Origin of the sequence: Dietzia sp. NCCP-2495, assembly GCF_026011735.1 — a bacterium.
Classification (GTDB): Bacteria; Actinomycetota; Actinomycetes; order Mycobacteriales; family Mycobacteriaceae; genus Dietzia.
On sequence record NZ_BRVN01000005.1, the window covers coordinates 1 to 55,987 of the forward strand.

Below are 55,987 nucleotides of genomic sequence, written 5' to 3' on the forward strand. Positions count from 1 at the left end.
CGAGCTCAGCCCAGCCCGGCCAAGCCCAGCGCGGCCCAACCCGGCCCCGCCCCGCCTAGAACAGCGTCCGCGGCCGCACACTGTTCGCCTGGTCCACGAGCCGGAACCGTTGCTGCCGGGTATCGGTGGACCGGGCGAGCGTCCGCAGCACCGTCTCCGCCCCGGTCCGCAGTCCGAACTCGGTGAACGGCACGTCCCGCATCAGCGGTGAGGGCGACGGCTCGTTGTCGGGGAGCTTGATCCAGTCCAGGGCGGTGATGAGCACTGTGAGTCGGATCTGGAAGGCCCGGTGCTCGCCGGCCGGCAGGTTCGCGACCCGGCGCGCGGCCTCCCTCAGGTGCGATTCCTCGGTCTCCTCGAGGGGCCGTCCCTGGCACAGCAGCAGGATCGTGGTGAGGGTGGCGAGTGTGGAGTACCGCGAGTTGGGTGGCACCTGGTCGAGTTCGGCGATCGCGGCGGTCACCTCACCGCGTCGTTGGAGCTGGCGTGCGAGCCCGAACGCGGAGCTGATCACGGACCGGTCGACCGACCACACGATGCGGTAGAAATGTTCGCTGGAGCGCGCCCACCTGTTCCGGTCGCTCTCGGGGCACACGTCGAGGATCAGTTCGGCGGTCGCGGCGAGAGCGAGTTTGGACCCGTTCTCACCCGGCATCGCCGACAGCACCTGCTGGAACTTGGGGTAGGCCCCGAGCGGGTCGCCCTTGAGGAGCGCCACAACTCCGTCGTACCAGGCCAGCCGCCATTCGGTTTTGCGCTTGTCGTCGTTCTCGTCCAGCAGCGCCTCGGCGGAGGCCAGGTCTCCGCTCTCGAGGTACGCACGGGCGAGGGACATGATCACGCCGGTGCTGGCGCGGACTTCGGAGTCCTTGTCCTCGTACAGGTCCATGAGGGTGTCGATGCGTTGTTCGGCGGACGTGTAGGAGGTGGCGGCGAGGATCCGGGAGGCCGGGTCGCCGGCTTCCATGAGGGGCACGGGGAGGGCGTTGACCAGTTCGGCACTGGTGAGGGTGGTGTCGCGGGCCTCGCCGTCGACGAGGAAGTCGGTGGGTTCGACGGTGTACAGGGTCCCGAAGGTGGACCGCTGCGGGGAGAACACCTGCGAAAAGGCGGGGTGCGGCGTGCCGGTGCGTAGTGCGAGTACTTCGCGGAGCACGCCCATGAGCTGCCCGGCCATGCCGGTGGCGGTGCGGAACCGCATGGTGGGGTCGGTGTTGGTGGACCGCTGGATGAACCGGTACAGGGAGTCGTAGCGGCTGAAGACGGGCTCCTCGACGGGGGAGGGGATGCCGTCGGCGTAGCGGCCGTCCACCACGGGGAGGCGGACGATCAGTGAGGCGAGGGTGCGTCCGACTGTGTAGAGGTCGGAGGCGACGGTCGGTCCGGTCTCGGGGATCTCGGGTGCCTGGAAACCGGGCGTGCCGTAGATGTGCCCGAAGTCGCCCACGCCGGAGACTGCGCCCATGTCGATCAGCTTCACGTGGTCTTCGGTGAGCATGATGTTCTCGGGCTTGAGGTCGTTGTAGACCAGCCCCACCGAGTGGAGGTACGAGAGGGCCTGGAGGACCTCGAGCACGTAGGCGATGGCCTTCTCGACCGGGAGCACGCGGCCGGGTGCGGCGCGTCGGACGTCGCGCAGGCTGGGGCCGCCGACGTATTCCATGACGATGTAGCCGCCGTGGGTCGGAGAGGTGGCCCAGTCGTCGTGGATGAAGTTGTAGATCCTCACGATCGAGGGGTGGGACAGCTCGGCGAGGATCTCGCGTTCGGCCACCGCGACTTCCTGCGCGGCGGCGTGGTCGGCGTGGAGCAGCCCCTTGAGCACCACCCAGCGGTCGGAGACGTTGTGGTCCACGGCCAGGTAGATCCAGCCCATCCCGCCGTGGGCGAGGGCGCCGCGCACCTCGTACTGGTCGGCGACGAGGTCGCCGGGGCGGAGTTCGGGGCGGGGGAGCCGTCCGTTCGAGGCGGCGCACTCGGCCTCGATCTCCTCATCGCTGAGCATGGCGGACGTGGGGTCGACCGGGATGATGTACGGGAGGTCGACCAGGCCCTCGGCGGCGAGGCTGGGCTTGTCCTCGGGCTTGTCGGGTTGGCGGATCCGGAACGGGGATCCGGTGGTCCGCTCGCCGGTATCCGAGGTGTGACCGGGCGTCGCGCCGTGTGAGGTGGAGGACGACCCCGACGACCCCGACGACCGCCCCGACCACGATCCCGACGACGACGACCCCGCCACCGGCACGGATTCGGTGGCGGAATCCGGGTCGTCGTCCCGGGCACGGGCAGGCCGGGGATCGGTGTCGTCGAGGAAGCTGGTCATGCTCACCGCGCCGGTGGCCTCGACCACGCCCGTGTGATCCATGGACCCGGTCGATTCCATCGCGCCAGTGTGTTCCATGGACCCGGTGGACTCCATGGCGCCGGTCGCCTCGAGCGGTCCCGTCGCGGCCACGCCCTCGGTCTGCGCCACGGCCTCGGTGTGCACGATCGCCTGGGTGCGGGCGTCGGGCTCGTCGTCGGGACGCTCGGTATCACTGTTCCGGATGCTCATCGCGGCGGCTCCGGGGTCGTCGACGGCTCGGGGAGGTACATCGGTTCGGGCATCCCGGGACTCGGACCGAGGCCGGAGAGCCAGGTCGAGTACATGCGGTTCCACGTGCCGTCGTTGCGGATCCGCTCGAGCGTCGAGTTGACCTGACGGACCAGACCGTCGGTGTTGTTCCGCCGCGTCGACTTGGCGATGCCCACGCCGTACGGTTCCGCATTGAGTCGCGGGCCCACGATCTGCAGGTACGGGTCCTGGGCGGTGATGCCGACGAGGATCGCGTCGTCGGTCGTGATGGCGTCAACCTGGTTCTGCTGGATGGCCACCAGGCAATCCGCCCACGTGTTGACCGACAGCACCGTGATGCGGTCCAGCGAGTCCCGCAGATGCGCCGCCGAGGTGGTGCCCGAGGCCACGCACACGCGTTTGCCCTCGAGATCCTCGATGGTCTCGATCCCGGAGCCGCGCACCGCCAAGACGCGCTGGTAGGCGCGGAAGTACGGGACGGAGAAGGTGATCCGCTCCCGACGCTCACACGTGATCGACATCGACCGGATCACCAGGTCGACACGGTCGTTCTCCAACGCCTGGATCCTGTTCGCCGACGTCAGTGACTGGAACTCGACCTGGTCGGGATTGCCGAAGATGTCCGCGGAGATCTCCCGCGCCAGGTCCACGTCGAAACCGGTGAGTTCGCCGGTGCCGGGATCGCGGAACGAGAAGAGGTTGGAACCCTGGTCCAGGCCCACGATCAGTCGGCCGCGGTCGAGGATCTCCGGGACCCGCTCGGCGGGCGGCTGGTCGTCGGGCGCCAGGCTGAGCAGGGGATTGCACGAGGTGTCCTCCGACGGTAGCTCCGACGGGATGCCGGTGCTCACCACCGCGCCGGCGGGAAGGGGCTGGACGGCGTCGACCTCGGGGATCCCCGCCTCGACCGGGTCGGCCGTCGAGGTTGCCGCGGCGTCGGTGGCGGGCTCACCTGCCGTTCCGGGCCCGGCGTTGTCGTCGTCGACACCACAGGCGCCCGTCGCCACCAGGGCCGCCACCAGGGCGCCCCCGACCACGCCCCGCAGGGACCGGTTCCCGGCTCTCCGTCGGCGCTGCACACCCGCCCCGCGCCCGGTCACAGGTACTCCCGGATCCGGGGCGCGATACCCACGACCACCGCGAACGCCGCGAGCGCGGACAGCGCCATGATGAGGTCCGGACCCGCCGAGGACGTGCGGCGGGCCTTGTCGATGCGGGTGCGCAGGGTCTCCCGGGCCTCCTCGATGGCGTTTTGCATCGACTCGTCGAAATCGTCGAACGCGGCACCCGAGTCGCCCGGGCTCTGGCCGGAGGAGATCGCGATCGCGCCCTGGTAGTCGCCCTGCTGGTACAGCGAGTCCGCGCGATTCTGGGCGGCCATCCACTGGTCGAGGGCGCCGATGGCGTCAGTGACGGCGCCGTTGTCGTCCAGGCTGGTGTCGCGGCCGGAGTCCTCGTCGTCCAGGTACACCGTCAGCGAGCTCCGGACTCCCTCCAGGATCCGGCCGCGCTCGGCGGCCGAGCTCTCCGGATCCGTACGCCGCACTAGGTTGAGCGTCTCCTGGGCGCGCACCTTCTGCGCGTTGATCCGCTGCCGCGTCAACTCGTTCATCGGCGCCGCGCCCTCGGACAATCCCCGCGCGTTGTCGTTCGCGGCGAGGAACCCGGCGACCATCGTGAGCAGGAACGACGCCACGACGAGCAGGGTCGCCATGGCGAGCGCCGGGTTCACGCGACGCGCGGTCAGGCGCCAGAGCCACTGCTGCAGCAGGATCAGCACCGCGATCGAGAGCATCAGCAGGAAGAACGAGCCCCACGGCGGCGACGACCACTCGCGGTCCGACTCGCCCACCGACGAGGACTGGCGGTCGTACAGATCGGCGGCCGCGGGGAGGATCGTGTCCTGCATGAGCGAGGACGCCGTGGCCAGATACGCCGAGCCCACGGGGTTGGCGACGCGGTTGTTGGTCCGCGCGGTCTCCACGAGGCCGGTGTAGGTGGCCAGTTGCGCGTTGATGTTCGCGAGCTGGTCGATGGACTCGGTGTCCGCGCGGTCCAGGCCCTGGGAGGCCGCGATGATCGCCGACGACGACGTGGCGATGGCCTCGAGATAACGGTCCCGCAGTTCCGGTGGTTCGATCCCGCCCGTGATGAACGCCGTGTTGGCCGCCGAGTCGGCGATGGTCAGCGAACTGTAGAGCGTCTGCGAGGCGTTGGCGACGGGCTCGACCTCGGCCAGGAGCGTCTCGTGGTGGGTCTGCCGCTGGGTGATGGTGGTCGACGCGACGATCCCGCCCAGCAACACCGACACGATCGCCACGATGGTGAACACCGACATCCGCCCCGGCGTCGTGAGCACGTCGTTCCAGAACCGCGCCGCGCGATGCCGCAGAGGGTGGCGCGAACCGACCGGGGCGGATGTGTCCTCCTTGGGGGCCGCGGGGACCTTGGGTCGTGGCAGGGTGGGAGTGGCCATCTGCTCACTCACCTCCCCGGTCCGGCGGTCCCGTCGGGCATCGAGTCGGACGGGCGTGGGACCCACGTTAGTGAAGTGGGGGCCGGTAGTCGGGCAGACTGGTCGTGAAGTCGGCAAGGTCGCGCCCGAAACGGTGGTGGACCCCAGCGGAGAAAGGTGGTCGACCGGTGGTGGTGATCGAGGGCGACGGTAACGGCTGGGTGGTGTCGGCGTCCGGTGAGCGACGGTGGGGACGCTACGGCGCCGCCGGCCTGCTGCTGCGCGCCGCCGACCCCGCCGACCCCGACACCCCGCTCGTCCTCCTCCAGCACCGGGCCGTGTGGACCGCCTCGGGTGACACCTGGGCGTTGCCGGGTGGCGCACGCGATTCGCACGAGGACGCGGCCACCGCTGCGCTGCGCGAGACGGAGGAGGAGGCAGAGATCCGGCCCGCCGACGTGACGGTGCGCTCCGAACGCGTCACCTCCCGGATGCCCGGCACCGTGTGGCACCGCCCCGGGCTGGACATGCGGCACGTCGCGGAGATGATGAGCCGGCTGCGGCCGGACCAGAAGCACACCGATGACGATTCTGGCTCCGGTGACGGTTCCGGCTCCGAGGCCGGCTCTGGTGACGGCTCCGCCTCCGGCGCCTCCGCTGCCCGGCCGAAGCTCGCGATCCCGCCGCTGGTCCAGGAGTCGACCGAACCGGTGGAATGGACCTACACGACCGTCGTGGCCGACGCGCCGCGGCCGCTGGAGACCGTGCCGAACAACGAGAGCCTGGAACTGCGGTGGGTGCCGGAGACCGAGGTCGCCGAGATGCCGTTGATGCCCGCCTTCGCCGCCGCCTGGGAGACGGGCCTGCGCTCGGAACCCGTCGAGCTGGTGGTCGACGTGGCCAACGTGCTGGGCTCCAGGCCGAACGGCTGGTGGAAGGACCGGGCCGGGGCGACGACGCGCCTGCTCGACGAGCTGGGAGCGGGGATGCCGCGCACGCTCGACCTGCCGGCGGGCGGTGATGCCGCCGCCGGACCTGACCGCGAGTTCGGTTGGGTGGCCCGTGCCCACGCCGTGATCGAGGGCGCCGCGCGGGACGCCGAGCACTCGGGTCCTTTCGCCATCCACCGCGCCGCCGGGTCGGGTGACGATGCGATCGTGGAGCTGGTTACGGCGCTGGTCACCGGGATGGTCACGGAGCCGGACACCGAACTGTCCACCGTGCAGAATGGCGGGCCCCGACGAGTGGTGGTGGTGACCGCCGATCGGGGACTGCGGGACAGGTTGCCGGGCGGTGTCGTCGTCGTCGGACCCAGGGCCATTCTCACCTGACCCGACCACGGCGACCTGACAACGGCGACCCGACCACGGCGATCCGCCCGGTGACCTGCCCACGGCGACCCGAGCTTGCGATCCCAGGAACGATTCAGGTGCGCGGGGCACACTGGTGACATGACTGACCGCCCCGAGATTCTCGTAGGCCCGCTGCTGCGTTACGTCGACGCCACCGAGGCCACGGTCTGGGTCGAGGTGTCGGCGCCGAGCCGCGTCACCATCCGGACCGGTGACGACGAGGTGACCGAAACCAGCTGGGGAGTGTTCGGGCACCACTTCGCCCTCCTCCACCTCACCGACCTCGACACCGGCGCCGAGACCCCGTACGAGGTGCTGCTCGACGGTGAGCTCGTCTGGCCGCTGGACCCCGAGCGGCCCAGCGTGATCCGCACCCCGCGCGCCGACGACACCGTGCGGCTGGCGTTCGGCTCGTGCCGCCGCGGCGAGAGTCTGACCCCGAGGGCGCTGCGCAAGATCGGCGCGGACTCGCTGGTGGCGCTCTCGCATCGGATGGCCTCGACCGACCACGACGACTGGCCCGACGCCATGCTCCTGCTCGGCGACCAGGTGTACGCGGACATCCCCAGCGAGGACATCGCCGAACGGCTGGCAGCGCGTCGGCGTGCCGGAGGCGGTCCCCAGTCGGTGCGCGACTCGGCCGGGGCGGGCGGCGACCGCGACGTCTCGGACGAGATCTGCGACTTCGAGGAATACTCCGGGCTCTACCACGAGTCATGGCGCGATCCGGACGTGCGGTGGCTGCTGTCGACCGTGCCGAGCTGCATGATCCTCGACGACCACGACCTACGCGACGACTGGAACTCCTCGCAATCGTGGCGGCGCGAGATGACCGCCCAGCCCTGGTGGCGGGACCGGGTCACCGGCGCGTTCTCGAGCTACTTTGTGTACCAGCACCTCGGCAACCTCGCCCCCGATGAGCTGGCTGAGAACGAGGTCTACCAGGCGATTCGTGCGGCCGACTCGGACAGTGAGCGGGAGCGGATCCTGTCCGACTTCGCTGTACGGGCCGACGCCGAGCGAGGGGCCTCCCAATGGAGCTACAAGCGTGACTTCGGCCGGGTGCGCGTGGTGATGCTCGACGTGCGTGCCTCCCGGCACCTCGAGCCCGAGGACCGACGCGTCATGGATTCTGCGGAATGGGAGTGGACGCGTCATGCCTGCCTCGACACGGACGTGGACCACCTGGTGATCGGGTCGTCGCTGCCTGCGTTCATGCTGCCCGCACTGCACCACCTCGAGGGCTGGAACGAGGCCGTCTCACGGGATCGGCCGAACAAGCCCCTCAGCGCCAGGCTGGGAGAGCGGATCCGCCTCGCCGTGGACCTCGAACACTGGGCGGCGTTCCGGAGAAGCTTCGACGACCTGGTGGGACTGCTCACCGAGGTCGCGGCGGGGAAGGCGGGGACAGTCGGGCAGGCGGGGCAGTCCGGACCTTCTGGGCAGCCAGGGCAGGCAGGGCAGGATGGGCAGGAGGGTGCAGCGCCGGCGTCGATCCTCATGCTCGGCGGTGACGTCCATTGTTCCTATCTGGAGGAGGTCGAGCTGACCGCGCCGGAGGCGGCCGGTTCGCCGACCCGCGTGCACCAGCTCGTCATGTCGCCTTTCCGAAATCCGCTACACAAGCCGATCCGCGTGGTGAACCGCCTCTCGGTGCGCGAGCCGTTGCCATCGGTGGCGCGCAGGTTGGCGCGAGCGGTCGGGGTTCGCGAACCGGCGGTGCGGTGGCGGATGACGAACGGCGTGTGGTTCGACAACGGCGTGATGACCCTCGTGCTGCGTGGCCGCAATGCTTCCGTGCAGGTCGACCACGCAGTGGTGGAATGGCCCGCCCGCGGCTTGGGCAAGCTGCTCACCCTGGTCCCCGGACTGGCACCCGACTCCTGGGGACGACAGCCAGACGGCGATTCCCTCGAGCGCAAGCCACGGCAGGTGCTCCGCCGCACGTTGACCAAGGATCTGACCGGCTGACCGGCTGACCGCGGATCTGCCCAGGTGGCCGCGTGGCCCCGCGGTCAGCCGGCTGCCACAACCGCTCGCCGTCTGCCCCGAGTGCTGCCGTGCGCCGCCCCTGCCCCGGCTTGTAGGCACAAGTGCGGGGCTTGTCGTCGTCACTGCGGGGATGTGCTCGGATTTTCGCAGTGTTGTCGACAAGCTTTTAGCGGGTTCCCCTCAGCGGCGGCCGGACGTGACGATCACGTCAGTCCAACGCCCCGCGCATCTGGCGGGCCGCGGTCGTGGGGTCGGCGGCTTCGGTGATCGCGCGCACCACCACGGCTCTGCTCGCGCCTGCGGCCAGTACCTCGTGCAGATTGCCGGTGTCGATCCCGCCGATCGCGAACCACGGCTTGACCTGGTCAGATGAATCCGAGCTCGCGTTCGAGCCGGAGCCCGCACCCGCGCGGCGGCTGCCCAGTCCGGCAGCGTGTCGGACCAGCTCGAGCCCCGGAGCGTGGCGGCCCGGCTTGGTGGGCGTCGGCCAGACCGGGCCGGTGCAGAAGTAGTCGATCAGCGGGTCCGCGGCGGCGGCGTCGACCTCGTCGGTCGCGTGGCAGGACATGCCCAGCAGCATCTCGTCACCTATGAACCGGCGCGCCCACCGAACGGGAAGGTCGTCCTGGCCGATGTGCAGGATGTCGGCGCCGGCGGCTGCAGCGATGTCGGCGCGGTCGTTGACGGACAGCAGCGCGCCGTGGGAATCGCACACCTCGCGCATCACGGCGAGCGCCCGCAGCTCGTGTCCGGCCTCCAACGGACCGTGCTCCCGCTCGCCGGGCGAGTTCTTGTCGCGCAGCTGCACCAGGTCGACCCCGCCGGTGAGGGCAGCGGTGACATCTCGCCGCAGTGCCGGAAAGTCGCCGGTCCAGCCCTCGTCGCGGGCCTGCTCGTCGAGATGCCGTCGGGCATCGATACACAGGTAGAGGCGGGCGCTGTCGAGGCGGGCGCGGAGGGCGTCGGCGCGGGAGGTCATGGAGCCCACAGTAGGTGGTGAGCTCTCGGTAGGCGGTGCCGGTCAGACATAGTCCGCCCGAGGGATCACCGTGGTGCCAGTCAGACTCGGTCCGCCCGCGGCATCACCATGGTGCCGGTCAGGGTCGGTCCGCCTGCCCCAGCATCGCAGTCAGCCCGAGCGCGACCAACCCGGTGACGGCCCCCACCAGGAGTCCGGTGCCCAGCGAGGAGATCGTCCCGGCCACACGGAAGATCACCTCCTGCACGTCCGGCGAGAGGTCGGCCAGGTTCCCGCCGAGTCGCGGGGCGGCATCGTCGAGCCCGACGGCCCACAGCACCTGGTGGGTGCCGGCGAGCAGCACTCCGTAGTGGCCGCCCACCGCGAGCAATGTGGTGAACGGCCGCTCGACGCGGGCCCGCAGGGTCACCACGATCCAGACGGCCAGCGGCACGAACCCCAGGAGAAGGTTGACGAAGGTCCCCTCGTGGACCAGGTCGAGGTCGTGGAGGATCACCCGCGGCACGGCGAGTAGCGCCAGGACCACCACGGTCACCAGCGACAGCCCCACAGCCGGGGGACGGGACGCGGCGGGTGCGGGGGCCGGCGGCCGCGAGGCGGGCGAGTCGGGGCCGGAGCCAGGCGGCGGCGAGGCCGGCGAGTCGGAAACGGAGGACGGAGGCTGGAAAGTGCTCATGACGCTGACGCTAGGGCCGACCGACACAAAAGGCACTGGTCCGAGCCTGGAATCCGGGTGCATCCCGGGGATCGCCCCCAGTGCGCGTCGGGGTAGGTTGGCGGCATGACCCCTACCCCTCCCGCTCGTCGCATCGCTGTGATCGGCGGCTCGGTGATCGGTCTGGCCTGCGCCTGGGTCATCGCCCGTGAGCTCCCGGATGCCGAGGTCGTGATCCACGAGCCCGATGACTCCGGCCCCGACGGCGTCCCCACCTCGGGCGCGGCCTGGGTCGCAGGAGGCATGCTCGCCCCCTTCAGCGAGGCGTGGCCGGGCGAGACGGAGGTGTTCGCCCTCGGCGTGGCGTCTCTACGCCTGTGGAACGGCTTCCTCGATGCGCTCGCCCCGTACGCACCGCCCGGCACGTCGATCCGCAGCGCCACCCACACGCACATGCTGGCCGTGGACGACGCGGATGCGCGCGACCTCGAGATGGCGATGTCGTGGGCGGTGGGCAACGACGCCGTCGTCGTCGGCGGGGTGACCAGCACCGACCTGCGACGCGTCACCCGGCGCGAACTCCGCGAGGCCGAACCGTCGCTCGCGCGCGTCGCGCGCGCCGCCTACCGCATGGACTCCGAGGGCGCCGTGGACAACCGCGTCCTCCTGGCCGCCCTGACCCGCGCGTGCCGCGCCGAGGGTGTCACGTGGGTGCGGGGCGCGGTGGACAGTCTTGACGACGACGACATCGACGCCGACCGCCTCGTCCTGGCCGCAGGCGCGGGGTCCGCGGCTCTCGCCGGGCTGCCAATCCGACCGGTCAAGGGGGAGGTCCTGCGGTTGCGGGCCAGGCCCGGCTGCGAGGACGCTCCGCGGGGAGTTGTCCGGGCGTTCGTGCGCGGTCGCCCGCTGTACCTCGTGCCCCGCGACGGTGGGCTCGTGGTGGGGGCGACGCAGTACGAGCACGGGGACGATCGGCAGGTCACCGTCGGGGGAGTGCGGGACCTGCTCGCGGATGCGGAGACGATCTTCCCTGGGATCGGCGAGTACGAGCTGGCCGAGATGATCGCCGGGCTGCGGCCGATGGCTCCGGATAATCTGCCGATCCTCGGCGCTGACCCCGACGACCCGCGGCTCGTGTACGCCACGGGTCACGGCCGTAACGGGATCGCGCTCACTCCCATCACGGCGGCGACTGTGCTCGCGGCCGTGCAGGGGTGTCCAGTTCCCGAGGCGGCGCGTGCGGCCGGGGTGCAGCGGCTGCGGCGCGGGTGAGCGCGGGGTGCAGCCGCGGGGTGAGCGCGCGGTGAGCTTCGGACGGGCGCGGGTGTGGTGCGCGGCTGTGGGGTGCGACTGCGGGGTGTCGGGCGGGTGACTATCGTAGAGGCCAGCTTTGCCAGTGTCCCCGAGGAGGTCACATGATCGTCACCGTGAACGGTGAGGACCGTACGCTCACCGACGGCGCCACCGTGCGCGCCCTCGTCACCGAGATGGACCTGCCCGACGACGGCGTGGCGATCGCCGTGAACGGCATGGTGGTGCCCTGCTCGAGCTGGGACCAGTCTCCGCTCGATGCCGGCGCGGAGGTGGACATCCTCACGGCGGTCCAGGGTGGCTGAGCCGGCCGCCCCTGCCTGTCCCGACCTGCCCGTCGCGGCGCAGATCGCCGGAGTGCTGGACTCGCCGCTGGTGATCGCGGGCGAGGAGATCCCGTCGCGGCTCATCACCGGAACCGGCGGCGCCGGCAACCAAGAGGTGCTGCGCGAGGCGCTCATCGCCTCCGGTACCGCGCTGACCACGGTCTCGATCCGAAAGGTCGACATGCGCCTGGGCTCGGAGGGGCCCGGCCTGCTCGGAATGCTGCGTGAACTCGGCATCCGCCCGCTGCCCAACACGGCCGGCTGCCGTGGCGCTGCGGAGGCGGTCAAGACCGCCCGGCTCGCGCGTGAGGCGCTGGGCACCAACTGGGTCAAGCTCGAGGTGATCGCCGACGAGCGCACCCTGCTACCGGACGCGATCGAGCTCGTCGAGGCGGCGGAAGACCTGGTCGACGACGGTTTCGTCGTGCTGCCCTACACCACCGACGATCCCGTCCTCGCCCGTCGGCTGGAGGATGTGGGCTGCGCGGCGGTCATGCCGCTGGGTGCGCCGATCGGGACCGGGCTGGGCATCTCCAACCCGCACAATCTGGAGATGATCGTCGAACGCGCCGGGGTGCCGGTGATCTGCGACGCCGGGATCGGCACCGCCTCCGACGCCGCGCTGGCCATGGAGCTCGGATGCGACGGCGTGCTGCTCGCGACCGCCGTGACCCGCGCGGAGAATCCACCGCTCATGGCCGCTGCGATGCGCGAGGCGGTCCGCGCCGGGTACGCCGCGCGCCTGGCCGGGCGCATCCCCAAGCGGTTCTGGGCGCAGGCGTCGAGTCCGCCGATCGACTGACGGCGTCGGACCCACGGTTCACGGGGGTGGCTGTCGCGAACGGGTCTGGGTAGGTCTGAAAGCTCGTTGCGAACGGACCTGGAGCAGTTCGGGTGACCGACCCGAACTGGCCTGGGCGGGCTCGCCGCCGTGCCAGGGTGGAGGAATGAGCGAATCCACGTCGGCCCGCGGCCTCCCCGCGGACGCCACCTGGTGTGAGGCGCCGGCGGACTACATCGTCCAGACCTACTTCGTCCTGCGCCTCGTGATCGCCGGCGGCGCCCTGCTCCTCCCCGCGGTTCTGCTCCTGTGGGCGGCGGCGGACCCGGCGGTGCCGATGCAGCATTCGATCAGTGCCTTCTACTACACGCGGGCGCGCGGGGTCTTTGTCGGCGCGGTGGTGGCGATCGGTGTCGCGCTGCTGGCCTATCGCGGCTACACGCGAGGGTCGAATCTGCTCCTCAACACAGCCGGGATCTTCTCGATCGTCGTGGCGTTGGTCCCCACGACCGACCCGTCGACGGGCGAGACGGATCCCGGCAACATCATCCACGCCGTGGTCGCGCTGGCGTTCTTCATCTTCGCAGCCCTGTCGATCGTGTTCTACGGCCACACGACTGTCAGCGACATCCCAGACCCGCGCTCGCAGCGGAGGTACCGTGCCGTCTACCGCGTGATCACGGCGACCGTCGTGGTGCTGCCGGTGATCGCATTCGTCCTCGCCTGGAACGTGGAGCATGACGCGACGTTGTTCATCGTCGAGACCGCAGCGCTGTATGCGTTCGCGACCTTCTGGCTGATCAAGACCTACGAACTCTCGAGGTCGCACAGTCAGCTGAAGATCATCTAGCCCTCGGAGCGCCCGTGGTCGCGCCGGACCCGCCGGACACCTACTCCGCCCATGAGCGCGATCCCGGTGACCCGGACCGTGGGAGCGCCCGGCGGGGCCTTGCGGACCGGCCGCCGGTCATGGCGTCCGGAATCGTTCTGTTCGGCGAAACCGCCCATGATGCCGAGACCGTCGACCACGACGTGGATGTCGTCCGGGACCACGATCTCCATCCCTCCCCAGAAGACGATTGCCCGGATGGTGGTCTCACGGGATTCCAGCGTGGCCTCCGTGAGGTCGAGCGCCACTCCGCCCATCACGGCGACGGCCGTGTGCTCGGCCGGAACCGTCCACTCGCCCTTGCGGTCGCACCCACTCATGACCGCCAGCGACGTCGACGGTCCTGGTCCGCCGGTGACGCGGTTGACGGGCGCCCCCGCCGTGACCGGAGTGACCTGCGGGCCGGAGTCATGTCGACGGGCGGGGGAGAGGTCTGCCGTGAGCCGTGTGAGATCGGTCTGGAACCGTGCCTGGTACGCCTCTGTCGTGCGGTCGTCGAACTCGGCCAGCGTGAGACGCCCCTCGGAGAACGCATGTTGGAGGATCTGCGCGGTCACGTGCCGCTCAGCATCAGACGCGCGCACCTGCGGAACGTTGCTGTGCTGGTCAGGCGCCGGCGAGCGGTTGCTGTGCGGGTTGCTGCTGTTCGAGTCGTTGCCGTGCGGGTCGTTGCCGTGCGAGTCGTTGCCGTGCGGGTCACTTCCGGCGTCGTCCATGTCGCCAGCGTAGTGCCCTAAAGCCTCAGTACCGCACGCGATGTGAAAGATTCTCGGGATGCAGCGCCCGGCGTACACCCACCTCACGCCGGGATTTCGGCAGCTCCCCGCCGGGACCTGAACGCCCAGTGAGGAGGAGCACGCGCGTCGAGTGCCCTGTGCCAGGCAGAATGTGCACCATGATCGAGGTACGCAATCTGACCAAACGCTACGGCGCGGCCACCGCCGTCGACGACCTCACCTTCACGGTGCGGCCCGGCGTCGTCACCGGCTTCCTCGGGCCCAACGGCGCGGGTAAGTCCACGACGATGCGGATGATCGTCGGACTCGACACCCCGACCTCCGGAGAGGCGCTGATCAACGGCGTGCCCTTCCGTCAGCTCGAGGACCCCTCCGGGACGGTGGGCTGCCTGCTCGATGCGTCGTGGACGCATGCCAACCGCTCCGCTGGCGCTCACCTGAAGTCGATCGCCGCGGCAGCGGGGATCTCCAAGACCCGGGTCGACGAGGTCCTCGGACTGGTGGGACTCGCCGATGTCGCTGGCCGCAAGGTCGGCGGCTACTCGCTCGGCATGCGCCAGCGACTCGGCCTGGCCACCGCGATGCTCGGCGACCCCGAGGTGCTGCTCTTCGACGAGCCCGTCAACGGTCTTGACCCCGAGGGCATCCTCTGGATCCGACGATTCATGCACGCGCGGGCGGCGGAGGGGCGCACCGTGCTGGTGTCCTCGCACCTGCTGTCGGAGATGGCGCAGACCGCCCAGGACCTCGTGGTGATCGGGCGCGGACAGTTGCGTGCCCAGACCTCGGTCGACGAGTTCCTCGCGACCGGGAAGTCGGCGGTCGTATTCCGCACTCCGCACCACGAGGAGTTCTCGGCCGCCGCCGTCGAGGAGGGGATCGCCGCGGAGTACGACGAGGCGGCGGGCGTGTTCCACATCGACGGCGTGAGCGCTCAGCAGGTCGGCGAGTTGTCCGCCAGCTTGGGGATCACCGTTCATGAACTGACCGAGAAGCGGGCGTCGCTGGAGGAGGCCTTCATGGCACTCACCGATCAGGACGTCGAGTACCACGGCGAGGAGTCCGCCCGATGAACCTTCTGAAGTCCGAGTGGATCAAGGCCACCAGCACCAAGAGCGCCTACTGGCTGTACGGTATCGGTCTCGCCCTGGCGGCGGGGATCGCCATTCTCGTGGGTCAGATGGAGAAGTCCTCCGGTGGCGACCCCGTCGCGGGCCCGGCCGGCCCCGGTAGCGACCCGTTGATGGCGATCCTCGGCGCGAATGTCTTCACCGTGTTGCTCGTGTGGATCGCGGCGATAGTTGCCGTGACCGGCGAGTACCGCTATCACACGATCCGCACCACCTTCCTGGTCACGCCCTCTAGATGGAAGGCCGTGGTCGCCAAAACGGTCCTGTTCACGGTCTCGTCGGTGGTCGTGGTCGCCGTCGCCATCGTCCTCGCGCTCCTCATCGCCGGCTCGCTCTCCGGCAACGAGAACTGGACCCCGTTCTCCGGTCAGGGGCTGACCTACCTGTGGCGGTTCCCGGTCTACGCCGGCCTGGGCACGCTCGCGGTGATGGGACTGGCGTACGTCATGCGCAATGCCGCCGGGACGATCTCGCTGTTCCTCGTGTGGATCCTCGCGCTGGAGGGCATGGTCGCCCTGATCCCGGAGGTGGGACCGAAGATCGCCGGTTGGATGCCGTTCGCGAACGGTGATTTCTGGACGCAGGGAGAGTCAGTACGCGGTCACATCACGTGGGACCAGTGGCCTGCATTCGCCTGGTTCGCCGGCGTGTGTGTCGTGCTGTGGGCCATCGGATTGGTTCTCACGCTGCGCCGCGACGCCTGACTCGAGCGCCAGCGCAGGAGCGCCGCGACGCCTGACTCGAGCACCACGCACGCGCCCGGAACGGATCGTTCCGGGCGCGTTCGCGTGTGCGCTGCCGGCCGAGCCCGGTCAGTTCGTGCTGATCGGCAGGTAGACCCTGCCTCCGGCGTCGGCGAACTCGGTCGACTTCTCCGCCATCCCGGCCTCGATCGCCTCCACTGTGTCGAGGCCGTGCTCGGCGGCGTAGTCGCGGATGTCCTGCGAGATGCGCATCGAGCAGAACTTCGGCCCGCACATCGAGCAGAAGTGAGCGGTCTTGGCCGGTTCGGCGGGCAGGGTCTCGTCGTGGAACTCGCGGGCGGTGTCGGGGTCGAGGGACAGGGCGAACTGGTCGCGCCACCGGAACTCGAAGCGCGCCGTGCTCAGCGCATCGTCCCGCTCCTGCGCCCGCGGGTGCCCCTTGGCCAGGTCGGCGGAGTGGGCGGCGATCTTGTAGGTGATCACGCCGGTCTTCACGTCATCGCGGTTCGGCAGCCCGAGGTGCTCCTTGGGTGTGACGTAGCAGAGCATCGCGGTACCGGCCTCGGCGATGCGGGCGGCACCGATCGCGCTGGTGATGTGGTCGTATCCCGGCGCGATATCGGTTGCGAGTGGTCCGAGCGTGTAGAACGGCGCCTCGTCGCACCACTGTTCCTCGAGTCGGACGTTCTCCACGATCTTGTCCATCGGCACGTGGCCGGGCCCCTCGATCATCACCTGCACGCCGTGCGCCTTGGCCACCCGCGTCAGCTCGCCGAGGGTCCGCAGCTCGGCGAACTGGGCCTCGTCGTTCGCGTCGGCGATCGAGCCGGGACGCAGTCCGTCGCCGAGGGAGAAGGTCACGTCGTAGCCGGCCAGGATCTCGCACAGTTCGGCGAAGTGGGTGTAGAGGAACGACTCCCGGTGATGCGCCAGGCACCACGCGGCCATGATCGAGCCGCCGCGCGAGACGATGCCGGTCACCCGCTTTGCGGCCAACGGCACGTACCGCAGCAGGACGCCAGCGTGGACGGTCATGTAGTCCACTCCCTGTTCGCACTGCTCGATCACCGTGTCCCGGTACAGTTCCCAGGTCAGTTTCGCCGGGTCGCCGCCGACCTTCTCCAGCGCCTGGTAGATCGGCACGGTGCCCACAGGGACGGGCGAGTTGCGGAGGATCCACTCGCGGGTGGCGTGGATGTCGGCGCCGGTCGACAGGTCCATGATCGTGTCGGCGCCCCACCGGATGGCCCACACCATCTTCTCGACCTCCTCGGCGATCGAGCTGGTCACCGCCGAATTGCCGATGTTGGCGTTGATCTTGGTCGCGAACCGCTTGCCGATGATCATCGGTTCGCTCTCGGGGTGCCGGTGGTTGGCGGGGATCACCGCGCGTCCCGCCGCGACCTCCGCGCGGACCACCTCCACGTCCACGCCCTCGCGCGCGGCGACGAACCGCATCTCGGGAGTGACCAGGCCCGCACGTGCCCAGGCCAGCTGGGTCCGGATCTGGTCAGTCCCGACCTGGTGGGTGCGGGCCGAGGGAGAAGAAGATGAGGATGACGACGACGACGTCTCCGCCCCGTTCCCCGAGACCGGGACCGGTTCCGGATGAGTCCAGTCGTTCCGGGTGCGAGGGAGGCCCAGTGCGAGGTCGTGGCATTCGGCAGCGGTGGCATACCCGGTATACGGGCCCGAGGTGTCATAGGCATCGAACGAGGTGCCGTCGGTCAGGTTGATGCGCCGCACGGGCACCTGCATCGTGGTGGCCCGCTCGGATGCGGCGTCGGCAGGGCCGGACGCGGTGGCGTCAGCTCCGGACGTGGTGGCGTCAGCGCCGGGTATGTCCACGGAGCGGTATGCCTTGGTGCTCGAGTAGATGGGGCCGCACGTCACGGTCTCAACAGGTGTCGAGGTGTGCGCGAGTGCAGAATCGTGTGTAGCCATGAGAATTCCAGAACTCCCTACGCCGGCATGATCCGGACAGGTTCTACGGTCGACGACCCGGCTGGTCGTCCTCTCAGCCCACGCTCCGAAGCGGGCTCCCGTGTGGATGGGTTATGAAGTTGTGTCGTCGGAGGCTAACACCGCGAGTAGGCTCGATGGAAGTAGAACGGTCGGGCAGAGGAGTCGAGATGTCGTCAGAAACGTCGTTGAAGCTGGTCCACAACGCGGACCGGGATCGTTTCGAGATGTGGGACGGCGAGACGTTCATGGGCCTCGTCGGCTACGAGCGGGACGGGGACGTCTGCATCCTCCTGCACACCGTGATCGAGGAACGATTCGGGCAACAGGGCATCGCTCGCCTGCTCGTCAGCCTCGTTTTGACCCGCATGCGGCTCGACGGGGTCAAGATCCGTCCCGTGTGCAGTTAAGTGCGTCGATTCCTCGTCAGGTTCCCCGAGTACCAGTTGCTCGTCGCGCCCGCTTGAGGCGTCCTCCGCACGAAACCCTGCCGCACGAAAACACGCCGCACGAGAACTCAAGGAATGTCATGACCTATCCACAGCACGGTGATGCCTCGGGCCCTGACTCGGGCTCAGGTTTCACCGACTACACCGCCCAGTCCCCGTACATGTCCCCGTCGTCCGGCCAGCCGGATTCCGGTCAGATGCCGTACGCGGGGTCGACCTATGGCCAGCAGGGATTCCGACAGGACGTCTACGGCGCGATGGCCTCGCCGTCCGGGCTCAGTACGACTGATCCGCAGACCGGTCCGCCGTCGAACATAGGCTGGGCCGTGGCGTCGATCCTGTTCTTCTGGCCGCTGTCGTTCGTGGCGATGACCCGCGCGCTGCAGGTCTACCCGCTCTGGGCTGCCGGTCGGCATGCTGAGGCCGAGGCGGCCAGTGCCACGGCCAAGAAGCTGGGGCTGATCTCGATAGCCGTGGTCGCGGTCCTGATCGTGCTGTACTTCGTGTTCATCTTCGTGATGGTGGGCGTGGCCGCCACGGCGGGCTACTGACAGGCCCCGCAGCCCGCCGCCGGGCTCTCGGTGTCAGTCCAGGCGGGTGTCAGACCAGACCGAACCTGGGCGCCTCGATCGCGGGGCAGGTGTTCATCACCACGTCGAGGCCGGCTTGCGCCGCGCGCTCGGCCGCTGCCTCGTCGATGACACCCTTCTGCAGCCAGACCGCCTTGGCGCCCTTGGCGATGGCGTCGTCCACCACAGCCCCGGCGAGCTGCGAGTTCACGAACACGTCCACCACATCCACCTCGCCGGGCACCGACGCCAGGTCTGCGTAACCCTGCTGGCCGTAGACCGTCTCGGCCTTGGGGTGGACAGGCACGATCTCGTGCCCGAGCTCGCGGACGTACCCGGCGATCTCATAGGCGGTTCGCTCGGTGTTCGCCGAGAGACCGACCACGGCCCAGCGGCCCTTGTCGGACAGCAGACGCTTCATGACTTCGGGATCATTGACATGGCTCATACCCCCTTCAATGCCCGCTGGCGCCCGTTCATTCCTGGCGCTCGGTCCGCTAGTCCCCGACGGGCCTTGTGCGCGGGGACATCGCTACGCTCGCTGGCGCTCGCTCCACTAGTCCCCGACGGCGTCCTTGGCGCGTCGGACGATCTTCGGATCCGGGGCAAACACGACCTGCGGGTCCTTCTCCGGGTAGTCGAACTGGTGGAGGAAGTGGCGCAGGGCGTTGATGCGGGCGCGCTTCTTGTCGTTGGACTTGATGGTGGTCCAGGGTGCCCAGTCGGTGTCCGTGCGACGGAACATTTCTTCCTTGGCGGCGGTGTACTTGTCCCACTTGTCGAGGGATTCCAGGTCCATCGGCGAGAGTTTCCAGCGGCGCACCGGGTCGAGCTGGCGGATCGCGAAGCGGGTCTTCTGCTCCTCCTGGGTGACCGAGAACCAGAACTTGGTCACGCCGATCCCCGAATCGACCAGCATCTTCTCGAACATGGGCGCCTGGTCCATGAACGTCTCGTACTGAGAGTCCGTGCAGAACCCCATCACGCGTTCGACGCCGGCGCGGTTGTACCAGGAGCGGTCGTACAGGACGAGCTCACCGCGACTGGGCAGGTGACTGACGTAGCGCTGGAAGTACCACTGGTAGAGCTCGGTCTCGGTGGGCTTGATCAGGGCCACGACCCGGGCCTGCCGCACGTTGATGTACTCGGTGAACCGCTTGATCGTTCCGCCCTTGCCGGCGGCGTCGCGGCCCTCGAACACGATGACCTGCCGGTGCCCGGTCTCGGATTGCCAGCGCTGGAACTTCAGCAGTTCGATCTGCAGCAGGTACTTCTCCACCTCGTACTGGTTCCGGTCCATCCGCTTGGAGTACGGGTAGTTCTCCCGCCACGTGTCCACGGCTTTGCCGTTGATGTCGATGAGGTCGGGGTCCTCGCCGTGGTCGTCGCGGACCGTGTAACCCTCCTCGCGGAGACGGTCGATGTAGTGGCGGAGCTGGAAGGTGGACATGGGTACTGGTCTCCTGGACTGGGTCTGATCCGGGTAGTAGCTGGAACGAGTCGGAGCTGGAGCGGGCGCACTGCGGAACAGCAGTGCGAGACGACGGGACGGGGGACGAGAGGCAGTGCCGGGTGCCTGGTGCCCGGCACCGGGGCGGCGGGCGCTGCGCGGGTGGCCCGGGAGCTCCGGACCGGGCCAGGCCGCCTATTCGAGATCCACCACGACCGGCGCGTGATCGGATGCGCCCTTGCCCTTGCGTTCCTCGCGGTCGATGCTCGCGCCGGTGACCCGCGCGGCGAGGGCGGGGGAGTGGAGCTGGAAGTCGATGCGCATGCCCTTGCGCTTGGGGAAGCTCAGGCCGGTGTAGTCCCAGTACGTGTAGACGCCGGGTCCGGGCGTGTACTCGCGGGTGACCTCGCGGAATCCGGCTCCGTCGAACGCGGCGAATGCCTGACGCTCGGGCTCGGAGACGTGGGTTTTCCCGGCGAAGACCTCCATGTCCCACACGTCCTCGTCGAGCGGCGCGACATTCCAGTCGCCGACAAGCGCGACCTGCGCGCGCGGGTCGGCCGCCACCTCGGCGGCCGCATGATCACGGAGTCGGGCCAGCCATTCGAGCTTGTACGTGTAGTGCGGGTCGGACAGTTCGCGGCCGTTGGGGACGTACAGGCTGTGCACGCGGACGCCGTCACACACCGCGGAGATCGCGCGGGCCTCGGGATCCTGTGACACCTCGGGGTCCTTGTGGAAGCCGGGCATGCCGTCGAATCCGATCCGCACGTCCTCGAGTCCGACCCGCGACGCGATGGCCACACCGTTCCACTGGCTCAGCCCGTGGTGGGCGACCTCGTAGCCGGCCTCGGTGAACGCGTCGAACGGGAACTGCTCGTCCTTGCACTTGGTCTCCTGCATGGCCAACACGTCACAGTCCGACCGGTCGAGCCAGGCGAGAACCCGCTCTTGACGTGCACGGATGGAGTTGACGTTCCAGGTGGCCAGGCGCATGGAGCCAGTGTATTACCCCCGGGCGAACGCGGACGTGAGTCGACGGTGAACTCTCGGTATCGACGGTGAGGCGGTGCTCACTGTCGGACGGGTGGTACTCATCGTCAGGCGGCGGGCGATCAGCTGGGGTCGACGACGACGAGGTGCCGCATCGAGTGGTGGGGCTGCAGCCCGAGTTTCGCCCAGAGGCCCCGGCCGGCGGAATTGTCCGCGAACACGTGGAGGTGACACTCGGTCGCCCCGAGGCCGAGTCCCCATTGTGCGAGCGAGCCGGTGACGATCTCCGCCAGGCCCTTGCGGCGGTGGGTCGCCCCGGTCTGGACGCACGACACGGCCAGACGCGGCGTTCCGTCCGGTCCCGCGGTGACCGCCCCGCGGGCGATCGCCGCCAGTTCTCCGCCGTCCTCCAGGCGGGCGAACACGGCGTGGCCGCCGGGGCCGGGGTCGCCGCTCGAGGCGTCGGCGGTGGCGAGCATCGCCGGGCGCACGCGCTCGGGATCCAGGTCAGCGGTGGCGTGGTAGAGCGCCAGCCAGTCGTCGGCCGGAGACTCGTCCAGCGTCACCGCCGGTCGCGTGTCGGACGGGAACGCGGCGTCCACGATGTCCAGGAGTTCGCGGCTGTCGGCGGTGCAGAGGTGCAGCTCGCGGTCGGCGCGGATACGCGCGGGGTCGACAGGCTGGCCGTCGAGCATCATCTGCCCGGTAGAGGCCAGTCGCTCCACGTCCACGATCCGCAGGGGCTGGCCGCGGGCGGCGTACCAGTCGCGGACACCGTCGAGGTCAGTGCAGTCGGCCCACGGCAGGACCGGGACCGCCGAGTTCCGCCGGTACGACCAGTCGTCGCCGGCCCGGCAGAACCAGCCGTCGACGATCTCGTACTCCGTCCCCGGCCAGGCCAGCGCACCCGCGTACTCGTGGGCCCGGATGTCCCGTGCCCGCACCGGACGCGGCGGGATGACCTTGAGCACCGCGATGTCGGCGTCAGGGATACGCACGTCCTCGCCGGACTCGCGGCGCACGACCAACTCGGGTTCGAGCTCGGTCACGTGCCCGATCACATCGGTGTACAGGTGCGAGGTCTCGCCCGGGGCGAGGTGCCGGCGGACCACCACCCGCGTGCCCACGGCCACCTCGCGACCGGCGTTCCAGCGCGATCGGCCGGACAGTCCACGGTCAGGGTGAGCGGGGTCTGCCGGGTCGTGAGGCAGCTCAGCCACGGGGAGGGGCGGCGTTGTCGTCGTCGTCCTCGTCCTCATCCCGGAACGGATCGGGATCGACCGCCGGATCCCAGCTCAGGCCCGGCACACCCCAGCCCTCGTCACGGATGTGGCGCTTGGCGGCCTTGCGGTTCCGGCCGATCAGGTGGTCGGTGTAGAGGAATCCGTCCAGGTGGCCCACCTCGTGCTGGAGGCAGCGCGCGAACAGTCCGTAGCCCTCGATCGACACGGGCTCGCCGTGCTCATCGGTGCCGGTCACGCGCGCCCACCACGCGCGCCCGCGCGGGAAGTTCACGCCCGGGACGGACAGGCAGCCCTCCATGTCGTCATCGGGATCAGGCATCGTCTCCGGGATCTCGGACGTCTCGAGTACGGGGTTGACCACGCAGCCGCGACGCGTGATCCAGCCGCCGCGCGCCTCGACCTCCTCGCGGGACAGGCTGCCGCCGTCCTCGGTGTCCAGATCCGGGCAGTCGTAGACGAACAGGCGCTTGCTCACGCCGATCTGGTTGGCCGCGAGGCCCACACCATGTGCGGCGTCCATCGTCTCGTACATGTCCGCCACGAGTCCGGCGAGCTCCTCGGGCGACTCGGTGACGGGCTCGGTCGGTGCGTGCAGCGCGGGGTCGCCGAGAATGACGATGGGACGGATGGCCATGGCCCCAGATCTTAGTGCGCGGCCCCGGGAATCGACTGCCCGGCTGGCCTTTACCGCCGTCTCGGATCTGGCACCGTGTCGGGGGTCTGTGGTTCACTACGGGGGAATCACAACAGTGTGATCCGCCCTCCCCCTGACGGATCGGGAACTCTGACGGATCGGGAACCCTGACGGATCGGGAACCCTGACGGTCCGGGAACCCTGGCAGTCCGGGAACGGGGAGCGGCGGTGCCGGCAACCGAGGAGGCACGCACCATGGGGCGAGCGGCCACTACGGCACAGGACGTGCAGGTCGGAGACGAGCAGGCCATGACCGAGCTGCACGCCGCCGACCCCACGCTGTCCGACCGGGACCAGGCGATGCTGGAGTTCGAGCGGCAGTGGTGGAAGTTTGCCGGCTCCAAGGAGGAGGCGATCCGGCAGAAGTTCGACATGTCCGGGACACGCTACTTCCAGATCCTCAACAACCTCATCGACCGCCCCGAGGCGCTGGCCGCCGACCCACTCCTCGTCAAGCGGCTTCGCAGGATGCGCAGTAGCCGTCAGAAGGCTCGCGCGGCGCGCAACCTGGGAATGCGCCTCGACTGACCTACACTCGGGCGCGTGAGCGAGAACCCGCACGACCCGCAGCACTACGACGCGCACGCCGGCGACGCCTATGACGCCGACCCGTACGCGACCGACCACGGCCACCCCGGCGGCCCACAGGGCGAGGCCGGCCAGGCCGACGAGCCCGGTGGCCCGCCCTACCGCGCCATCGCCATGGTCCTGCTCTCGGCGGTCGTGCTGGCGATCGGAATCGGACTCGTCCAGCTGTTCGGCAGCGGGAACGACGAGAACCCCACTGCGGGCGAGGAGGGCACCTCACAGGTCGAGAGCAACGGCCAGACCGGCGCCGACGGGCAGAACGGTGCCGCTGGTCAGGACGATGCCGACGGCCAGGCCCCGCAGCCGGGCCTGGTCGGTCCGGACGGGCAGCCCCTGCCCCCGGGCGCTGACGGCCAGGAGCCCGGCGCCCCCGCCGATCCGAACGCCCCCGCCCCCGACGGACAAGCCGACCCCGCCGGCGGCCAGGGCCAGCCGGCCGACGGCTCCGCGCCGAACGTGAACTCCGTGCCCGTGCAGATCTACAACAACAGCACCGTGACCGGCCTCGCCGGCCGCACCGGCGAGCAGCTCCGCGAGGGCGGCTTCGCCGTGGGCGACGTGGCCAACATGCCGTCCAACCGCGGAGTCGTGGCCGAGTCCACCGCGTTCTACGGCACCGGCCCGGGCGAGCAGGAGGCAGCTCAGGCCATCGCCGACACGTTGGGAATCACCGCGAAGCCGCGGCCGGCGGACATGGTCGGCGATGCACCCGGCGTGATCGTGATCGTCACCCAGGACCTCGAGCGCTGACGACGATCGTCCCCCGTGGCCTCGGCAGGAGGGGCCTGACGATATGATGAGTCGGCGCACCCCACCGTACGGGACCGTGCACCTCAGCGACTTGCAGCAACCCGAGATCGAAGGAGCCCCCATGGCCCCGCGTCAGACCGTCCGCCGCCTCCTGGTCGCGGTTCCCGCACTCTCGCTCGCCCTCGGCGTGACCGCGTGCAGCCCGCCCAACGAGCAGCCGGCCGATGCCGACGCGCCGTACACGCTCCCCACCTACTCGGAAGAGGCGAAGCACACGACCGCCCACGAGGAGCCGGAGGCTGCCGAGGACTCCGAGGCCACGGAGGGCGCCGAGGGCGCCGAGGGTACCGACGCTGAGGGTGCTCCGGCTGAGGGTGCTCCCGCCGAGACCGCCGTTACCGGTGCAGCGGAGACCGGCGTCGCTGGAGACCAGGCTGCGGGCGGACAGGGTGCCCCCGGCGCCGCTCCCGCCCCGGCTGTCCCCGCCAACTGATTCCGCTCCCGCCGGTCGGCGACCGCCGACCGGCAATACTCGCGTGAGTCGCACTTTCTGCTGGTAGGTGCGCTTGAGCGAAACGCGACCGAGCCCTGTCCCCGCGTTGGGGGCAGGGCTCGAGGCGTTCCCGGGGTGGGCCGTGTGACGGGCTTCGCGGCGGGCTCCGGGGTGTGGGTTGTCTCCCCGACGCGGGTGATCGTGAGGTCCGCCTGGTGGTGAGGTCCGCCTGGTGGTGAGGGGTGCCCTCAGCGGGGCGAGTCGGGCCAGATGTCCTTGTCGTGGAGCTTCTCGAGGACAGGTGCTTCGTGGGTGATGGTGCCGTCCTCGACGCTTTCCCTGTAGGCCAGGTTCCCGACCCGGTTGGCGATCACCGGAGACGTACATACGGCGACCAGGGCGACCAGCAGGAGCATGCCCACGTCGATTCCGGGGAAGACGCGGATCGCCGCGCCGATCAGGATGAGCAGCAATCCGAGCACCTGCGGCTTGGCAGACGGGTGCATCCGGCTCAACGTGTCACGAAATCGCAGGACCCCGATGGAACTGGCGAGCGTCAGGAGCGATCCGGCGAGGACGAACAGAGCGGAGATGATCTCCCGTGGGTCGTCGGTCATCAGACTTTCTCCTCGGGGATTCCGGTGGCGTCGGTGACGCGGAAGCGGGCCACGGACACCGAGCCGAGGAACGCGACGAGCGCCAGAGAGACGAGCGCCGCCGCGACAGTGGTGTCCTTGGTCCAGGCGATGTAGATGCCGAGCCCACCCTGTGCGATGGCGGCGAGCATATCCAGCGAGATGAGGCGGTCCAGGGTGTTTGGGCCGCCGACGAGCCGGATGGTCGCGATGAAGAACGAGATCGTCATCGCGATCACGGCCAGGGTCCACAGGACCAACGAGATACTCACGATCGGGCCTCCTTCTCCGCCTCGGATGAATCGTCCCGGGGACCGTCCACACGCGGTGCCGTGCTCTGAGACGCAGTGGTCTTGGGCGCATCGGCCTGCGGGCCGACGACTTGCGAGTTGTCGTCGTCCGGGCCGCTGTCCGGTGGCGCCGTGTAGTGCTCGGGGTTCTCGCGCCAGTCCTCGGGCCGCTCGAACGCACGCTGGAAGAGCCGCTCCACCTGCGCGGTCTGGCGATAGAAGGCCTCGACCGCCTTCTCCGTGCCGGTGTCCAGGACGTGGATGTAGACGTAGCGGGCGACCGGGTCGACGCGCACCACGATGCCGCCAGGCATGAGGTTGAGCGAATTGACCGCGAGCGCGAGCGTGAAATCCGACCTCAGCCTCATGGGTGCGCGGAGTACCGCGGGGACCGGCGGGGCCTGGGGACGAATCGATTGCCACGCGACGATCAGCGACGAGCGGACGAGGAGGTAGCCGACCATGATGATCAGCCACAGTGTGGAGATCGGGCGGACCAGACCCTCGACGGGGACGCGGGGGAGGGGGAGGACGAGCATGATGCCGACGGCGACGAGGAATCCGGCTGCGATCGTGCCGACGTCCAACGTTCCCCACAGGAGCACCCAGGCGAAGGTCAACCACAGGGCCATGAAGAACCTGGAACCGGCGACGCGCCAGTTGAACTTCTGCTTTCTGCTCATGTCAGCGAACCCCTGTCGGATTGCCGACGAAGCGTCCCGGTTCCAGGTCGGCGGGAATCGTGTAGATGTACTCGCCTCGCTCCATGAGACTGTGCGCCGCGCGGTCGGTGACGGCGAGTAGCGGACCTGCGAACACGGTCATGAGAGTCGAGACCAGAACGAGGATCCAGGTCGAGGACAGCATGCTCAGGGGCATGCGGCCCACGTCGTCACGCTCATCGAACTCGACGTACTCATCAGAGGGCAGCAGCGCGAGAGGCTTGGCCAGCGCGACCGCACCCTCGGGCGCGTCGGCGCGGGGCCGCCAGAACGCCTTGGACCAGACTCGCACCACCACGTAGAGGGTGAGGAGACTGGTGGCCATCGCGCCGGCGATGAGGATCCAGTTGAGCGCTCCACCGACCTCGGCGCCGGCCTGGACGACGGCGAGCTTGCCGACGAACCCCGAGAACGGCGGGATCCCGCCCAGGTTCAGGGCAGGGATCAGGAAGGTCACGGCGAGGACGGGGCTGGCCACGGCCAGCGAACCGAGTCGACGGAGAGACGACGACCCTGCTTGACGTTCGATCAGACCCACGACCAGGAACAGCGTGGTCTGGACGATGATGTGGTGCGCGACGTAGTAGATCGCGGCGCTGAGTCCCGACTCTGTGGACAGGGCGATGCCGTACACCATGTAGCCGATGTGGCTGACGAGCGTGAAGGACAGGATTCGTTTGATGTCGGACTGGGCGATCGCACCGAGGATGCCCACGACCATCGTCAGCAGACCGGCCACGAGCAGGACGTTGTCCATGCTCCCCCCGGTGAAGATCAGTGTGTGGAAGCGGATGATCGCGTACACACCGACCTTCGTGAGCAGTCCGGCGAACACTGCGGTAACAGGTGCCGGTGCGGTCGGGTACGAGTCGGGCAGCCAGGTCGAGAGCGGGAAGATGGCGGCTTTGATCCCGAACGCCACGAGGAACACCGCGAAGATCGTGTTCCGGAGTCCGTCGGGGACCTCTGCCATCCGGGTGGCGAGTTGCGCCAAGTTGAGAGTGCCGGCCGCCGAATACGTCAGGCCGATCCCCAGGAGGAAGACCATCGAGGAGACCATCGACACGACGGTGTAGGAGACACCTGCACGGACGCGTTCCTGGCTGGCACCGAGCGTCAACAGGACGTACGACGCGGCCAGCAGGATCTCGAACCCGACGAACAAGTTGAACAGGTCCCCGGCGATGAACGCAGTGTTCAGACCCGCGGCCAGGGCGAGGTACGTGGGGAGGAAGATCGACGTCGGCTGGTCACCGGCACCGTCGCGCACACCCTGGCCGACGGCGTAGATGATGACGGTCAGCAACACCACCGCGGACACACACAGCATCAACGCACTGAGGCGATCCGCGACGAGCGTGATCCCGACAGGCGAGTCCCACCCGCCGACCTGGACGGTGTGCATGCCGTGTTGGTCGGTGAGGACCAGCAAGACCCCCGAGTTCACGAGCACACCGATGAGCGTGACGACCGTAATGAAGTTCTGCAGGCGGGGGCTGCGGGAGACGACCAGACACAGAGCCGCCGCGAGAAGGGGGAGCAGGGTCACGGAGGGGATGAGATAGCCGAAGAGGTCAGCAGACATCAGTTGCCTCCCTTCCGGTCGTCCGTGGCACGACGTTCGTTCTTGGCGAGTTTCTTGCGCAACTCCTCGACGCGGGCCAGTGCCTCGGCCTTGGCCGCGGCCTCGGCTCGCGATTCCGCCTCGGCCTCGGCCTCGGCGTCCTCGAGGTCTTCGTCCTCGTAGTCGACGTGTTCGCCGAGTTCGGTGGGCTGACCCGTGGTGGGGTCATCGGAGGCGTCGCGGTCGGGAGCCGACGCGGCGTCCTGGGGCGACCGCTTGGCGATCTTGGCGTCCTCGGCGTCGTCGGCGACCTCGTCCATGGTGGTGAACTGGTACGAGCGATATGCCAACGCGAGGATGAAGGCACCGACGCCGGCGGTGATCACGATCGCGGTGAGGATCATGGCCTGGGCCAGTGGATCCGAGTCCGCCAGGTGGTCACCCGAGCCCCGCCCGCGGATCGGTGGGTTCCCGGGGGCCCCGCCAGAGGCCAGGATCAACAGGTTGACACCGTTGGACATGGTCATGATCCCGAGCAGGATCTTGATGATCGCCCGTTCGAGCAGGAGGTAGACGCCGGCGGCACAGAGGATGCCGGCGAGCAGCAGGAGAGCGAAGTCGGCGGTCATGGCATTCCCCCCGGGGTGACGCCCTGGTTCTCGGCGGCTTCCAGCTGAGCGGTGCGGCGCGCGACCAGGTCGGACTTCGGTGCGGACACATCGACACCCGGGACCTTGCGGAGCGCTGCGGTGGACGGCGAGTCGGTCGCGTCGACGTAGATGGCACGGAGCTCCGCGAGGTCCTCGGCGTTGAGATCCAGTCGTGCGCCGAGGCTGCGGAGGATGTCCAGGACGAGTCCCACCACGATGAGGTAGACACCCGCGTCGAAGAACAGTGCCGTGACCAGCTTGACCTCGCCGAACACGGGCAGGGTCCACTGGAACGTCGCGCTGGACAACACCGGTGCCCCGAAGAATAACGAGGCGGTGGCCGTACCGGCGGCGAGCAGCAGGCCCACGCCGAGGATACGGCCGGCGTCGACCGGGACGGCCTCACCGAGTTCGTAACGCCCGCCGGCGAGGTACCGCAGGACGAGTGCGAGTCCGGCCACGAGTCCTCCGGCGAACCCGCCGCCGGGGTTGTTGTGACCGGTGAAGAAGAAGAACAGGCTCAGCACCATCATCGTGGGGAAGATGAGTCGTGTGGTCACCTCGAGGACCAACGAGCGGTTGCGAGGGTCGCGCACGGTGGCGCCCTTGAGCCAGCGGCCGGGCGAAGCGCCGGGCGCCTCGATGACGATGCGGTTGGCCTCGATGCCGAGTCGACCCGACCGGGTCTTGTCGGCGTCGGTGATCCGCGGTCCGGAGCCGTAACGACGGTTGCGGAAGACCAGGCTCGCCACGCCCGTGGCGGACACGAGAAGCACCGTGATCTCGCCCAGGGTGTCCCAGGCCCGGATATCGACGAGAGTGACGTTGACGGAGTTGGCGCCGTTGCCGATCCGATAGGCGATGTCGGAGAACACCGTGGAGACCGCCGGATGCTGGCGGGCGTTGATGGCGTAGGCGCCGACGATCATGACGAGCAGTCCCACGCCGATGCCGAGCCAGGCACGCACGCGGCGGAAGCCGTCGGACAGCGGAACCTCCGCGGGCATCGTGCGCAGGACCAGCACGAACGACACCATCAGCAGGGTCTCCACGAGCACCTGGGTCAGGGCGAGGTCCGGGGCACCGTGGAACGCGAAGATCACGGCGACGCCGTAGCCGGTCACCGAGACGCAGATGACGGCGGCGAGACGGTTTCGCAGGACCGTGGCGGCCACCGCGGCGACGGTCATCGGGATCATGACGATGAGGACGACGGGGTTCGCCGAGAGTTCCATCTGCAGACCCTCGCGGGTGCCGACGAGCAGCGAGATGAACGGGAACGTCACGAGGGTGACCAGGATGATCCCGAGTGTCAGCGGGAGTGAACCGCGCTGGATGCTCGCGGTCAGGCGCAGTGAGAGCAGGTCGAAGAAGCGCAGGACGCTGTCGTAGATCCGGTCGGCGTTACCGAGGGCCGGGGACTCGAACTGCATGCGCTCGACGATTCGCTGGGCGATGTAGAGCAGGGCTCCCAACACGTAGACGACGACGGTCAGCGCCAGCGGGATAGAGATTCCGTGCCACAGGCCGAGGTGGTAGTCGTGCTCACCGCGCCACGGGCTGCCGGCCGGGAAGACGGTGTCGACGTAGCTCGACAGCAGCGATTCGACGGGGGCGGACCACAGGCCCAGGACGAGGCCGGAGACGGCGAGAACCGCGGGCACCGAGAGGAAGAGCGCACCCGGTGCACGGGACTGGGCAACCGCGGGGCTCACCCCGTCCTGGAAGATGCGCTTACTGCGGAACGCGCCCCTGACCAGGCGGGCCGTGTAGGAGAACGTGAGGATCGAGCCGGCCACGAGTCCGGCGGTGACGACCAGCGCGGGCATGCCGTGCAGACGCTCCTCGGAGAGCACGGTGGCGAACGCGGCCTCTTTGCCGACGAATCCGATGAACGGCGGGAGCCCCGCCATGGAGAAGGCGGCGAGCGAGAAGACCACCGCGAGGGCCGGCCTCTTCCGGCCGAGTCCGGACAACTCGTGGATCTCGCGGGTCCCGGTGGTCTTGTCGATCACACCGACGGACATGAACAGTGCGGACTTGAACAGCGAGTGCGCCAGCAGCATGGTGAGGCCGGCGAGCATGGTGTCCCGGGAGCCGATGCCGACCAGCACGAGCAGAAATCCCAGCTGGGAGACCGTGCCGAACGCGAGCACCAGCTTGAGGTCGGTCTCGCGCAGGGCACGCCAGCCCGCCATGAGCAGGGAGACCAGACCCAGCACGATGAGCGAGAGCTGCCACGTCGAGGAGCCGGACAGCCCTGGGCTCATGGCGGCGATGAGGAACACGCCGGCCTTGACCATCGCGGCGGAGTGCAGATAGGCACTGACCGGGGTCGGGGCGGTCATCGCGCCCGGTAGCCAGAAGTGCAGGGGTGCGATGGCCGACTTGCTGGTCGCGCCGACGATCACCAGTGCGAGCGCCCAGTGGACGAGAGTGCCCGACGGCGGCGAGGCGACGATGTCGCTGAGGAGGTACGAGCCCGTCTCCTGCGCCAGGATGATCAGGCCGACGAGCATCGCGAGACCACCAAGCGTGGTGACGAGAAGTGCCTGAGTGGCCGCACGCCGCGACGACGCCCGCTCCGCGTAGTGGCCGACCAGCAGGAAGCTCAGGACGGACGTGATCTCCCAGAAGATGTAGAGGAGGATCATGTTGTCGGCCACCACGAGGCCGAACATGACACCGGCGAAGGCCACCATCTCCGCCGCGAACAGGTGCAGTCGCGGCTCTGAGTCCTTGAAGTAGAACGTGCAGTAGAAGAGGACGAGCGCGCCGACGCCCAGGGCGATGAGCGCCATCAGCGCGGAGAGGGAATCCATCCTCAGATCGAGGGAGAGGTGGATGCCGGCGGCCCAGGGGATCGTCTCCGTCGGAGTGCCCTGGAGGTTCCCGGCCACCCAGACCGCGCCAGCGGCGGGAACCAGGGCGAGCAGGGGGAATATCCGGCGACCGAACCGCGCAACCAAGGGGATCGCGATCAGGGCGGCCACGGCGTGGGCCGCGAGGATCACGATCACCGGCGGCTCCTCTCGTAACATCGTTCGGACGACGACAGCCGGGCATGCCCGTCCGAACTGGGCGGGTGACCGGTGGCCGACCGGGGCGTGGTATCTGTGAATACTTTACAGAACAGTGTTTCAGGCGCGCCGTCAGCGCAGGTGAAGCCTGGTCGCGGTGCTCAGCAGTGCCGCGATCGAGGCTTCAGTGGAGTCCCGGCCGAAGCCCAGTGCCCACGTCGATCTCCTCCCGCAGGTGGCCCGGAGAATGGTGCACCACGATTCGGTCCCGTCGAATGCGGTTCCCTCGTACTGGTGGAACTTCTCGATCTCGGCGGGGGCGCCGACGCTGCCGAGCATGTCGGACATCGCCGTGAGGTCGCCGCACGACCGGGTGGTGAGTCGATGGGCGGTGAAGTTACCCGGTTCGTCCTGCGGTGTGCGCGTGGCGAGGATCGCCTCGTAGGCGGTGATCCCGCGGCCGAGCGGGCGGCGGGAGAAATCGGCGAGGTGGAAACGGTCGGTGGAGGGTGCGAAGGTGTCGACCATCGTCTTCCAGCTCATCCCGGCGGCCTCGTCGGCGAAACCGCGAGGGAGGCGGCGGCCATAGCGCTCGGTGAACGGGTTGCTGGTGGTGGCGGCGGCGGACCCGGAGGTGCGGGTGGAGTGGTGCGCGGCGGAGTTCATGGCTCTCTCGTTGTTCGACGTCGGTGCGGCGACCGACGGAACAGGAGTAACCACGCAAGCGGGGTGCCGGTCTGTCAGGCCCCGTTGCGTCCGATTACTACGAGAAGATTCCGCATGGCATGCACTCTAGCGGTCCGCTGAGGAGCCCGGCAAGGCACGCCCAGGGCTCAGTTCTCCCGACGCTCGGCGTACTGCCGCAGGTTCTCGACCTGGTCGGCGTCAAGAGAGGCGGTCACTGCCTCGCGGGCGCGGGACACGTCGTCGGCGGTCACCTCGGCGGCATCGATGTCCCGGCGCATCGCGGTCAGGGCCGATTCGCGCAGGAGCGCCGCGCAGTCGGCGGCGGAGTATCCCTCGAGGTCCGCAGCGAGCCGGGCGAGGTCGACGTCGTCGGCCAGCGGCACGTTGCGGCCGGCCGCGCGCAGGATGTCGGCGCGGGCCTGCGCGTCAGGCGGCGGCACGAAGACCAGCTTTTCGAGCCGGCCGGGGCGGAGCAGTGCGGGGTCGATCAGTTCGGGTCGGTTGGTCGCGCCGAGGATCACCACGTCGTCCAGCGGCTCCGCACCGTCGAGTTCGGTGAGCAGGGCCGCCACCACCCGGTCGCCGACGCCGGAGTCGCCGGTCTGTCCGCGGCGCGGGGCTAACGCGTCGATTTCATCGAGGAACACCAGCGACGGGGCGGAGTCCCGGGCCTTCTGGAACAGGTCACGCACGGCCTTCTCCGAGGAGCCGACCCACTTGTCCATGAGCTCGGCGCCCTTGACCATGTGCACCGTCAGGCGGCCGCTGGCCGCCAGCGCCCGCACGACGAAGGTCTTGCCGCAGCCGGGCGGCCCGTAGAGCAGCACGCCGCGCGGGGGCTCCACGCCCAGTCGCTCGAACGAGTCGCGATGCTGGAGCGGCCAGAGCACGGTCTCGGTCAGCGCCTGGCGTACCTCGACCATGTCGCCCACGTCCTCGAGGGTGATGGAGCCCAGGCTCAGTTCCTCCGTGCCCGAGCGCGACAGCGGCCGGATCACGCTCACGGCACCGAGCAGGTCGTCCTGCTCGAGTCGGGGTTCGGTGTCGGAGTCGGAGCCAGAATCGGCCTCGGAGTCGGTGCCGGCACCCGTGGTCGCCCGGGCGGCGGCGCGCAGGGCGGCCTCCCGGGTCAGCGCCCGCAGGTCGCCGGCCACGTAGCCGGGGGTCAGGTCCGCGACCGCGGCCAGGTCCAGCTCGCCGGCGGGGACGCCGCGGAGCATCACCCCGAGCAGCGCCGCGCGGTCCGCGGCGTCGGGCAGTGGCAGGTCCAGGACCCGGTCGCAGATCTCAGGGTCGCGCAGGCGGGCGTCGGCGTCCTCAGACCGTACGCACGTGGCGACGAGGGCGGATCCGGGGTGCGCCACCACCGAGCGGAGCCGGTCGAGGATCAGCGTCGCGACGGGTTCGGTCTGGGCCGGCAGGAGGGCGTCGATGTCGGTGACCAGCAGGATGCCGCCGTTCTCGCGGGTTCGTTCCGCGGCCGCACGGACGGCCTCCAGTCGGGCGGCGGGGTCGACGGTACCGACGGCGGGACCGTCCAGCACCTCGAGTCGGCGGCCGCCGGCCACTGAGCGCACCATCGTCGCCTTGCCCACGCCGGGCGGGCCGGCCACCAACACCCCGAGGTGCGGCGACGCGCCGAGGGTGCGCAGGAGCTCGGAGCGGTCCAGTGCCAGTGCGAGCCACTGGGCCAGGACCTCGGCCTGGTCGTCGACGCCCACCAGGTCCTCGCGGGCGACTTCGGAGATCGACGAGGCCCCGCCCGTGGCCGGCTGCACCGATGAGGGAGTGGACGTGGGTGGTGTCGTCGTCCTGGGGGTGGTCCCGAAGGAGGCCCCGGCCCCGGCCGCACCGCCGGCCGCACCGGTCCCGGCCGCAACGCTGGCCCCACCGCCGGCCGTCCCACCGGCCTCGAGCACCGCGGTGGTGGGCTGCACCGACACGATCCCCTCCGGCACGGTCGCCGTGACGGTGAGCAACTCGGTGCTCCACGCGGAGCCCATTGTGTTGCGCAGGGTTCGGGTGGTGTCGGAGGTGGGGAAGTCGGGGCCGAGGTCGCGGGGCAGCAGCGTCACCGAGTCGCCGACGCGCACCACCTTTCCCAGCAACGCCGACCGCAGCACGCGCTCGGGTACCCCGCGTCCTGCGGCTGGCAACCCTTGCACCTCGATGCTCTGCGCTCCCGTCACCTGCGCTGCTTGGACGGCCACTCGGGCGTTCTCGCCGAGGCCACAGTTGGCGGCCACCACCTCGTCCACGACCAGTACTCCGCTGGGGGATCCGGTACCCGCCGCCGCCACGACGGCCCCGGTGGTGCGGGCGCCGACGATCTCGATCGCGTCCCACTCGCGCATCCCGAGTGCGAGCAGCACCTCGGGGTGGGCGCGCACGATGCCGCGGCGGGAGTCGGCGGCCGAGGCCGACAGTCGCAGGGTCAGGTCAAGGGACGGGCGGGGGTTCACGGCTTCGAGACTAACGGCGGCCCGCCTCATGGGGCGGGCCGCCGTCAACGGTGGAGGTGGGAGCAGGCCGGCGGGCCGCCGGTCCGGGATCGGGCCGTCAGCTCACCGAGTGCTTGATGGAGTTCCAGGCGACCGGGATCTGCTTGGAGTAGTACGACCAGTTGTGCATGCCGGTGGGCAGGTGGTCGATCGTGGCCGGGATGCCGAGTTCACCCAGTCGGCGGTCCGCGGCGTGGGTGCACTGGCCGGTGGCCTGCTCGAGGGCCATGCCGGCGACGAAGTTGGCGACGTCGTTGTTGTAGGAGGCCCAGTCACCGGGGTTGGCCACACCGGTGCCGGACGACATGTAGATGGCCTTTCCGCGCAACTGCTCCGCGTTGATCAGCGCGTCGTGGGCGACCCACTGGTCGTTGCCGGGAGTGCCCCACATGTTGGTGAGGTTCGCGCCGCGACTCTCGACCGTGTAGCGGGTGAGGATCTGGCCGAGCGCGTCGGTGGAGTAGCAGCCGGAAACACCGAAGACGCCCTTGTAGAGCTCGGGGTTGCGGGTGGCCATGGTCATGGCCGCGCCGGCGCCCATGGAGATGCCGCCGATCGCGCGGTTGGGGTTGTTGCTGACCCTCGGCTCGAGGTGCTTCGGCAGGTCCTGGGTGATGAACTTCTCCCACTTGCTGATGCCCAGGACCGGGTCCTGAACGTTCCAATCGGCCCACATGGAGCCCTGGCCGCCGGTCGGGATGACGAGGTTGACGTTCTGGTCCTTGAACTGCTCGGCCGCGCCCCACTGCATGAAGCCGCTGGGCAGCTCGGAGCCCACGCCGTCGAGGAGGTAGAGGAACGGGGCGTCCGGATTGGGGGCGCGGTACACCTCGACGGTGATGCCGCGCTTCATGTCGCCGGAGTCGATGAGCCAGCGCTCGTAGCGGCCGTCCCGCTCCGTCACGCCGATGACCTTGGTCTCGGTGATGTTCGGGTTGGGCTCGGGCGACGGCGGCGGCGGACCGGCGAACATATTGGGCGAGAAGCCGATCGCGTTGGCGATGCCCATCATCGATGAGCCCGAGGATCCCGGCAGGTTGCCGAGGTACAGCAGCTGGCTCAGGCTCTCCGGGGACAGGGTGCCGAGCGCATCATTGGCGACCGACTCGGGGCTGACCGTGCCCACCGACTGTGCCTGCGCGACCGCAGGGGTCAAGCTGAGCGCGAGCGCGGTGGCGGCCGCGGCGGCGACGGCCCCGCGGGCGACGCGGCCGAGCCGGGGGGTGCGGGTGGCCCGGCGACTGTCGGGGCCGCCGGCGGTGGCGGAGGCGTCGATCTGGACGGGCATGAGGACTCCTTTATCTCTGACGGCCAGTGGCAGCACCGCCACTGGTGTCACTATCGCCCCATCTCATCACACTGTTACCGCCCACGGGAACGTCACTTCTGTTGAGGGTGGTCAGGCCTCGTGGGTGTCGACGCTCAGCGGTACCGCTGCAGGAACGCGGCCTCGGCGAGGGCGATCCGCTCGATCTCCCGCGGATCCACGCTCTCGTCGGGGGAGTGGATGGCCGCCGCCGGGTCCTCCACACCGAACAGGGCGATGCTCGCCTCCGGGTGCGCCCGCCGCAGCGCCGTGCACAGCGGGATGGACCCGCCGGAGCCGATCTGGGCCACCTCGTCCGCGCCGTAGGCCTGCGCGAGGCTCTCGGACAGCAACTCGTGGACCGGATCGCTCTGCCCGGCCGGAACCGCGCGGAACGGGTGCCCCACGGCTTCCGGCTCCACGGTGACCCGCGCGTTCCACGGTCGACGCTTCTCGATGTGCTCGACCAGCGTGCGCTGTGCCGCCTCCGGGTCCATGCCGGGCGGGACACGCAGGTTGACCAGTGCCCGGGCCCGGGGCTGGACGGCCGCGATGGCCCCCTCGACCGGCGGGCAGTCGATCCCGAGGACGGTGGCCGTGGGGCGCGACCACACGAGCTCGGCGACCGGGGCGGCCGTGGACAGCTCCACGCCGTCGAGCACCCCGGCATCCCTCCGGAACGTCTCCTCCGGGTAGGCCTCTCCGTCCCACTGTCCGGTGAAGTCCAGTCCGTCGACAGTGGTGGCTCCGGTGTCGGTGTCACGCAACGATGCGAGGATGGAGATGAGCGCCGCGAGCGCGTCCGGCGCCGCGCCGCCGAACTGGCCGGAGTGGACCCCGGCCTCCATGGTGTCGACGGTGACGACGACGTTGGCGATTCCCCGCAGGCTGGTCGTGAGAGTGGGGGTTCCCACCGCGACGTTCCCCGAGTCCACGATGAGGATCGCGTCCGCTGCGACGAGGTCCGGCCTCTCTGCGACGAGGTCATCGAGCCCGCCTCCACCGGTCTCCTCGGAGCCCTCCACGACGAGCCGGATGCCGAGACCGTCGAGCGGATCCGCGTCGTCGCCCAATTCGGCGAGTGCGCGCAGCGCGGTGAGGTGGACGACCAGGTTGCCCTTGCAGTCGGCCGCCCCGCGGCCGTACCACCGGCCGTCACGCTCCGTCAGCTCCCACGGTGAGCTGGTCCACGCCGCCGGGTCCCCCGACGGCTGCACGTCGTAGTGGCTGTACAGCAGAACCGTGGGACGGCCGGGCGCGGCGGGGCGGTGCGCGAACACCGCGTGCGAGCCGTCCGAGGTCTCGATCACCTGCACGGACTCCGGCCCCAGTCCCGGTACGGGAAGTTCCCCCAGCAGGTCCCGTACCAGGTCGCGGGCCTGAGCACACGCCTGCGGCTCCGCGTCGTGGACCGAGGGGAACGCGACGAGGTCGGACAGATCGGACCGGGCGCAGTCCATCTGGGTGGCCACGGCGGCGGCGAGCGCCGAGAGGTCGGGGTGCGGATCGGTGAACGAGGGTGAATCGGCCATGGGTCAAGGATAGGTCCGCGATACGACACGCGACGGGAGGTGAACGCAAGGTGAACGGAGAGTGACGTAATATCTCGGGGCATGAGCTTTGTGATTGTGGTCACCCCAGCTGAGTCTGAGTACCGTGACGCCACCGACCTGGCACTGCTGCCGGAGCGCCTGCGTGCGGATCTAGAAGCCCTGCGTGACGAGATCGATGAGCGGTTCCCCGAATCCGACGCGATCGGGGAGACCGGTGCGCTGTCGGAGCGCCCGACCATCGAGGGTGTCGGCGTGGTCATCCATCCCGAGGTCCTCACCCGGCCGCTCGTGGTCAATGCGGTCATGCGGTTCGCCGCGCGTCGGCAGCTCCTGGTGACCTCGCCCGAGCTCGGCCTGGTGGCGGATCCGCGCGATCGCATCGATATCGACGTCCACCGCCGACCGACCATGGCCGGCGCGGCGATCACCGACCACGCTGTGCGGGGCCGCCCGTACGGCACACTCCCGTGGGTCACCCGCGAGCTCCTGGAGCAGCTTCTCGCAGCACTGGTCGTGGACGGCGACCGTCTCGAGCTCGAGTGCGATGCCCAGCGGTGGTTCCTCTGCGAGCGTGTCGACGGCGAGCTGGCGGTCTCCGTCGCGGACGGGCCGGACACCGCGCTCCGCGCACGGGTCCTGTCGCCCGGTCACCTCGGGCTCGTGGCGGATGCCGGATGGGCGTGGGCGCGCAATGACGCCGACTGGACCGCGTTCTTCGGTGCTCCGGAGGTGTCCGCGGCCTGATCTCGCCGGCGGCGCCGACGGAATACGCCGGGCCGCCGGAAGTGCCTAGACGGAGTTGTCGTACCGCAGCGATGCCACCACGGCGTCGATGACCTCGGGGTCCTGGACCCCGGGCTCGCCCTCGTCGGCCATGAGCACGAACACGATCGAGGCCGGAGCCCCGTCGGGCGTGCGCGTGGACACCGCGATGGTGTCGAACCGGATGACGGGTGGGGTGCAGATGTTGCGCGGCGGGTGCACCTCGCCGCGCAGTGACACGTGCCAGGCCGGGACCCCGGACACCCCGATGCTCTGGGCCTCGGGCACGGGCACCTCTGCTCCGGCCTGGGTGAACCGCCGGTCGATCGAGTCGGCCATCGCGCGTGAGGCCGACTCCGCCTGCTCGCGCGCCTCCCCGGGCAGAACGGCCGCACTGATCCCTGCCAGGGTCCGGAAACTCATCCCGCTCAACGGGCAGTAGTCGCGGTCGGCGATCGCGTTGGCGACGGTGATGTAGCCCGAGCCCCAGTCCGAGCCGGGATCGGGGCCGTCCTCGGGCACGCCGAACGGGTCGCCGACCTCCCAGTCCGGCGGCACCGAGTAGACGAGCCCGCTCGGACTGTGGACGTTCTGCCAGTCGGCGGGCGGCGGGCCCTCGGCGAGGGTGGGGCCGGGTTGTTCGCGCGGGGTCTGGTCCGGGCTGTCGGCCCCGCGGTCCAGGAGCCCGCACCCGGTCAACGCCGCGACGAGGGTGCCGGAGACCAGGGTGGTGGCCGCAGCCCGGACCATGTCGGACTCAGCTCCGCTCGACGAGGGTCTTGATCCGCTGGAGAGAGGTGGACACGCCCTGGTTCATCTCGGAGGTGAACGAGGGCTGCCCGCCGAAGAACTTGTCGGTGAGGAAGCGGGAGATGAAGGTCAGGCCCTCGGGGACCTCGCGGCGTTCGGTGAGGCGGGTTCCGCCGGATGCGGTGGGTTCGAGCTCGAACACCCAGATGGTCGTGTTCTCGGTGATCCTGTTGGCGAACTTGCGGCCGGGTTCGAACTCCACGACGCGACTGGTGGTGGGCCAGAACAGGGGCCCGCGCTTGTTGATGTTGAGGGCCCACGTGCCCTTGGTGGTGCGGCCGCCGGGAGAGATGATCTTGACGGCCTGGCTGCTCCACTGGGTGGCGTTGCGGACGTCGGAGATCACGTCCCAGACGCGTGCGGGCAGGGCGTCGATCTCGATCGAGCTCTCGATACCGGCGGTGTTCTCGGTGTTCTTGGTGGTCATGGGGTGCCTTCCTGATGTGGGGCGGTGCGGTGCGGCCTTACTGTTCGGCGAGGGCCTTGATGTGGAGCAGGGAGGATGACGGGCGCGGCGCCGCGGGGGTCGACGAGTCGGGAGAACCCGACGACGACGACGAGGTGGGCGTGCCCTTGCGGCCGGTGGGCAGCAGACCGGAGAGCGTGCGGACCGCGGCCACGAGGGCGGCGGGTGGCTCGCTGCGCTCGGTGAGGCGCGTGCCGCCGGAGGCGGTGGGCTCGAGCTCGAAGATCCACAGCGTGCCGTGACCGCCGGTGCGGTTGACGAACCGCCGCTCGGGCTCGAACCCCACCACACGGCTGGTGGTGGGCCAGAAGACGGGGCCCTGGCGGTTGACGTTGAGCGAGTTGGTCCCGAGGCGGGTGGGGCCGGAGGTGGCGTAGACCTTCCGGGCCTGGCTGCTCCACTGCGGGGCGTTGCGGACCTCGGAGACGATCTGCCACACCCGGGCCGGCGGGGCGTCGATCTCGATCGATTTCCCGCGGGATGTCGGGCCCTGTGGGGCGGCGGTGGGGTCGCTGGACATCGGGCCCTCCATGGGGTGTCGGGGACAGCGACTCGATGGTAGGGCAGCGCCGGCTCCGGCGGCGGTCGTTCGCCGGCCGCGAACACTGGGCCGGATCCTTTGCACTCGATGGGGGCGAGTGCTAGAAAAGCGATTGGCACTCGGTTACCCTGAGTGCCAGCAAGACCCTGAATGAGAAGGTCGCTAGGTGAGGTGTGGATCCGACACGGTCCGCTCCGTCCGTCGCGGGCACCGATGCCGACCACATGCGTGTCACCCCATACACGGAGGATGATTCACCCCATGGCAAAGATGATCGCGTTCGACGAAGAGGCCCGGCGCGGCCTGGAGAGCGGCCTCAATCAGCTAGCCGACGCCGTCAAGGTCACCCTCGGCCCCAAGGGCCGAAACGTCGTGCTGGAGAAGAAGTGGGGCGCCCCCACGATCACCAACGACGGTGTTTCCATCGCCAAGGAGATCGAGCTCGAGGACCCGTACGAGAAGATCGGCGCGGAGCTCGTCAAGGAGGTCGCCAAGAAGACCGACGATGTCGCGGGCGACGGCACTACCACCGCCACCGTTCTCGCCCAGGCTCTCGTGCGTGAGGGCCTGCGCAACGTTGCCGCCGGTGCGAACCCCATGGGCATCAAGCGTGGCATCGAGAAGGCCGTCGAGGCCGTCACCGCGCACCTGATCGACTCCGCCAAGGAGATCGAGACCAAGGAGCAGATCGCCGCCACCGCCGGCATCTCCGCCGCTGACCCGGCCATCGGCGAGCTCATCGCCCAGGCCATGGACAAGGTCGGCAAGGAGGGCGTGATCACGGTCGAGGAGTCGCAGACCTTCGGCCTGGACCTCGAGCTCACCGAGGGCATGCGCTTCGACAAGGGCTACATCTCGCAGTACTTCATGACGGACCCGGAGCGTCAGGAGGCGGTCCTCGAGGATCCGTACCTGCTGCTCGTCTCGGGCAAGGTCTCCACCGTCAAGGATCTGCTCCCGCTGCTCGAGAAGGTCATCGGCGAGAACAAGTCGCTGCTGATCATCGCCGAGGACGTCGAGGGTGAGGCCCTGTCGACCCTCGTGGTCAACAAGATCCGCGGCACCTTCAAGTCCGTCGCCGTCAAGGCCCCGGGCTTCGGTGACCGCCGCAAGGCCATGCTGCAGGACATCGCCATCCTCACCGGTGGCCAGGTCATCTCCGAGGAGGTTGGCCTCTCGCTCGAGACCGCCGACATCTCCATGCTGGGCAAGGCCCGCAAGGTCGTCGTGACCAAGGACGAGACCACCATCGTCGAGGGCGCGGGCGACCAGGCCCAGATCGAGGGCCGCGTCAACCAGATCCGCGCCGAGATCGAGAACTCCGACTCGGACTACGACCGCGAGAAGCTTCAGGAGCGCCTCGCCAAGCTGGCCGGCGGCGTCGCCGTGATCAAGGCGGGCGCGGCCACCGAGGTCGAGCTCAAGGAGCGCAAGCACCGCATCGAGGACGCGGTCCGCAACGCCAAGGCCGCGGTCGAGGAGGGCATCGTCGCCGGCGGTGGCGTGGCCCTCGTCAAGTCCGAGACCGCCATCGAGGGTCTCGCGCTCGAGAACGAGGAGCTCACCGGCGCGAACATCGTGAAGTTCGCGCTGAGCGCCCCGCTCAAGCAGATCGCCCTCAACGCCGGCCTCGAGCCGGGCGTCGTGGCCGAGAAGGTCCGGGGCCTCCCCGGTGCCGAGGGCCTCAACGCTGCCACCGGCGAGTACGTCGACCTGCTGGTCGCCGGCATCAACGACCCGGTGAAGGTGACCCGCTCGGCGCTGCAGAACGCCGCGTCGATCGCCGCACTGTTCCTCACCACCGAGGCCGTCGTGGCCGACAAGCCCGAGCCCGCTGCTCCGGCGATGCCGGGCGGCGACGAGATGGGCGGCATGGGCTTCTGATCTAGCCAGAACCCCCGCGCACGCGACCGTCGTGGCCCCGCACCGGACCCGGTGCGGGGCCACGACGCATTTCCGAGGGCTGTGCGACACGGCCCGGGGGACGACGCAGCCGCCGGAGGTCTCACATTCTGGGCGTGCGGGTGTGGCCTTCGTCGGAACGAGAGGGCGGCGGCTGCCGGCCGACAGCTGTGGCGTTCATCTCAAAACCGACCGCAAAGTGCTTTGGTAACGAAAGATTTAAGATTAATTGTTGGTGTCGTGGTCGTGAACGGCACCAAGCGCGACGTGTGAGGCGCCCGCTGCCAGCAAGGTGAGCCTAGCTTTGCGTCGCTGCGCGCCGGTTAAACTCCCAGCTAGGGCGCTACCTGAGACTTTTATTAAGACGGCGGTTTAGGTCACATGTTTAGCTCGGGGAATGTATTGTTATCGGGAGCCGGCGACGAGATGAAGGTCACAATTGACTCTGGATTCGCTCAGTCTATTCTGGCCTTGGTCCCGGAACGTGGGGCTCGACGGGCCCCGGGGACCGGGGCGCAACAATAAAGGGAGATACACATGCCTGACTTCAGTGCGATCAGCGACCTCATCGGTGCCGTGAAGGACGTCCTCGACGGCGTCATCGGTTTCGCCGGCTCGGTGGGTGGCGACGGCGTCGAGACCATGCTCGGGCTCCTCGGCAGTGTCGATATTGAGCCCCCGGCTGCCGAGTGACCTTTCGGTCGCAGCGCCCCTGAAGGGCACCCCGCCCCGGCTGCGGCGTAAAGCAGCCATCCCCCACACTTTGGCACCGGGTATCCCCGGGCCGCATCCAGCAAGGAGAACATCATGGGTATTGAGCTCGGTTCGCTCAAGGGCATCGTCGGCGAGGACGGGGCCTTCGGCCTCCTCAGTGACCTCCTCGGCAACATCGGCAACTTCGTCGATGCTGCGGACTACTTCACCGGTGAGGACTTCCAGGAGGCCATCGCCGGCGGTTTCATGAAGTGAGCTGACCTCGTCAGCCGGTGAGGGCGTCGGGAGCGATCCCGGCGCCCTCGCTGTATTTGCACGCTTCTCGGGTAAATGTTGGACGCGCCGACAAGGTCTCGACCTGCGAGCCCGTGAAGATGTATAGGGATTTGCTCATTAATGTAACGGCCGTGCGTCACTGGTCGATACTGTGGACGTGAGCCTCGCGGAGGACCACCTGAGTTTCTGTGACCAGAACGGATATGGAAGTCTCAGGCCAGACTCCGCAGGCGAAACGCCCAGTCCCCGGATCGCCCGAACGGTATTCGAGTTATCAGTTGGGGCTTGTGTGACTGATGGGAAAAGGGTTAACTCTTCGCTGAGAAAACTCTGACCCGGGTCTGTCTGAGAACAAACGAGAAGTAAGGCGACAAAGAATATGCGTTCAGTGAAGAGGATCGGCACGAAGGTCGGCGCAGCGGCCATCGCCGCCGCCATGGTTCCCGTCGTCGCCACGGGCACGGCCCAGGCGCAGGGTGGCACGATCAACTACACCAAGGCCACCGCCGAGAACCAGGTCGTCGAGACCGAGCTCTCGGACGGTCGTCTCATCGTGTCCGTGTGGTCGCCCTCCATGGAGCAGGAGGTGCCGAACATTGTCCAGAAGCCGCGCGACGGTAACGCCAAGGCGCCGGTGCTCTACCTCGTCAACGGCGCCGGTGGTGGCGAGGACTCGGCCACCTGGCAGGCCCAGTCCAACGTCAAGGACTTCATGGCCGACAAGGACGCCTGGACCGTCACCCCCATCGGTGGCGCCTTCTCGTACTACACCGACTGGTGGAACCCGGACCCGAACGTCCAGACCCGCTACGCCAGCGACACCAAGCCGATGAAGTTCGAGACCTTCCTGGCCAAGGAACTCCCGGACGCCTTCGAGGGGCACTACGGCGGTAACACCGGAAAGGACCGCGGGCGCGGCCTGGCGGCCATCTCCATGACCGCCACCTCGGTGCTCACCATCGCGCAGAAGCACCCGGGCCGCTTCCAGGCCATCGGCTCCTACTCGGGCTGTGCCGAGACCTCCACCCCGATCGGCCACGAGTTCATCAACATCGTCACCGGCATGCGTGGCGGCGCCAACCTGGACAACATGTGGGGCCCGTTCCCGGGCGAGCCCAAGGTCGGCACCAACAGCTGGTACGACAACGACCCGGTCTGGGGCGCCTTCCGCTTCGTCGAGCAGCGCGACAACGGCACGCTGCCCGCCATGTTCATCTCCACCGGTAACGGCCTGCCCGGGCCGCACGAGTCGCTCGAGAACTGGCGCCTCAAGAACTCGGTCCCGGCCCTGGCCAACCAGGCCATCGTCGGCGGCATCATCGAGGCGGCCACGCAGTACTGCACGGCCAACCTCGCCCGTCGCTTCAACGAGCTGGGCATCCCGGCTCACTTCGACTTCGCGCCCAACGGCACGCACTCGTGGGGCTACTGGGAGGACGATCTCGCGCAGTCCTGGCCGATGCTCGGTAACGCCATGGGCGCCCGCTGGGGTGCGATCTGATCAGTTGACCTGCGCACCGCGCACGTCTGACGGACCCCGCTTCACCCGTTACGGGTGGGGCGGGGTCTTTCGTCGTCCGGACCGTCTGACCGACCGGGCTGGCGGTCGGTGGTGACCGTGACGTGCATCGTCCTCCGTTGATCGGGCATTCTGTACAGATGACCAAGAGCGATACCCCGCACCGGATCGAACTGCGGCACCCTGATGGCAGCACCAGTCCGCTGCTGATCGTCCGCGCCGCGGAGCGGGACGAGCGACGCCCCGCCGTGCTGGTCCTGCCCGGGATCGCCGTCGGTGCCCGGTACTACCTCCCGCTCGCGCGTGCTCTCGCGGAGCACGGTGTGGACGTGGCGATCACCGAGCTGCGTGGCCAGGGCGAGAGCACGCACCGCATCGGGCGCGGGGGAGCGGCGGCCGGCTACCACGAGAGTGCGGGCGAGGACATCCCCCTGGCATTAGACGCCATGGAACGCGAACTCGGTGCCACGCGGGTCGTGCTGCTCGGGCACAGTATGGGCGCCCAGATCGGTGTCTACCACCTCGCACGGCAGGACCGGCGTGTCGTGGGACTGGCCGCCGTGGCCGCGCAGTCCCCGTATCACCGCGGTTTCCCCGACGATTTCCGGCGCAAGTTGCGGTTCGGCGCGTACGTCATGCCCGTGGTGGGGCGGGTGACCGGACACGTGCCGGGGCAGTTCTTCGGCGCCACCGGGCGCGTGCCAGTGGATCGGATCCGCGACTGGGCCAGGCTCGCCACCACCGGGGTCATGCAGCCCGAGCGCGCCGATCTGGACTACGTCGAAGGACTGTCGCGCGTGACGGTGCCGGCCCTGGCGGTGGTGATCGCGGACGACCACCTCGCCCCCGAAGGCGCCGCCCGCAACCTCCTGGCCATGCTGCCGTCGGCGCGCACGACGCTCGAGCGCGAGGACGAGGCGCTCGGGCACAACACCTGGGCGCGGCAGCCGGCCGAGATCTCGGCGCGGGTCCTCGCGTGGATCGACCGTGAGGTCGTCGGCGGCGGGGCGCCGGTGGACCCGGGTGCCACATCGGTGAACCCGACGACGACTACGACGACTACGACGACGTCAGCCGACGCCTGAAGAACTCGTAGGTGAGGACCGCTTTCCGGGCCTCCTGAGAATTGTCGGCGGCACCGGCGTGCCCGCCCTCGACGTTCTCGTAGTACTCGACCGCATGTCCGGCCGCCTCGAGCGCGGCCGTCATCTTGCGGGCGTGCCCCGGGTGGACTCGGTCGTCCCTCGTCGAGGTGGTCATGAGCACCGGCGGGTACCGCACCTCCGAGGCCGGCCGGACGTGCTGGTACGGCGAGTACAGGCCCAGGAACTCGTCCCAGTCGGAGGAGTCGGGGTCGCCGTACTCGGCCATCCACGATGCCCCCGCGAGCAGGAGGTGGTACCGCTTCATGTCCAGAAGTGGGACCGCGATGGCCAGTGCCCCGAACAGCTCCGGGTAGCGGGTGAGCATCACTCCCATGAGCAGCCCGCCGTTCGAGCCGCCAGTGGCGCCGAGTTGGTCGCGCGTGGTGACGCCCGTGTCGACGAGCGCCCGCGCGACGGCCGCGAAGTCCTCATACGCGCGGGGGCGCTTCTCGCGCACCGCGGCCTGGTGCCACGACGGGCCGTACTCGCCGCCGCCCCGGATACCGGCCACCACGTAGACGCCGCCGGTCTCGAGCCACAGCGCACCGCGCAGCGCCGCGTACGACGGGCGCATCGACACGTTGAACCCGCCGTAGCCGTAGAGGATCGTGGGCCGCGGTCCGTCGCCGCCGGGACCGCGCATGACCGTGTACGGAACTTCTGTGCCGTCGTCACTCACCGCGACGTGGCGGGAGACCGCGATGCCGGAGGTGTCGAAGCGGTCGGGGGTCGAGCCAAGAGTCTCCGTGGAGCCGTCGGCGCGGAGGAGGACCAGGGACGGCGGCACGATGGGCCCGGACACCGCGAGCACCGCGTCGTCGGGGTGGGGGGTCGCACCGGCGCTGGCGCCTGTGCTCGTGCCGGTGCCTGCGTGACGATCGAGGGAGAGCACGTCGATCGACACGTGCTCGGGCAGGCCCTCGACGGGCAGGCGTCGCCATTGGGTGGGGGCGCGCGTGGGGGAGGTGGCGTCGGCGTCGGGAATCGCACTGGTACCGGGGCCGGCATCGGTATCAGGGCCGGAACCGGGGATGGCGTACGCCTCGAGTCGTGACTCGGTGTCGTCGAGAATCGTGAGCAGCACGCGCCCACGACCCCATGAGACGTCCTCGACCGTGGTGGACGGGGTCGGGGTGAACAGCACCGTCGGCGCGGGCAGGGCGGTGGGATCGGCATCGACCGCGGACCACGGCACGACCAGCACCGAGCCGCCCGGGTAGGTGGCCCCCGCGAGGTCGATGTCCGTCCGCGGCTGCAGGACCAACCACTGCCCGCTCATCCCCACGCGGCAGTCCTCGGGCACCGGTATCCGCGTCGGCTCCTCCGATACCGGATCGCCGCCCGGGCGCCAGAACCACTCCTGGGACGTATGGAAATCGGGAGAGCGGCTCGCGACGAGACGACCGGTGTCGAGGTCGTACCCGATGCCGACGGCGACGTCGTCGTCGTTCCCCTCGAAGATAACCGCCCCGTCCACGGGCGCGGTACCGCGTCGCCAGACCCGCGCCACACGCGCGTACCCCGAGCTGGTCGCATCGGACCCGTCCTCCGCCAGGGGCGCCGCCAGCGCCAGGGTGTCCCTGTCCAGCCACGACACCGAACACTTGACCTCTGGCAGGTGGAAGCCGCCCTCGGACGCCGGCACGAAGCGGCGCTCGAGCAGGTCGAACTCGCGCACCTCCACCGCGTCGGCGCCGCCCCGGGACAGGCGGATCAGCGCGCGGTCATCCTCAGGGCGCCGCACCACGGTCCCCGCGTAGACCCAGTTGACGCCCTCGGCCTCGGCGAGCGCGTCCACGTCGATGAGGGTCTCCCACGCGGGATGGTCGAACGCGGGCGCCCCGCCCGCGAGAACTGACCACGGCACCCGCCGCCACAACCCCCGTGGGTGATCGCGGTCCTTCCACACGTTGTACGCGTACCCGCCCCGCAGGACCGGCCACGCGATGCGATCCGTGGCGTCCAGGATCTCCAGCGCGCGGGTGTGCGAGGCCTCCGCGTGGTCGCCCGAGGCGAGGTCGGCCACGGTGGCGTCACTGCGCTCCGTGACCCACGCGAGGGCCTCGGGACTGTCGACGGCCTCGAGGTGGAGATACGGGTCCTGCTGAGCGGAAGGGGTCATACCCACGATGATGCCGTGAACTCCGGCGGGTGTCCGCGAGCGGCCGGTGACGCGCGGCGCGGGTGATCGGCCTCGCCCTCAGCGTGGCCTCAGACGAAAACCACTCAGGGTCTTGTTAGCCGGACGCTCGCTAAGTAACATCCCATGTCAGCGGGGGTCGTCTGACCCGGCCATTCTCGACGGGGTTTCGAGGATGAACACGATAAATGGAGAATCACTAATGGGTTCCATCACCGACATCTTCAGCGGCATCTCCGAGGGCGGCTCCGCCGACGGGGGCAGCTCCACCACGAACATCACCGACCAGATCGCCGAGGCCATCGGCGACGCCGTCGCCACCCTCCTGAAGTCGGTCCTGGGCAACATGTCCTGAGTCCTCCTCGCGAGCCCTGACGCCGCCGCTCCCCCCGGGAGTGGGCGGCGTCAGTCCATTTCGGGTGTCTTCCTCCCCGCATCGGGTGACCCTGCCCCCCGGATGCGCATACCCTGTGTGTCGTGGCTGACACTCATTTCGATCTCATCGTCCTCGGCGCGGGCCCCGGTGGCTACGTCGCCGCCATCCGTGCCTCACAGCTCGGCCTCAAGGTGGCCGTGGTCGAGGAGAAATACTGGGGCGGCGTGTGCCTCAACGTGGGCTGTATCCCCTCCAAGGCGCTCCTGCGTAACGCGGAGCTCGCCAACACCGTCCTGCGCGACGCCAAGACGTTCGGCATCTCCGGTGACGTCTCCTTCGACTTCGGTGCCGCCTTCGACCGCAGTCGCAAGGTCTCGGACGGCATCGTCAAGGGCGTCCACTTCCTCATGAAGAAGAACAAGATCACCGAGATCAACGGGTACGGCACGTTTGTCGACGCCAAGACGATCGAGGTCGAGGGCACCGAGTACACCTTCGACAACTGCATCATCGCCTCCGGCTCCGTCGTCAAGACGCTGCCCGGGATTGAGCTCAGCGACAACGTCGTCAGCTACGAGGAGCAGATCCTCTCCCGCGACCTGCCGAAGTCCATCGTGATCGTCGGCGCCGGCGCGATCGGCATGGAGTTCGCCTACGTCATGGCCAACTACGACGTCGACGTGACGATCGTGGAGTTCATGGACCGCGTCCTGCCGAACGAGGACGAGGAAGTCTCGAAGGAGATGGTCAAGCACTACAAGAAGCTCGGCGTGAAGCTCCTCACCGGGCACAAGACCACCGCGATCACCGACAACGGCGACTCGGTCGAGGTCGCGATCGAGAAGAACGACGGCGGCGAGACCCAGACGCTGACCGTCGACAAGGTGCTCATGGCCGTCGGCTTCGCCCCCCGCGTCGAGGGTTTCGGCCTGGAGAACACGGGCGTCGAGCTCACCGACCGCGGTGCCATCGCGATCGACGACCACATGCGCACCAACGTCGACGGCATCTACGCGATCGGCGACGTCACCGCCAAGCTGCAGCTCGCCCACGTGGCCGAGGCGCAGGGCGTCGTCGCGGCCGAGACCATGGCCGGCGCCGAGACCCAGACGCTCGGCGACTACCGCATGATGCCGCGGGCCACGTTCTGCCAGCCGCAGGTCGCCTCGTTCGGTCTGACCGAGGCGCAGGCCAAGGACGAGGGATTCGACGTGAAGGTCGGCAAGTTCCCGTTCTCCGCCAACGGCAAGGCCCACGGGCTCGGCCATGCGGTGGGCTTCGTCAAGGTCGTCGCCGACGCCACCCACGGAGAGCTGCTCGGTGCCCACCTCATCGGCCCCGACGTGTCCGAGCTTCTGCCGCAGCTGACGCTGGCGCAGATGTGGGACCTCACCGCCGAGGACATCGGCCGCAACGTCCACACCCACCCGACGCTGTCCGAGGCCATGAAGGAAGCGGTCCACGGCATCGCCGGGCACATGATCAACCTGTAGTCCGACCGGCCGGGCCGGTGGGCAAGGGCGGCTAGCCGGGCCGGTGGACCCAGGGCCGGCTGGGTCAGTGGGCCCAGCTGGTCGCCGGGCAAGGGACCGCGAGCCGGCACCTCCGTCGTGGAGGTGCCGGCTCGCGGTCTGTCGGTCGTGTGGGGCGGCGGTTCGCTGTTACTCGGCCTTGAGGAGCTTGACCATCTGGGCCATGTAGATCGCGTCCAACGCGCCGGCCGCAGTCGGCAGGACCGGGTCGGCCTGCGGGTCGTTGCCACGGGCCGCGTACTCGACACTCACGGTGGTGTCGCGCGCGTAGCCGTGGATGGCGATGGCGCGGTTGAGCTGCTTGGTGCCGTCCGGCTGCGTGGTGATGAAGTCGCTGATGACGCGGAAGCCCTCGGCGCCCTCGACCTCGGGCGCGTCCTCGACGGTCATGACCAGCTCGACGTTCGGGTTGGCGACGCTCTTGGAGGTCTTGCAGGCCTCGTACAGGGAGCGGTCCATGAACTCGTCGAGCTTCTTGCCGACCATGCCGACACCGAAGCGGTGCTCGGTCTTGTCGGCCTCGGACTGCTTGTAGCGGACCACGACGGTCGAACCCTCGGTGGTGGCGAAGTTCGAGACGGTCTCCAGGCGCGAGACCTTGTCGCACGCCGGATCCTCCATGAGCTGCCGGCCCTGGTCGGCGACCAGCTTGTCGACACCCTCCTGCAGCATCGTCGGCTCGATGACCTGCACGACTCCGCCGCCCGGGGCGTCGCCCTCGGCCAGGATCCGCTCGGAGACGGGCACCGTGGGGGCCGGGGCGGAGGACGATGCGGACGAGGTGGTCTCGCCGTTGCCGGACTCCGGGGCGTCCCCGTCGGAGTCGGACGAGCAGGCCGTGAGCGTGGCCGCCGTGACCAACGCGAGTCCGGCGATCGCGACACGTCGGGGGGTACGGGTGCTCAGTCGCATCTCTCTCCTTCAATAACGTGGTTCCTCATATAGTGCCACCGCTGGCCTCCGCGCTGTGAACCCCGCCCCGCCGGGCGCCGAGGTCGCGGCGTGCCCGGCGGCGGTGATCCGAGGTCGCGGCGTGCCCGGCGGCGGTGATCCGACGTCGCACGAGCGCTGTCCCGCGGTGTACCGGGCGCCGTCCCCGCGGTGTCCCGGCCGTCGGAGGTGCGATTTCGGCGAGGGTTGAAGCGAGGGATAACACGACTGACATGAGGCGTCGGACACGGACGGGGGAATCGCCATCCGGAGGTTCTCGATGAACCGCGCCGCATGTGGCTACCCTTGGTGCGTCACGAGACGAGCCTGACCGCACCGCGGACTATGCACCGCAGACCTCGCAGTGCAGATCTCACCCCGCAGACCCCACCCCGGAACCCGGAAGCTAGGACGCCACATGAACCACGACGGCGTCGAGGCCATCCTCCTCGACCTCGATGGAGTGATCACCCCCACCGCCGAGAAGCACATGCAGGCGTGGAACCGGATGTTCACCGCGTACTTCGCCGACCGCGGGGTCGAGCCCTACTCGGACGAGGACTACTTCCGGTACATCGACGGTAAACCCCGCGCCGAGGGGATCGTGTCGATGCTCGCCGCGCGCGGTCTCACCCTGCCCACGGGGGAAGAAGTAAAGGTCGACGACGACAACGCCGCGGACGCCGACACGGTGGCCGGACTCGGGGAGCGCAAGAACCGCATCTTCATGGAGCTCCTCGCCGAGGGGATCGAGGCGTACCCCGGATCCGTCGCCTACCTCGACTGGCTCCGCGACAACGGGATCGCCTCCTGCGTGGTCTCGAGCTCCAAGAACGCAGTTGCCGTGCTCACGGCCGCGGGGCTGCGTGACCGCTTCGAGGTGATCGTCGACGGGATGGTCGCCGCGGCCGAGGGGATCGCCGGGAAGCCGAAGCCCGACACGTACCTCCGCGGGGCACAGCTCCTCGGGGTGCCCCCCGAGCGGTGTGTGGTGGTGGAGGACGCGGTCTCCGGTGTGCAGGCCGGCGCCGCCGGCGGGTTCGCCCATGTCGTGGGCGTGGATCGCGGGGCCGGCGCGGAGATCTTGTTGGGGGAGGGAGCCGACGTCGTCGTCGTCGACCTCGCCGATCTCATCCCCGACACCGGCACGGACACCGTCACCGACGCCGACGCCGACACCGGCACCGACGCCGACACCGGCACGGGTCCCGGCACCGGCACGGGCCACGACACGGTCACAGACACCACGACGAAGGGCGAGCGCGCATGACCCCCGTCTCCCCGGGGCGCGGCCCCGCCCACACCACCACCGGACAGTCCGTGCCCGGCAACATCCGCACCACCTACGGCGTGAACCTCCGCAGCCACCTCGAGGTGCCGGAGATCAACCGCTCCACCCACCCCGTCGATCCGTGGCGCTGGGTCGAGACCACCCCCAAGGCCAGCCCGCTCGGCGTGGCCGAGACCCAGTTCGCCGTGGGCAACGGCTACCTCGGCATGCGCGGCAACCCCGAGGAGGGGCGCAACTCTCGCCACCACGGCACCTTTGTCAACGGCTTCCACGAGACGTGGCACATCCAGCACGCCGAGGACGCGTTCGGACTCGCGCGCGAGGGCCAGACCGTGGTCCAGGCACCCGACACCAAGACCATCCGCGTGTACGTCGACGACGAGCCGCTGCGCGTCACCGCCGCCGACCTCGAGCACTACGAGCGCAGCATCGACTTCCGCGACGGCATCCTGCGGCGCGAACTCGTGTGGCGCACACCGGCCGGCAAGAAGGTCGTCCTGCGCACCTCGCGCATGGTGTCGATGGTCGAGAAGCACCTCGCCGTGATGACCCTCGAGGTGGAGCTGCCGGAGGAATCGGCGCCCGTGGTGATCGTCTCCGAGGTGCTCAACCGCCAGGACGGCGAGGACGAATACCACACCACCGACGACCTGCCCGCCGGCTTCGACCCCCGTCGCTCCGAGGGATTCGACCACCGCGTGCTGCAGACCGAGGTGACCGAGTGCCAGCGCGGCTACCAGTCCCACGGGTACCGCTGCCGCAACTCCGGCATGACCATCGGCGTGGCCGTGGACCACGAGGTCGAGACCGTCGACGACGTGGCCATGAGCACCGACGTCAGTGACGACGCCTCCCGGGTCGTGTTCCACGTCCACGCCACCCCGGGCAGCCCTCTCAAGCTCACCAAGACCGCCGCGTACCACACCTCCACCAAGGTGCCGGCCCGCGAACTGGTCGACCGCTGCTCGCGCACCCTGGCCCGGGCCCGCGAACGGGGAGTGGCGGACCTGCACCAGTCCCAACGCGCGTGGTTCGACAACTTCTGGGACCTGTCGGACGTGGAGGTCGAGGGACCCGCGGAGACCCAGCAGGCGATCCGCTTCAACCTCTTCCAGCTCGCCCAGGCCTCCGCACGTGCCGAGGCCGCCGGGATCGCGGCGAAGGGGGTCACCGGCAGCGGCTACTCCGGCCACTACTTCTGGGACACCGAGACCTACGTCCTGCCGTTCCTCACCTACACGATGCCGCAGTTCGCGCGGAACGCACTGCGGTTCCGCTACGAGATGCTCGACAAGGCACGCGAGCGCGCCCGGTACCTGTCCGTCAACGGGGCGCTCTACCCGTGGCGCACCATCAACGGTGAAGAGGCGTCCGCCTACTACGAGGCCGGCACCGCGCAGTACCACATCAACGCCGACATCGCGCACGCCCTCGTCAAGTACATGTGGGCGACCGGCGACGAGGAGTTCATGGTCCGCGAAGGCGTGGACATCCTCGTCGAGACCGCCCGGATGTGGGTCTCGCTCGGGTTCTTCGCCGGCGACGGCGCGTTCCACATCCACGGCGTGACCGGGCCCGACGAGTACACCACCGTCGTGGACAACAACCTGTTCACCAACGCGATGGCGCGTTTCAACCTCATGGCCGCCACCATCGCGTGCAAGCGGATCGCCGACCTCGGCGACGGCCGGTGGGAGGGAATCTGCCAGCGGCTCGGCATCCGTGACGACGAGATCGACGAATGGCACCGGGCCGCCAAGAACATGGTGATCGCCTTCGACGAGGAACTGGGCGTGCACCCGCAGGACCAGGACTTCCTCGACAAGGAGGTCTGGGACCACGACCTGGACGAGCCGCGGCGGCCCCTGCTACTGCACTTCCACCCGCTGGTGATCTACCGGCACCAGGTCCTCAAGCAGGCCGACGTGGTGCTGGCGATGTTCCTGCGTGGCGACGAGTTCACCGAGGAGCAGAAGCGCGCCAACTTCGAGTACTACGACCCGTTGACCACCGGGGACTCGACGCTCTCGGCCGTGGTGCAGTCGATCATCGCCGCGGAGATCGGCTACTGCGACGAGGCGTTCGAGCACTTCTCCAAGGCGCTCGTCGTGGACCTGGCCGACGTGCACGGCAACGCCGCCGACGGCATCCACGTCGCCTCGACCGGCGGTGTGTGGTCCGGGCTGGTGAGCGGGTTCGGCGGCATGCGCGACTACCGCGGCGACATCTCGTTCGACCCCCGCGTCCCCGCGGCGTGGGACGCGCTGACGTTTCGGCTGACGGTCCGCGGCACGCACGTGCGGGTCCGCTGCACGCACCACGAGATCACCATCACCAACCTCAACGGCAGCGACTTCGGGTGCACCGTGCAGGGGCGGCCGGTGCGGGTGCCGGCCGGCGAGACCGTGGTCGAGGAGCTGGACGAGCGCGCGCGGGTCTGCATGCCCTGACCCGGCGGTCGCTGAGCAGCGCCGGCCGGGCCCGGTCAGCGGGGGACGTCGGGCTGGATACGCAGTGTGTGCAGGGCCGTGGCGAGACCGTCGTACTGGGCGATGAGCTGGACCAGCGCCACCAGCTGCGCCTCGTCCAGGTGCGTGCCGAGCTCGGCCCAGGTGTCGTCGGCGATGTCCTTGGTGCGGACCTGCTCGTCGACCGCGACCAACACGGCCCTGAGCCGGGGTGACCAGCCGGCCGTCGCGGGATCACGGGTGGTGCGGGCGATGTCGTCGTCGTCCAGTCCCACGCTGGCCCCGATCCGCTCGTGGTGAGCCCGCTCGTACGCGCTGCCCCGCACCCACGCGATGCGCAGGATCACCAGCTCGGTGGTGCGACGGTCGAGGATTCCGAACGGCATCATCATCCCCGAGTAGGCCAGCCAGGCCGGGAACAGGCGACGGGCGTGACCGAGGGTGGCGAACAGGTGGACGTCGCGCTTGCCGGTGACGCGGGCGCCGAGGCGGTTGACCGCCCAGCCGACCGGGCCGAGCTCGCGGAAACCGCCGGGGCGGATGCGGGGCGTGGCGGAGAGGGAAGGATCGGGCGCGGGGGTGTCAGTCGCGGGACTGTCGGGCGTGGGTGTGTCAGGCGTGGCGTCGGTGCTGTCGTGGGGCTGGCTCATGGCCGCAAGGGTAGGGCAGTGGACGCGCCGGGGGAGCCGGGTTCGTCGAGGAGATAAGGGGAGAGCGCCGAGCGGTGGGCGTCGACGGTCAAGGTCCGGTTGAGCGGTGGGAACGCACGCTGCGGACAGGCCGGGCGCTCGCACATCCGGCAGCCGGGCCCGATCTTGGTGGCGGCATCCACATCCCCCAGGTCCAACCCCTGCGAGTACACGGTGCGGTGGGCGTGGCGGGCCTCGCAGCCGAGGCCGATCGCGAAGGTCTTGCGCGACTGGCCGAAGCGCATCGGGCGGGTGGTGACGGTGCGCGAGACCCACAGGTGCAGGCGGCCGTCCGGGGTCTCGGCGAGTTGTCGCATGACCTTGCCGGGGAACGAGAACGTCTCGTACATGTTCCACAGCGGGCAGGTGCCGCCGGAGGTCGTGAAGTGCACGCCCGACGCGGACTGCCGCTTGGACATG

General features: G+C 69.3%; 52 protein-coding genes and 1 riboswitch (1 of these 53 cut by a window edge). Of the genes, 23 read left to right on the forward strand and 29 right to left on the reverse strand.

Annotated elements, in window-relative coordinates:
• Positions 1 to 55: 55 nt before the first annotated feature.
• Genes OPF83_RS06505 through OPF83_RS06515 form a run of 3 tightly spaced genes read right to left on the reverse strand, consistent with a single transcriptional unit; the run spans position 56 to position 5,048 of the window.
• The gene (locus tag OPF83_RS06505) at positions 56 to 2,551 is read right to left on the reverse strand and encodes a serine/threonine protein kinase (protein WP_264886460.1); all 2,496 of its coding nucleotides are present in this window, start codon (positions 2,549 to 2,551) and stop codon (positions 56 to 58) included.
• Entirely contained in the window at positions 2,548 to 3,651 is a 1,104-nt protein-coding gene (locus OPF83_RS06510; RefSeq protein WP_375546225.1) for a glutamate ABC transporter substrate-binding protein, read from the reverse strand. The genes OPF83_RS06505 and OPF83_RS06510 overlap by 4 nt, the downstream gene beginning before the upstream one ends.
• 17 nt (positions 3,652 to 3,668) lie before the next feature.
• Entirely contained in the window at positions 3,669 to 5,048 is a 1,380-nt protein-coding gene (locus tag OPF83_RS06515; protein WP_264886462.1) for a hypothetical protein, read from the reverse strand.
• Between the two features lie 167 nt (positions 5,049 to 5,215).
• On the opposite strand from OPF83_RS06515, the gene OPF83_RS06520 reads away from it, so the two are divergent.
• Together OPF83_RS06520 and OPF83_RS06525 are read left to right on the forward strand one after the other, a co-directional pair.
• Positions 5,216 to 6,358 (forward strand): NUDIX domain-containing protein, encoded by a 1,143-nt coding sequence (locus tag OPF83_RS06520; RefSeq protein WP_264886464.1) that lies wholly within the window; start codon positions 5,216 to 5,218, stop codon positions 6,356 to 6,358.
• Between the two features lie 120 nt (positions 6,359 to 6,478).
• Positions 6,479 to 8,350: an alkaline phosphatase D family protein gene (locus tag OPF83_RS06525; protein WP_264886465.1), complete on the forward strand. Its 1,872-nt coding sequence runs from the start codon at positions 6,479 to 6,481 to the stop codon at positions 8,348 to 8,350.
• Between the two features lie 229 nt (positions 8,351 to 8,579).
• Here the strand turns inward: OPF83_RS06525 and thiE are convergent, their stop codons facing one another.
• Together thiE and OPF83_RS06535 are read right to left on the reverse strand one after the other, a co-directional pair.
• The gene (gene thiE, locus OPF83_RS06530) at positions 8,580 to 9,350 is read right to left on the reverse strand and encodes a thiamine phosphate synthase (RefSeq protein WP_264886466.1); all 771 of its coding nucleotides are present in this window, start codon (positions 9,348 to 9,350) and stop codon (positions 8,580 to 8,582) included.
• A 118-nt stretch (positions 9,351 to 9,468) separates the two neighbouring features.
• A complete protein-coding gene (locus OPF83_RS06535; RefSeq protein ID WP_264886467.1) occupies positions 9,469 to 10,026 on the reverse strand; it encodes a hypothetical protein in 558 nt (185 codons plus the stop codon).
• A 105-nt stretch (positions 10,027 to 10,131) separates the two neighbouring features.
• Between OPF83_RS06535 and thiO the strand changes: the two genes are divergently transcribed.
• The 4 genes from thiO (at position 10,132) to OPF83_RS06555 (ending at position 13,276) form a co-directional block, all read left to right on the forward strand.
• Positions 10,132 to 11,280 carry a glycine oxidase ThiO gene (gene thiO, locus OPF83_RS06540; protein ID WP_264886468.1) on the forward strand — a complete coding sequence of 383 codons (1,149 nt, stop codon included), beginning with the start codon at positions 10,132 to 10,134 and terminating at the stop codon, positions 11,278 to 11,280.
• A gap of 143 nt (positions 11,281 to 11,423) precedes the next feature.
• Positions 11,424 to 11,624, forward strand: coding sequence for a sulfur carrier protein ThiS (thiS, locus tag OPF83_RS06545; RefSeq protein WP_264886469.1), 201 nt, complete (start codon positions 11,424 to 11,426; stop codon positions 11,622 to 11,624).
• Between the two features lie 52 nt (positions 11,625 to 11,676).
• Positions 11,677 to 12,447, forward strand: a complete 771-nt coding sequence (locus OPF83_RS06550) for a thiazole synthase (protein ID WP_264886666.1) — start codon at positions 11,677 to 11,679, stop codon at positions 12,445 to 12,447.
• Positions 12,448 to 12,592: 145 nt separating this feature from the next.
• Entirely contained in the window at positions 12,593 to 13,276 is a 684-nt protein-coding gene (locus OPF83_RS06555) for a DUF998 domain-containing protein (protein ID WP_264886471.1), read from the forward strand.
• Here OPF83_RS06555 and OPF83_RS06560 read toward each other — a convergent pair.
• Positions 13,273 to 14,031 (reverse strand): DUF1707 domain-containing protein, encoded by a 759-nt coding sequence (locus tag OPF83_RS06560; RefSeq protein ID WP_264886472.1) that lies wholly within the window; start codon positions 14,029 to 14,031, stop codon positions 13,273 to 13,275. The genes OPF83_RS06555 and OPF83_RS06560 overlap by 4 nt on opposite strands.
• 179 nt (positions 14,032 to 14,210) lie before the next feature.
• Between OPF83_RS06560 and OPF83_RS06565 the strand changes: the two genes are divergently transcribed.
• Together OPF83_RS06565 and OPF83_RS06570 are read left to right on the forward strand one after the other, a co-directional pair.
• Positions 14,211 to 15,125, forward strand: coding sequence for an ABC transporter ATP-binding protein (locus OPF83_RS06565; RefSeq protein ID WP_264886473.1), 915 nt, complete (start codon positions 14,211 to 14,213; stop codon positions 15,123 to 15,125).
• A complete protein-coding gene (locus OPF83_RS06570) occupies positions 15,122 to 15,886 on the forward strand; it encodes an ABC transporter permease (protein ID WP_264886474.1) in 765 nt (254 codons plus the stop codon). Before OPF83_RS06565 ends, OPF83_RS06570 begins: the two co-directional genes overlap by 4 nt.
• Positions 15,887 to 15,994: 108 nt before the next feature.
• Here the strand turns inward: OPF83_RS06570 and thiC are convergent, their stop codons facing one another.
• Complete coding sequence (thiC, locus tag OPF83_RS06575) at positions 15,995 to 17,644, reverse strand: phosphomethylpyrimidine synthase ThiC (protein ID WP_375546226.1); 1,650 nt, start codon at positions 17,642 to 17,644, stop codon at positions 15,995 to 15,997.
• A gap of 183 nt (positions 17,645 to 17,827) precedes the next feature.
• Positions 17,828 to 17,942, reverse strand: a riboswitch (TPP riboswitch).
• A gap of 76 nt (positions 17,943 to 18,018) precedes the next feature.
• Between thiC and OPF83_RS06580 the strand changes: the two genes are divergently transcribed.
• Both OPF83_RS06580 and OPF83_RS06585 read left to right on the forward strand, forming a co-directional pair.
• The gene (locus OPF83_RS06580; protein WP_264886477.1) at positions 18,019 to 18,258 is read left to right on the forward strand and encodes a GNAT family N-acetyltransferase; all 240 of its coding nucleotides are present in this window, start codon (positions 18,019 to 18,021) and stop codon (positions 18,256 to 18,258) included.
• A 119-nt stretch (positions 18,259 to 18,377) separates the two neighbouring features.
• The gene (locus tag OPF83_RS06585) at positions 18,378 to 18,848 is read left to right on the forward strand and encodes a CD225/dispanin family protein (RefSeq protein WP_264886478.1); all 471 of its coding nucleotides are present in this window, start codon (positions 18,378 to 18,380) and stop codon (positions 18,846 to 18,848) included.
• A gap of 49 nt (positions 18,849 to 18,897) precedes the next feature.
• On the opposite strand, the gene OPF83_RS06590 is transcribed toward OPF83_RS06585, so the two are convergent.
• From OPF83_RS06590 to OPF83_RS06610, 5 genes are all read right to left on the reverse strand, one after another.
• Entirely contained in the window at positions 18,898 to 19,314 is a 417-nt protein-coding gene (locus OPF83_RS06590) for a CoA-binding protein (protein ID WP_264886479.1), read from the reverse strand.
• Positions 19,315 to 19,422: 108 nt separating this feature from the next.
• Positions 19,423 to 20,316, reverse strand: a complete 894-nt coding sequence (gene ppk2, locus OPF83_RS06595) for a polyphosphate kinase 2 (protein ID WP_264886480.1) — start codon at positions 20,314 to 20,316, stop codon at positions 19,423 to 19,425.
• 195 nt (positions 20,317 to 20,511) lie between these two features.
• The gene (locus OPF83_RS06600) at positions 20,512 to 21,312 is read right to left on the reverse strand and encodes an exodeoxyribonuclease III (protein ID WP_264886481.1); all 801 of its coding nucleotides are present in this window, start codon (positions 21,310 to 21,312) and stop codon (positions 20,512 to 20,514) included.
• Positions 21,313 to 21,431: 119 nt separating this feature from the next.
• Entirely contained in the window at positions 21,432 to 22,529 is a 1,098-nt protein-coding gene (locus tag OPF83_RS06605) for a GNAT family N-acetyltransferase (protein WP_264886483.1), read from the reverse strand.
• Positions 22,522 to 23,187: a peptide deformylase gene (locus OPF83_RS06610; protein WP_264886485.1), complete on the reverse strand. Its 666-nt coding sequence runs from the start codon at positions 23,185 to 23,187 to the stop codon at positions 22,522 to 22,524. Before OPF83_RS06610 ends, OPF83_RS06605 begins: the two co-directional genes overlap by 8 nt.
• Before the next feature lie 309 nt (positions 23,188 to 23,496).
• Here OPF83_RS06610 and OPF83_RS06615 point away from each other — a divergent pair, with 309 nt between their 5' ends.
• The 3 genes from OPF83_RS06615 (at position 23,497) to OPF83_RS06625 (ending at position 25,078) form a co-directional block, all read left to right on the forward strand.
• A complete protein-coding gene (locus OPF83_RS06615) occupies positions 23,497 to 23,775 on the forward strand; it encodes a DUF3263 domain-containing protein (RefSeq protein ID WP_264886667.1) in 279 nt (92 codons plus the stop codon).
• Between the two features lie 15 nt (positions 23,776 to 23,790).
• Positions 23,791 to 24,585 carry a LytR C-terminal domain-containing protein gene (locus tag OPF83_RS06620; RefSeq protein WP_264886487.1) on the forward strand — a complete coding sequence of 265 codons (795 nt, stop codon included), beginning with the start codon at positions 23,791 to 23,793 and terminating at the stop codon, positions 24,583 to 24,585.
• 121 nt (positions 24,586 to 24,706) lie between these two features.
• Positions 24,707 to 25,078, forward strand: a complete 372-nt coding sequence (locus OPF83_RS06625) for a hypothetical protein (RefSeq protein ID WP_264886488.1) — start codon at positions 24,707 to 24,709, stop codon at positions 25,076 to 25,078.
• A gap of 248 nt (positions 25,079 to 25,326) precedes the next feature.
• Here the strand turns inward: OPF83_RS06625 and OPF83_RS06630 are convergent, their stop codons facing one another.
• The 10 genes from OPF83_RS06630 to OPF83_RS06675 all read right to left on the reverse strand — a co-directional run bounded on the left by OPF83_RS06630 (position 25,327) and on the right by OPF83_RS06675 (position 37,985).
• A complete protein-coding gene (locus OPF83_RS06630; RefSeq protein WP_264886489.1) occupies positions 25,327 to 25,695 on the reverse strand; it encodes a monovalent cation/H(+) antiporter subunit G in 369 nt (122 codons plus the stop codon).
• A complete protein-coding gene (locus tag OPF83_RS06635; RefSeq protein ID WP_264886490.1) occupies positions 25,695 to 25,985 on the reverse strand; it encodes a monovalent cation/H+ antiporter complex subunit F in 291 nt (96 codons plus the stop codon). Before OPF83_RS06635 ends, OPF83_RS06630 begins: the two co-directional genes overlap by 1 nt.
• Positions 25,982 to 26,686, reverse strand: coding sequence for a Na+/H+ antiporter subunit E (locus tag OPF83_RS06640; protein ID WP_264886491.1), 705 nt, complete (start codon positions 26,684 to 26,686; stop codon positions 25,982 to 25,984). The genes OPF83_RS06635 and OPF83_RS06640 overlap by 4 nt, the downstream gene beginning before the upstream one ends.
• A gap of 1 nt (position 26,687) precedes the next feature.
• Positions 26,688 to 28,310 (reverse strand): Na+/H+ antiporter subunit D, encoded by a 1,623-nt coding sequence (locus OPF83_RS06645; RefSeq protein WP_264886492.1) that lies wholly within the window; start codon positions 28,308 to 28,310, stop codon positions 26,688 to 26,690.
• Positions 28,310 to 28,918, reverse strand: coding sequence for a Na(+)/H(+) antiporter subunit C (locus tag OPF83_RS06650; protein ID WP_264886493.1), 609 nt, complete (start codon positions 28,916 to 28,918; stop codon positions 28,310 to 28,312). The genes OPF83_RS06645 and OPF83_RS06650 overlap by 1 nt, the downstream gene beginning before the upstream one ends.
• Positions 28,915 to 31,959 carry a Na+/H+ antiporter subunit A gene (locus OPF83_RS06655; protein WP_264886494.1) on the reverse strand — a complete coding sequence of 1,015 codons (3,045 nt, stop codon included), beginning with the start codon at positions 31,957 to 31,959 and terminating at the stop codon, positions 28,915 to 28,917. The genes OPF83_RS06650 and OPF83_RS06655 overlap by 4 nt, the downstream gene beginning before the upstream one ends.
• A 132-nt stretch (positions 31,960 to 32,091) precedes the next feature.
• Entirely contained in the window at positions 32,092 to 32,625 is a 534-nt protein-coding gene (locus OPF83_RS06660; RefSeq protein WP_264886495.1) for a hypothetical protein, read from the reverse strand.
• 167 nt (positions 32,626 to 32,792) lie between these two features.
• Positions 32,793 to 35,108, reverse strand: coding sequence for an AAA family ATPase (locus OPF83_RS06665; RefSeq protein WP_264886496.1), 2,316 nt, complete (start codon positions 35,106 to 35,108; stop codon positions 32,793 to 32,795).
• Positions 35,109 to 35,205: 97 nt separating this feature from the next.
• Positions 35,206 to 36,435, reverse strand: coding sequence for an alpha/beta hydrolase family protein (locus tag OPF83_RS06670; RefSeq protein WP_264886497.1), 1,230 nt, complete (start codon positions 36,433 to 36,435; stop codon positions 35,206 to 35,208).
• Positions 36,436 to 36,569: 134 nt separating this feature from the next.
• Positions 36,570 to 37,985 carry a dipeptidase gene (locus OPF83_RS06675; protein ID WP_264886498.1) on the reverse strand — a complete coding sequence of 472 codons (1,416 nt, stop codon included), beginning with the start codon at positions 37,983 to 37,985 and terminating at the stop codon, positions 36,570 to 36,572.
• Between the two features lie 81 nt (positions 37,986 to 38,066).
• Between OPF83_RS06675 and OPF83_RS06680 the strand changes: the two genes are divergently transcribed.
• A complete protein-coding gene (locus OPF83_RS06680; protein WP_264886500.1) occupies positions 38,067 to 38,750 on the forward strand; it encodes a hypothetical protein in 684 nt (227 codons plus the stop codon).
• A 45-nt stretch (positions 38,751 to 38,795) separates the two neighbouring features.
• Here the strand turns inward: OPF83_RS06680 and OPF83_RS06685 are convergent, their stop codons facing one another.
• The 3 genes from OPF83_RS06685 to OPF83_RS06695 are packed head-to-tail and all read right to left on the reverse strand — an operon-like array spanning position 38,796 to position 40,564.
• The gene (locus tag OPF83_RS06685; RefSeq protein ID WP_264886502.1) at positions 38,796 to 39,518 is read right to left on the reverse strand and encodes a hypothetical protein; all 723 of its coding nucleotides are present in this window, start codon (positions 39,516 to 39,518) and stop codon (positions 38,796 to 38,798) included.
• Between the two features lie 7 nt (positions 39,519 to 39,525).
• Positions 39,526 to 40,005, reverse strand: coding sequence for an SRPBCC family protein (locus OPF83_RS06690; RefSeq protein ID WP_264886503.1), 480 nt, complete (start codon positions 40,003 to 40,005; stop codon positions 39,526 to 39,528).
• A gap of 37 nt (positions 40,006 to 40,042) precedes the next feature.
• Positions 40,043 to 40,564 (reverse strand): SRPBCC family protein, encoded by a 522-nt coding sequence (locus OPF83_RS06695; protein WP_264886505.1) that lies wholly within the window; start codon positions 40,562 to 40,564, stop codon positions 40,043 to 40,045.
• A gap of 282 nt (positions 40,565 to 40,846) precedes the next feature.
• Here OPF83_RS06695 and groL point away from each other — a divergent pair, with 282 nt between their 5' ends.
• The 5 genes from groL (at position 40,847) to OPF83_RS06720 (ending at position 46,081) form a co-directional block, all read left to right on the forward strand.
• The gene (groL, locus tag OPF83_RS06700; protein ID WP_264886506.1) at positions 40,847 to 42,469 is read left to right on the forward strand and encodes a chaperonin GroEL; all 1,623 of its coding nucleotides are present in this window, start codon (positions 40,847 to 40,849) and stop codon (positions 42,467 to 42,469) included.
• A gap of 555 nt (positions 42,470 to 43,024) precedes the next feature.
• Positions 43,025 to 43,180 (forward strand): hypothetical protein, encoded by a 156-nt coding sequence (locus tag OPF83_RS06705; protein ID WP_264886507.1) that lies wholly within the window; start codon positions 43,025 to 43,027, stop codon positions 43,178 to 43,180.
• A 114-nt stretch (positions 43,181 to 43,294) separates the two neighbouring features.
• On the forward strand, positions 43,295 to 43,456 hold the full coding sequence (locus tag OPF83_RS06710; protein ID WP_264886508.1) for a hypothetical protein: 162 nt from the start codon (positions 43,295 to 43,297) through the stop codon (positions 43,454 to 43,456).
• Positions 43,457 to 43,856: 400 nt separating this feature from the next.
• Positions 43,857 to 44,978: an alpha/beta hydrolase family protein gene (locus OPF83_RS06715; RefSeq protein ID WP_264886509.1), complete on the forward strand. Its 1,122-nt coding sequence runs from the start codon at positions 43,857 to 43,859 to the stop codon at positions 44,976 to 44,978.
• A 158-nt stretch (positions 44,979 to 45,136) separates the two neighbouring features.
• The gene (locus tag OPF83_RS06720) at positions 45,137 to 46,081 is read left to right on the forward strand and encodes an alpha/beta fold hydrolase (RefSeq protein WP_264886511.1); all 945 of its coding nucleotides are present in this window, start codon (positions 45,137 to 45,139) and stop codon (positions 46,079 to 46,081) included.
• Here OPF83_RS06720 and OPF83_RS06725 read toward each other — a convergent pair.
• On the reverse strand, positions 46,056 to 48,263 hold the full coding sequence (locus OPF83_RS06725) for a prolyl oligopeptidase family protein (protein ID WP_264886513.1): 2,208 nt from the start codon (positions 48,261 to 48,263) through the stop codon (positions 46,056 to 46,058). The genes OPF83_RS06720 and OPF83_RS06725 overlap by 26 nt on opposite strands.
• 220 nt (positions 48,264 to 48,483) lie before the next feature.
• Between OPF83_RS06725 and OPF83_RS06730 the strand changes: the two genes are divergently transcribed.
• Together OPF83_RS06730 and lpdA are read left to right on the forward strand one after the other, a co-directional pair.
• Positions 48,484 to 48,636 carry a hypothetical protein gene (locus OPF83_RS06730; RefSeq protein ID WP_264886514.1) on the forward strand — a complete coding sequence of 51 codons (153 nt, stop codon included), beginning with the start codon at positions 48,484 to 48,486 and terminating at the stop codon, positions 48,634 to 48,636.
• Positions 48,637 to 48,758: 122 nt separating this feature from the next.
• Positions 48,759 to 50,150 carry a dihydrolipoyl dehydrogenase gene (gene lpdA / locus OPF83_RS06735; protein ID WP_264886515.1) on the forward strand — a complete coding sequence of 464 codons (1,392 nt, stop codon included), beginning with the start codon at positions 48,759 to 48,761 and terminating at the stop codon, positions 50,148 to 50,150.
• 168 nt (positions 50,151 to 50,318) lie between these two features.
• Here lpdA and OPF83_RS06740 read toward each other — a convergent pair whose 3' ends face one another.
• Positions 50,319 to 51,101 (reverse strand): hypothetical protein, encoded by a 783-nt coding sequence (locus OPF83_RS06740; RefSeq protein ID WP_264886516.1) that lies wholly within the window; start codon positions 51,099 to 51,101, stop codon positions 50,319 to 50,321.
• A 436-nt stretch (positions 51,102 to 51,537) separates the two neighbouring features.
• Here OPF83_RS06740 and OPF83_RS06745 point away from each other — a divergent pair, with 436 nt between their 5' ends.
• Positions 51,538 to 52,389: an HAD family phosphatase gene (locus tag OPF83_RS06745; protein ID WP_264886518.1), complete on the forward strand. Its 852-nt coding sequence runs from the start codon at positions 51,538 to 51,540 to the stop codon at positions 52,387 to 52,389.
• Positions 52,386 to 54,860, forward strand: coding sequence for a glycoside hydrolase family 65 protein (locus OPF83_RS06750; RefSeq protein ID WP_264886519.1), 2,475 nt, complete (start codon positions 52,386 to 52,388; stop codon positions 54,858 to 54,860). Before OPF83_RS06745 ends, OPF83_RS06750 begins: the two co-directional genes overlap by 4 nt.
• Positions 54,861 to 54,895: 35 nt before the next feature.
• Here the strand turns inward: OPF83_RS06750 and OPF83_RS06755 are convergent, their stop codons facing one another.
• On the reverse strand, positions 54,896 to 55,528 hold the full coding sequence (locus tag OPF83_RS06755; protein WP_264886520.1) for a carboxymuconolactone decarboxylase family protein: 633 nt from the start codon (positions 55,526 to 55,528) through the stop codon (positions 54,896 to 54,898).
• Positions 55,525 to 55,987 carry the 3' portion of an acetate metabolism transcriptional regulator RamB gene (ramB, locus tag OPF83_RS06760; RefSeq protein WP_264886521.1) on the reverse strand. 1,001 nt of this gene lie beyond the right edge of the window, so the window shows 463 of its 1,464 coding nt (coding positions 1,002–1,464); the start codon falls outside the window, past its right edge; its stop codon occupies positions 55,525 to 55,527. The genes OPF83_RS06755 and ramB overlap by 4 nt, the downstream gene beginning before the upstream one ends.

What these genes read in the sequence shown, in the direction of transcription:
- thiE (WP_264886466.1), bottom strand. Translation starts at nt 9,350, where the DNA reads ATGACCTCCCGCGCCGACGCCCTCCGCGCCCGCCTCGACAGCGCCCGC.
- thiO (WP_264886468.1), top strand. Translation starts at nt 10,132, where the DNA reads ATGACCCCTACCCCTCCCGCTCGTCGCATCGCTGTGATCGGCGGCTCG.
- thiC (WP_375546226.1), bottom strand. Translation starts at nt 17,644, where the DNA reads ATGCAGGTGCCCGTGCGGCGCATCAACCTGACCGACGGCACCTCGTTC.
- OPF83_RS06685 (WP_264886502.1), bottom strand. Translation starts at nt 39,518, where the DNA reads ATGGTCCGGGCTGCGGCCACCACCCTGGTCTCCGGCACCCTCGTCGCG.
- OPF83_RS06630 (WP_264886489.1), bottom strand. Translation starts at nt 25,695, where the DNA reads ATGACCGACGACCCACGGGAGATCATCTCCGCTCTGTTCGTCCTCGCC.
- OPF83_RS06730 (WP_264886514.1), top strand. Translation starts at nt 48,484, where the DNA reads ATGGGTTCCATCACCGACATCTTCAGCGGCATCTCCGAGGGCGGCTCC.
- OPF83_RS06600 (WP_264886481.1), bottom strand. Translation starts at nt 21,312, where the DNA reads ATGCGCCTGGCCACCTGGAACGTCAACTCCATCCGTGCACGTCAAGAG.
- OPF83_RS06505 (WP_264886460.1), bottom strand. Translation starts at nt 2,551, where the DNA reads ATGAGCATCCGGAACAGTGATACCGAGCGTCCCGACGACGAGCCCGAC.
- OPF83_RS06715 (WP_264886509.1), top strand. Translation starts at nt 43,857, where the DNA reads ATGCGTTCAGTGAAGAGGATCGGCACGAAGGTCGGCGCAGCGGCCATC.
- OPF83_RS06590 (WP_264886479.1), bottom strand. Translation starts at nt 19,314, where the DNA reads ATGAGCCATGTCAATGATCCCGAAGTCATGAAGCGTCTGCTGTCCGAC.
- thiS (WP_264886469.1), top strand. Translation starts at nt 11,424, where the DNA reads ATGATCGTCACCGTGAACGGTGAGGACCGTACGCTCACCGACGGCGCC.
- OPF83_RS06560 (WP_264886472.1), bottom strand. Translation starts at nt 14,031, where the DNA reads ATGGACGACGCCGGAAGTGACCCGCACGGCAACGACTCGCACGGCAAC.
- OPF83_RS06755 (WP_264886520.1), bottom strand. Translation starts at nt 55,528, where the DNA reads ATGAGCCAGCCCCACGACAGCACCGACGCCACGCCTGACACACCCACG.
- OPF83_RS06680 (WP_264886500.1), top strand. Translation starts at nt 38,067, where the DNA reads ATGAGCTTTGTGATTGTGGTCACCCCAGCTGAGTCTGAGTACCGTGAC.
- OPF83_RS06555 (WP_264886471.1), top strand. Translation starts at nt 12,593, where the DNA reads ATGAGCGAATCCACGTCGGCCCGCGGCCTCCCCGCGGACGCCACCTGG.
- OPF83_RS06695 (WP_264886505.1), bottom strand. Translation starts at nt 40,564, where the DNA reads ATGTCCAGCGACCCCACCGCCGCCCCACAGGGCCCGACATCCCGCGGG.
- OPF83_RS06710 (WP_264886508.1), top strand. Translation starts at nt 43,295, where the DNA reads ATGGGTATTGAGCTCGGTTCGCTCAAGGGCATCGTCGGCGAGGACGGG.
- OPF83_RS06650 (WP_264886493.1), bottom strand. Translation starts at nt 28,918, where the DNA reads ATGACCGCCGACTTCGCTCTCCTGCTGCTCGCCGGCATCCTCTGTGCC.
- OPF83_RS06625 (WP_264886488.1), top strand. Translation starts at nt 24,707, where the DNA reads ATGGCCCCGCGTCAGACCGTCCGCCGCCTCCTGGTCGCGGTTCCCGCA.
- OPF83_RS06740 (WP_264886516.1), bottom strand. Translation starts at nt 51,101, where the DNA reads ATGCGACTGAGCACCCGTACCCCCCGACGTGTCGCGATCGCCGGACTC.
- ppk2 (WP_264886480.1), bottom strand. Translation starts at nt 20,316, where the DNA reads ATGTCCACCTTCCAGCTCCGCCACTACATCGACCGTCTCCGCGAGGAG.
- OPF83_RS06515 (WP_264886462.1), bottom strand. Translation starts at nt 5,048, where the DNA reads ATGGCCACTCCCACCCTGCCACGACCCAAGGTCCCCGCGGCCCCCAAG.
- OPF83_RS06535 (WP_264886467.1), bottom strand. Translation starts at nt 10,026, where the DNA reads ATGAGCACTTTCCAGCCTCCGTCCTCCGTTTCCGACTCGCCGGCCTCG.
- OPF83_RS06640 (WP_264886491.1), bottom strand. Translation starts at nt 26,686, where the DNA reads ATGAGCAGAAAGCAGAAGTTCAACTGGCGCGTCGCCGGTTCCAGGTTC.
- OPF83_RS06690 (WP_264886503.1), bottom strand. Translation starts at nt 40,005, where the DNA reads ATGACCACCAAGAACACCGAGAACACCGCCGGTATCGAGAGCTCGATC.
- OPF83_RS06525 (WP_264886465.1), top strand. Translation starts at nt 6,479, where the DNA reads ATGACTGACCGCCCCGAGATTCTCGTAGGCCCGCTGCTGCGTTACGTC.
- OPF83_RS06580 (WP_264886477.1), top strand. Translation starts at nt 18,019, where the DNA reads ATGTCGTCAGAAACGTCGTTGAAGCTGGTCCACAACGCGGACCGGGAT.
- OPF83_RS06725 (WP_264886513.1), bottom strand. Translation starts at nt 48,263, where the DNA reads ATGACCCCTTCCGCTCAGCAGGACCCGTATCTCCACCTCGAGGCCGTC.
- groL (WP_264886506.1), top strand. Translation starts at nt 40,847, where the DNA reads ATGGCAAAGATGATCGCGTTCGACGAAGAGGCCCGGCGCGGCCTGGAG.
- OPF83_RS06615 (WP_264886667.1), top strand. Translation starts at nt 23,497, where the DNA reads ATGACCGAGCTGCACGCCGCCGACCCCACGCTGTCCGACCGGGACCAG.
- OPF83_RS06670 (WP_264886497.1), bottom strand. Translation starts at nt 36,435, where the DNA reads ATGCCCGTCCAGATCGACGCCTCCGCCACCGCCGGCGGCCCCGACAGT.
- OPF83_RS06570 (WP_264886474.1), top strand. Translation starts at nt 15,122, where the DNA reads ATGAACCTTCTGAAGTCCGAGTGGATCAAGGCCACCAGCACCAAGAGC.
- OPF83_RS06585 (WP_264886478.1), top strand. Translation starts at nt 18,378, where the DNA reads ATGACCTATCCACAGCACGGTGATGCCTCGGGCCCTGACTCGGGCTCA.
- OPF83_RS06660 (WP_264886495.1), bottom strand. Translation starts at nt 32,625, where the DNA reads ATGAACTCCGCCGCGCACCACTCCACCCGCACCTCCGGGTCCGCCGCC.
- OPF83_RS06645 (WP_264886492.1), bottom strand. Translation starts at nt 28,310, where the DNA reads ATGTCTGCTGACCTCTTCGGCTATCTCATCCCCTCCGTGACCCTGCTC.
- OPF83_RS06720 (WP_264886511.1), top strand. Translation starts at nt 45,137, where the DNA reads ATGACCAAGAGCGATACCCCGCACCGGATCGAACTGCGGCACCCTGAT.
- OPF83_RS06705 (WP_264886507.1), top strand. Translation starts at nt 43,025, where the DNA reads ATGCCTGACTTCAGTGCGATCAGCGACCTCATCGGTGCCGTGAAGGAC.
- OPF83_RS06610 (WP_264886485.1), bottom strand. Translation starts at nt 23,187, where the DNA reads ATGGCCATCCGTCCCATCGTCATTCTCGGCGACCCCGCGCTGCACGCA.
- OPF83_RS06675 (WP_264886498.1), bottom strand. Translation starts at nt 37,985, where the DNA reads ATGGCCGATTCACCCTCGTTCACCGATCCGCACCCCGACCTCTCGGCG.
- OPF83_RS06565 (WP_264886473.1), top strand. Translation starts at nt 14,211, where the DNA reads ATGATCGAGGTACGCAATCTGACCAAACGCTACGGCGCGGCCACCGCC.
- OPF83_RS06750 (WP_264886519.1), top strand. Translation starts at nt 52,386, where the DNA reads ATGACCCCCGTCTCCCCGGGGCGCGGCCCCGCCCACACCACCACCGGA.
- OPF83_RS06745 (WP_264886518.1), top strand. Translation starts at nt 51,538, where the DNA reads ATGAACCACGACGGCGTCGAGGCCATCCTCCTCGACCTCGATGGAGTG.